The organism is Sphingobium sp. RC1 (assembly GCF_059738765.1).
On record NZ_AP027306.1, the window covers coordinates 1,660,014 to 1,716,171 of the forward strand.

The window sequence follows — 56,158 nt, forward strand, 5'->3', positions numbered from 1 at the left end:
GCGGGTGATCGCATGTCGGGCTTCGACACGATCTCCATCAGCGCGACGCCCGAGCGGTTGAGGTCGACATAGGAACGCGTCGGGTGCTGGTCGTGCATCAGCTTACCCGCATCCTGCTCGACATGGATACGCTCGATCCCGATCCGCTTGGTCGCGGCGTCTGGGTTCTTCTCGTCAAGATTGATCTCAATCTCGCCCTCGCCGACCAGCGGGTGGTAGAGCTGGCTGATCTGATAACCCTGCGGCAAGTCAGCGTAAAAGTAGTTCTTGCGATCGAAGCGCGACCATTTGTTGATCTTTGCATTGATCGCCATGCCGGTGCGCACCGCCTGACGGATGCACTCGCGGTTGGGCACGGGCAGCATGCCGGGCATGGCTGCGTCAACCAGCGACACCTGCGTGTTCGGTTCGGCACCGAATGCTGTCGCCGCGCCGGAAAAGAGCTTCGCCTGGCTAGTCACCTGCGCATGGACTTCGAGGCCGATCACGACCTCCCACTCGCCGGTTGCGCCCTGAATGCGGTATGCTGTCTCGGTCATCTTCTACACCGTCATCCCAGCGGAAGCTGGGATCTTTCTCGTATGTTGTTCAACCTCGCCTGAGATGCCAGCCTGCGCTGGCATGACGGGACTGTTACCACCACTTCTCCGGCCGGGCCGTGAAGCCCGCGCGCTCTTCGATCGCCAAGCCTGCGTTCAGCACGGTCTGCTCATCGAGCGCCTTGCCGATGATCTGGAGCCCCAGCGGCAAGCCCTGCGAATCCAGCCCGCCCGGCACCGCCATCGCGGGCAATCCGGCCAGCGAGGCAGGCACGGTGAAGACGTCGTTCAGATACATGGCGAGCGGATCGGCCTGCTTCTCCCCCAGCGCGAAGGAGGCGCTCGGCGCTGTCGGCGTCAGCAGCAGGTCGCACTTCTCGAAAGCCTGTTCGAAGTCGCGCGCGATCAGCGCCCGCACCTTCTGCGCTTGCGTATAATATGCGTCGTAGAAGCCCGCCGAGAGCACATAGGTGCCGATCATGATGCGGCGCTTGACCTCCGGCCCGAACCCCAAGGCGCGGGTGGCGGCATACATGTCCTGGAGGCCCGCTCCATCGGGAAGGTCGCGTTGGCCGTAGCGCACGCCGTCATAGCGGGCGAGGTTCGAGGAAGCCTCGGCAGGAGCGATAATATAATAGGTTGGCAGCGCATATTTGGTGTGGGGGAGCGATACCTCCACGACCTCGGCGCCTGCGTCCTTCAGCCATTCTATGCCGCGATCCCACATGGCGGAGATTTCCGCATTCAGGCCACCGGGGCGATATTCCTTGGGAATGCCGACCTTCTTGCCCTTGAGGCTGCTCGTCAGGTTGGCTTCCCACTGCGGCACTTCCAGATCAAGCGAGGTCGAATCCTTGGGATCGAAGCCAGCCATCGTTTCCAGCAGGATCGCATTGTCGCGCACCGTCCGCGCCATCGGCCCGGCCTGGTCGAGCGAGCTTGCGAAGGCCACGATGCCCCAGCGCGAACAACGGCCATAGGTCGGCTTGATACCGCTGATGCCGGTAAAGGCCGCAGGCTGACGGATGGAACCGCCCGTGTCGGTGCCGGTCGCCGCCGGGCACAGCCGCGCGGAGATCGCCGCAGAGGAACCGCCTGACGATCCACCCGGCGCCAGCGCGGCATTATCGCCGCCACCGCGCCGCCAAGGCGAAATCACGTTGCCGAAATAGCTGGTCTCGTTGGATGAACCCATGGCAAACTGGTCGAGGTTGAGCTTGCCCAGCATCCCCGCCCCCGCGTCCCACAGTTTTTTGGAGACGGTTGATTCATAGGTCGGCGTGAAGCCTTCCAGCATGTGGCTGGCGGCGGTCGTCTGCACGCCTTCGGTGCAGAACAGGTCCTTCATGCCGATCGGCACGCCCGACAGCGGCTTGAGCGCTTCGCCCGCAGCCTTTGCCTTGTCGGCGGCATCGGCGGATGCCAGCGCCTTTTCCGGCGTTTCCACGATGAAGGCGTTCAGTGCCTTGGCCGCAGCGACATTAGCGTTGAACGCTTCGGCCACTTCGCGCGCGGAGAAGTCGCCCGCGCGGAAACCGTCGCGGATTTCGGCTACTGTAAGATCGGTAAGATCAGTCAAACTCTTTCCCCGGTCGGACTGAGCCGTTCGAAGCCCAGTCCTTTCTTGAAGAGAAGTAGAGCCCTTCGACAAGCGCAGGGCGAACGGAATAACAGATGTTATTCAATGACTTTAGGGACCGCGAAAAAGCCATGTTCGGCCTGCGGGGCATTCGCCAGCACCTTGTCCCGAACATTGCCGTCGGTCACGGCGTCCTCGCGCAGGCGCAGCTTGTTGGGGATGACGGCGGTCATCGGCTCTACGCCGGTCACATCCACCTCGCCCAACTGCTCCACCCAGCCGAGGATGTTGTTGAGTTCAGGCACCATCGCCTCGGCTTCGGCTTCGGTCACCGAAATGCGCGAAAGGCTGGCGATCTTCTTTACGGTCTGAAGGTCTATCGACATGGGCCGCCGCTACCACCCGCTCACGTCCGCTTCAAGTCCGCACTTGCGCATGAGGGGTGCCTGCGCCAGACAGGCGCCGTTCGACGCAGGCCATGGGGGTCCTGGCGATCGGCGGAGAGCAAAGCATTGGCCCGCAAGTTCCTCTATGTCGTCGCCAGCCTTATCGTGCTGGTCCTTGCGGCATTGCTGGTTTACCGCATCTGGGGGATGCAGCTGATCCGCGCGGTCATGGTGCCCCGAGAAGCCTTCACCCCGATCGCCCCGCTTCCGGCCAACGCCTATGATGATCCCAGGATGTGGATCGCCCGGCCAGACATCGCGCAAGGCAATCCGGCTCTGTGGAAACCCGCCGGACAGAAGGATGAAGCGGTCACCCAGAAGGCGGCTGTCTTCTTCATCCATCCGACTTCCTACATCACCGCTTTTGGCGGCGCGCATTGGAACATGCGGCTGGACGACAAGGACGCGCTGACGACTGCGCGGCGTTTCGTGCAGGGGCAGGCGAGCGCTTTCAACGCGGTGGGCGATGTCTGGGTGCCTCGCTATCGGCAGGCCAATTATGGCGCATTCCTCACCGACAAGCCTGCTGGCGAACAGGCTCTGGCGGCGGCCTATCGCGATGTGGGCCAGGCCTTTGCGGCGTTTCTGAAGGCGAACCCGACCGGCCCGCTTATCCTAGCGGGGCACAGCCAGGGGTCGCGCCACCTGCTCCAGTTGCTGCGCGATCAGGTTGCGGGGACGCCTGTCGCTTCCCGCGTCGTCGCCGTTTATGCCGTTGGCTGGCCGGTCTCCGTGGAGGCGGATCTGCCTGCCCTCGGCCTGCCCGCCTGCGCCCGGCGCGATCAGGCGCGGTGCATTGTCAGCTGGCAAAGCTATGCCGAGCCTGCTGATCCGGCTCCGATGGTGGAAAGCTTTGAGCGCAAGTCAGGATTTACGGGTCGCCCTCGCAAGGGCACGCACATGCTCTGTACCAATCCGATCTCCGGCACCTTCAACGGGGCCGCTCCGGCAAGCGCCAATCTGGGTACGATCGACAGCCGGGATGAAGACAAAGCGCCGCGCCTGCTGAAGGGCGTAGTTCCAGCCCGGTGTGATAGCAGCGGCATATTGATGATCGGGGAGCCGGTGGACATGGGGCCGTTCACGTTGCCGGGCAATAATTATCACGTCTATGACTATAGCCTGTTCTGGGGTGACGTTCGGGAAGATGCGCACCAGCGGCTGGCGAGTTTCGTGAAGAGATGAGCACGCTGCTTACCACCGACCGCGCGGCCTTCCGTGAGGCGCTGCCCTATGGTGGCCGCCTGCTCGGCATGGATGTTGGTACGAAAACAATCGGGCTGGCTTTGTGCGACGCCGGCTGGTCCATCGCGAGCCCGGCGCACACCGTATCGCGCGGGAAGTTCAGCAAGGACAAGATCGCGCTCGCCGCTTTCATGGAGCAGCAGCAGGTGAAGGGTGTCGTCATCGGCCTACCGCTCAATCTCGATGGCAGCGAGAGTCCACGCAGTCAGGCAAGCCGTGCCTTCGCTCGCAATATCGCGGATCTTGGCCTGCCGATCCTGTTGTGGGACGAACGCTGGTCCACGCAGGCGGTGACGCGCACCTTGCTGGAGGCAGATGCCAGCCGCGCACGCCGGGGCGAACTGGTCGACAAGCTGGCCGCGAGCTACATTCTGCAAGGGGCGATTGACGGGTTGATGGCCGGGTTTTGATCGCCGTTCGAAGGAGCAGCTATCCCTCGAAAGCCGAGATGATGGGACAAGGCCCCTCATCGGATGCGTGACATGCACTGGCGAGCCGCCTTAGCGAATCGCGTGCCGCCTGGAGTTCGGCGATCTTCATGTCCAGCGCAGCCAGTTGCCCCGCCGCCAGTTCCCTGGCACGCGCCCTGTCCTGTCCGGCGTCCAGCCGTAAAAGCTCGCCTATCTGGTCCAGTGTGAACCCCGCCGCCTGCGCCGAGCGGACGAACTTCAAACGTCGAACATCCTGATCATCATAATGACGGACGCCCCGCGTCAGCCCGCTGCTGCCTCGATCCGGCGTCTCCAGTAATCCGCGCCGCTGATAGAAGCGAACGGACGCCCACGCCACCCGCGCGCGCCAGACCAGAAATCGTCATCGCCATGCTTGACTCCGGACCATGGTACGGAACCCATATGGGGCGCAGAGCGATATTGTCCAAGAGAAAGCGATGACATGACGAGCGCAACAGCAGCAACCGCCCGGCCACGAAAGGCTGTCCTCTATCGGATGGTGATGCCCGACCATGTCTGCCCCTATGGTCTAAAGGCGCGCTGGTTATTGCGGCACAGGGGTTACGCCGTGGAGGACCACTGGCTCACGAGCCGCGAGGAAACCGACGCGTTCAAACAGGCGCACGACGTCAAGACGACGCCGCAAATCTTCATCGATGGCCAACGGATCGGCGGCCATGACGATCTGCGCCGCTTCTTCGGCCTGACAGTCGCTGATCCGTCAGCCACCAGCTATATCCCGGTCCTCGCTGTCTTTGGGGTGGGCGCGCTGTTGGCATTTGCGATCAGTTGGCTGACCGCGATGCCGCTGATAAGTGTCATGACCGTCGAAAGTTTCATCGCTGTCACCATGATGCTGCTCGCCATGCTGAAGCTGCAGGATGTGGACCGGTTCGCCACCATGTTCCTGAACTACGACCTGCTTGCCCGCCGGTATGTGCCTTATGGAAAGGCGTATCCATTCCTGGAACTTGGCGCGGGTGTGCTGATGTTGACCGGCCTTCTGCCTTGGCTTTCCATCCCTGTGGCGCTGTTCATCGGCGGCATTGGTGGGATTTCCGTGTTCAAGGCTGTCTATATCGACAAGCGGGAACTGAAATGCGCGTGCGTCGGCGGCGGCAGTAACGTGCCGTTGGGGTTCGTCTCCCTGACGGAAAACATCATGATGGTTGCGATGGCGTTGTGGATGCTTGTTCGTATCTGACCGCAGATGCCATTACGATCGCTGTCGGAAAGCGACTACGCCTGGACCCATTCTGACGAAGAGATGCCCTGCGCATACAGAAGTACCGAGAGGTCGCCATGTACGATCTCCGCAGCGGCTGCCTCCCGCGTCTTGGGCTTGGCATGATAGGCAACGCCAAGCCCCGCGCCCTGAATCATAGGTATGTCGTTGGCGCCGTCACCCACTGCCAGCGTCAATGCCCGATCAATGCCTGCTTCGATCGCGGCTTCCAGTTCCGCACGCTTGCGGGAGGCGTCGACGATCGGCAATGTTACCGTGCCCACCAGCGCTCCGTCAGCAATCTCCAGAACATTCGCCACCGCACGATCAAACCCGATTTCCTCCGCCACAGGTCCGGTGAAGCGGGTGAAGCCGCCGGACACGAGGAGGGTTTCGGCTCCCCTCGCCTTCATTGTACGGACAAGTGCTCCCGCGCCCGGCATGATCTTCACGCGCTCTGTCCGGCACCGGTCAATGGCTTCATCGGCGAGGCCCTTGAGCAAAGCGACGCGCTCATGCAGCGCGCCTGCAAAGTCGAGCTCACCACGCATAGCGCGTTCGGTGATGTCGGCGATCTGCGGCTTGATGCCCGCATAATCGGCGAGTTCGTCGATGCACTCGACCGTGATCATCGTGGAGTCCATGTCGGCTATCAGCAGCTTCTTCTCGCGACCCTCGGCAAGCTGAACGATGACATCGATCCTGTCGCCGATCCCGGTTAGCGCCGCGCGTGCCAACAAGGGATCACCCCCGAAGAAAATATCGGCAGCCTTGCCCTCATCCAGCCACTTGCTATCCACCGGCGCGCAGCCCGCCGTCGCCAGCCGAGCCACGGCATCTTCAATATCCCGCTGACTCAAGGCCGCACTTGCCACTAAGGTTGCGACGAACATGGACACTCCTGAAACATCTATGGGCGAATCCCGCCCCCGCGTCGCGCTTATTGCCGGGCCTACCGCCAGCGGCAAGAGTGCGCTGGCACTCCGGCTGGCTCAAGCGGCCAACGGAACGGTCATCAATGCAGACGCCAGCCAGGTATATGCCGATCTCCAGATCCTTTCCGCGCGCCCGAGCCGTGAGGAGATGGGTGACATCCCGCACCGCCTTTTCGGCCATATCGACGGGGCGGAAGCCTGTACGGCTGCGCGCTGGGCGGCAGAAGCGCGCGAGGAGATCGGCCAGGCGCATGAGGAAGGACGCTTGCCCATTCTGGTCGGTGGCACGGGGCTTTACCTGCGCACACTGCTTGATGGAATCGCTCCGGTGCCTGACATCGATCCCGCGATCCGTTCCGCTGTCCGTGCCATGCCCGTCGCGGACGCCCATGCCGCTTTGTTGAGCGAGGACCCGGCAGCTGCCGCGCGGCTGGCGCCTGCCGATAGCACAAGGGTAGCCCGTGCATTGGAAGTGGTGCGTTCGACAAGCCAGCCGCTCGCCTATTGGCAACGGCAAAAGGTGGGAGGCATCAGCGAACATATCCGCCTTTCACCGCTTATCCTGCTGCCCCCGCGCGATTGGTTGATCGCACGTTGCGACCAACGCTTCGAGCAGATGGTCGAGGCTGGCGCCGTGACCGAAGTAGAGGTCCTGCTAGCGCGCAATCTCTCGCCGGATCTTCCCGTCATGCGCGCGATCGGCGTGCCTGAAATTGCGGGCTGGCTTGCCGGTGATATTGACCGGGAGACGATGATGGATCGCGGCCGGATTGCGACCCGGCAATATGCCAAACGCCAATATACATGGTTTTCGCGCCAGCCACCGGCCAGCTGGCCCAAGGAAACGCACCACTTTCATGACAATTTAGCGTCTGAAATCGTAATTAAATTACGTCAATAGCTATTGACTGGCCATTTTATGTCTAATAGAGGCACCCACCTTGCCTTCGCTCCTTATCTGGAGCAGAGGGCGCAACCTGCATCCAGTGGAAGGATTTCATCGTGGCCGAAAAGAGCGGCGCGGACATTTTGGTTGAGTGCCTGATCGACCTCGGGGTTGAAGTCGTGTTCGGTTATCCGGGCGGCGCGGTGCTGCCCATTTATGACGCACTTTTCGATCATCCGAAGATCCGCCACGTCCTTGTCCGCCACGAACAGGGCGCGACCCATATGGCGGAAGGCTATGCCCGATCGACCGGCAAGCCCGGCGTCGTTCTCGTCACGTCCGGCCCCGGCGCGACCAATGCGGTCACCGGCATTACCGATGCGCTGATGGATTCCATCCCGATGGTCGTCATCACCGGGCAGGTCGGCACGCCACTGATCGGCACTGACGCCTTCCAGGAAGCTGACACGGTCGGCATCACGCGCCATTGTTCAAAGCATAATTATCTGGTGAAGAAGCCCGCCAAGTTGGCGAGCGTCATCCACGAAGCCTTTCATATCGCCACCACCGGCCGCCCCGGTCCGGTCGTCGTCGATATTCCCAAGGACGTGCAGGTCGCCACCGCGCCCTATGCCCGTCCGCTTGGCTTTGAGCATGCCAGTTATAAGCCGCAAACGAAGGCGGATGCGTCTGCAATCGCTCAGGCCGTCGAAATGCTGGCCAAGGCAGAGCGACCGGTCTTCTACACTGGCGGCGGAGTCATCAATTCGGGTCCCAAGGCGTCGATCCTGCTGCGTGAGCTGGCGGAGTTGACTGGTGCGCCTGTCACCTCGACCTTGATGGGTCTGGGCGCCTTCCCTGCATCTTCGCCGCAATGGCTAGGCATGCTGGGCATGCATGGCACGTATGAAGCCAATTGGGCGATGAACAAGGCGGACCTGATCGTCTGCATCGGTGCGCGATTTGACGATCGCGTCACCGGCCGTCTCGATGCCTTTGCGCCGAACAGCAAGAAAATCCACATCGACATCGACCGCAGCTCGATCAACAAGACGGTGGAGATCGATCTTCCGGTCATTGCTGACGTGGGCAACGCACTGACTGACATGATCGCGGTGTGGAAAACGCAGGGGCACAAGGCTGCGGACCTCAGCGAATGGTGGGCCAGGATCGAAGGTTGGCGCGCTCGTAACTGCCTTGCCTATCCGGAGAGCCGCGAAGAGATCATGCCGCAGGAGGCAATCGCGGAGCTCTATCGGGCTTCCAAGTCGGCCGATGACGTCATCATCACGACCGAAGTGGGGCAGCACCAGATGTGGGCTGCGCAGCATTTCGGCTTTGAAGAGCCGAACAAGTGGCTGACTTCAGGCGGTCTCGGCACCATGGGCTATGGCTTCCCTGCCGCGATCGGCGCGCAGGTCGGCAATCCCGACAGCCTGGTCGTCTGCGTCGCGGGTGACGCGTCTATCCAGATGAACATTCAGGAGATGGGAACCGCCAGCCAATACCGGCTGCCGGTGAAGGTGCTGATCCTCAATAACGAATATATGGGCATGGTCCGCCAGTGGCAGGAACTGACCTATGAAAGCCGTTATTCCAACAGCTATTCGGACAGCCTGCCCGATTTCGTGAAGCTGGCCGAAGCTTATGGCTGGACCGGCATCCGCATCGAAGGGCCGCAGGAACTGGCGGCGGGCATTCGTCAGATGATCGACACGCCCGGCCCTGTCATCGTGGACTGCCGCGTGGCGAAGCTTTCCAACTGCTTCCCGATGATCCCGTCGGGCGCGGCGCATACCGACATGCTGCTCGATCCCAACCAGATCGCTGGCATCATGTCGGACGAGGCAAAGGCTTTGGTGTGAGGGTTATGGCGTGACTGGGCATCTGAAGCTCCGCATCCATGTGAGCGAACCCTTTGACTTCGAACGGATGAGCGGCACGGCCGAGCTGAAAGGCTGGACAGTGGATCATAGCGATCCGGAGAATGAAGATTGGGAAGTTCACCTGGATGAGGGCTTCGATTTTCACGAACGCCGGATAGGCCGCCTGCTGATCAGCCCGCGTTATGTGGGCGAACATCTGAGCCGCATGTTCGATGCGATCGCTGGGTTTCCCGTTCGCATTGCTCATCGCGACGATGGCAGCTGGCACTACGCCTTTACGGGCATGATCTCCGAGCGCCATGAGCGCGAAAAAGAACCGGACAACGGAACGAACATCTGATGCACATTCAGGAAGAATATAGCGAGCGGCACGTCCTGTCGCTGACGGTCACCAACGAGGCGGGTATCCTTGCTCGCATCGCGGGGCTTTTCACTGCGCGCGGATATAATATCGACAGCTTGACGGTGGCGGACATCACGCATGATCATGCGATCAGCCGCATCACCATCGTCACCAACGGCCCGCCCAAGGTGATCGACCAGATCATCGCCCAGCTCGATCGGTTGGTGCCCGTTCACAAGGTGACGGATCTGACCGCCAACGGCCCCTTCGTCGAGCGCGAACTGGCGCTGGTCAAGGTTTCGGGCACTGGTGAGGATCGGATCGAGGCGCTACGCCTTGCCGACGTGTTCCGCGCCAAGGTGGTGGATACGACGATCGAAAGCTTCATCTTCGAGATCACCGGCACGACAGACAAGATCGACAATTTCGTCGGCCTGATGCGCCAGATAGGGCTGGTCGAAGTAGGCCGCACCGGGGTCGTCGGCCTGATCCGCGGCAAGGAGCCGAACTGAACTGAATATCCTCTCTCCGTCAGGGGAGAGGAAGCGAGACTTGGCGGCTTTGCCGCCTAGTCGCAGCTGGAGAGGGGCAGCACCCTCACTGTGGCGAAAAGCCCCTCTCCAACTTCATCTAGGTCCGGCTTCCGCCGAACCGAGATTTCGTATCCTCTCCCCTGAAGGGGCGAGGAAAAGGCACGGTCTGAAGGAAGAACGGACATGAAGGTTTATTACGATCGCGACGCCGACATCGGCCTCATCAAGGGCAAGAAGGTCGCCATTCTGGGCTACGGCTCGCAGGGCCACGCCCACGCCCAGAACCTGCGCGACAGCGGCGTTGCCGAAGTCGCCATTGCGCTCCGCCCCGGCTCGGCCAGCGCCAAGAAGGCGGAAGGCGCAGGTTTCAAGGTGCTGCCGAATGCCGAAGCCGCCGCATGGGCCGACGTCCTCATGATCCTCGCCCCCGACGAGCATCAGGCCGCCATCTATGCTGACGACATTCACGCGAACCTGAAGCCCGGCGCGGCGCTGGCCTTTGCCCATGGCCTCAACGTGCATTTCGGCCTGATCGAACCGCGCAAGGACGTGGACGTGATCATGATCGCGCCGAAGGGTCCCGGCCACACCGTCCGCAGCGAATATCAGCGCGGCGGCGGCGTGCCCTGCCTGATCGCCATCGCGCAGGACGCGACCGGTAACGCCCATGACATCGCTCTGTCCTATGCTTCGGGCGTCGGCGGCGGCCGCTCGGGCATCATCGAAACCAACTTCCGCGAGGAATGCGAAACCGACCTGTTCGGTGAGCAGGCCGTGCTGTGCGGTGGAGCGACCGCGCTCGTCCAGGCGGGCTTCGAAACGCTGGTGGAAGCTGGCTACGCGCCCGAAATGGCCTATTTCGAGTGCCTCCACGAACTGAAGCTGATCGTCGACCTGATGTATGAAGGCGGCATCGCCAACATGCGCTATTCGATCTCGAACACCGCCGAATATGGCGACATCAAGACCGGCCCGCGCATCATCACCGAAGAAACGAAGAAGGAAATGAAGCGCGTTCTGGCCGACATCCAGTCGGGCCGCTTCGTGAAGGACTTCGTACTCGACAACCGCGCCGGCCAGCCCGAGCTCAAGGCCAGCCGCCTCGCCGCCCAGCGTCACCCGATCGAGGAAACCGGCGCCAAGCTGCGCGCCATGATGCCCTGGATCGGCGCGAACAAGCTGGTGGACAAGGAAAAGAACTAAGCCAAAATTAGCCCCTCCCTTTTAAGGGAGGGGTTGGGGTGGTGCGATTGCGATAAGCAATCGCTTCCCATTTCCGCCTGTTCCCGTCACCCCAGAATTTCAATCCGGTAACTCTCCGTTTCCGGTTACACCTCTGGAACAATCAAGGGACGCCGCTATGGTAGCGCGTCCCTTGACTGCTTCTGGAGAACCCATCCATGCGCAAATTCCTGATTTCCGCCGCTGCCCTTGCCGCCCTGACCGGCGGCGCCGTCATCGCCCAGCAGATGCCCGCCGCGCCCGGAGCAAAGGACCCGTCCCGCGTGACCGGCGGCACCTATCAGGTTGATCCGGGTCACACCCAGGTCGCATTCGCCTATGACCATATGGGCTTCTCCAACAATTTCGGCATCATTTCCGGCCCGGTCGGCACACTGACTCTGGACCCCAAAAATGTGGCCGCTGCGAAGGTATCGATCGAAGTCCCCATCGCCAATGTTCGCACCGGCATTCCTGCGCTTGACGAACATCTGATGAAGTCGGACTTTTTCGACAGCGCCAGATTTCCAAAGGCGACATTCGTCTCCACAAGCGTGAAGCCCGATGGTGCCACCAGCGCAGAGATCACCGGAAATCTTACGATCAAGGGTGTCACCAAGCCGGTGACGCTCGATGCTGATTTCTACGGCGCGGGCAAGGCTCCGGCCATGGCAGGCGGCAAGGAAAATGTCGGGTTCGTGGCGACGACGACGGTCAAGCGGAGCGACTTCAATATGGGTTACGGCGTCCCAATGGTCGGCGATAATGTGGAACTGAAGATCGTCGCCGCTTTTCAGAAATAACCTGACAGGCCCGGGTGATGAGCCGTCATCACCCGGGCCGTTCCCGGAATAGATCGTATCCGACCTGGGACCGGCGTAGCCGCCCGGCGTGGCCATGGGCCTTAGCCGGTCGGCATTGTGCCCGGACGCAAATATGGAAACATGTGCGCGATATAATCCGCCTTGCCCAACTCCACCCCCTGGTTGCGCAAGATTGCGTAGGCGGTCATGACGTGGAAGTAGAATTGGGGCAACGTCCAGTCGCGAGCATATTGCTCAGCCGTGAGATCGAAAATGATACCCATCGGCAATGCGTGTTCGATCGGGCTTTGCGGGTCGGCATCAAGCGCATCCGGAGCAAGATCGTCCAGCAGAGCAAGCGTCTCATCGATTCTGGCCTTTGCGCTGGCGATCGAGCCGGGATTTTCCTCCGCGTTCCGGCCCTCATCCAGAAGAGACTGGATCGATATGGGGAACTCCTCTCCCTTTAGCCGAAACACGCCTTCCCAAGCCTGCGCACAAGCGAACCGGATCTGGGTGGACAGCGGAAACATGTCGGGAGCCAGCCGCGCAGACAGAAGCGCGTTGGCCGCATCGCCACCCATTTGTCCTTCAGCCTTGTCGAGCCAGCCAGAGAGGGTTTTCAGCATCTGGCTGTAGGTCGGTAAAAGGAGGTTGGTCAGGGACATAAGGGCCTCGCGATGGGATGGATCATTGTGATGATGAGGTAAATGAACCTTCTTCCAAATGCCTTCCACAACAAAAGCTGGACGCGGAGCCACGAAAACGGTTAAGGCAGATACATCATGCAGCGCGCGCTTCTTCCCCTGCTACGACTTACACGCCCTTAGGCGTGGCATTTCTGCTGCTCTTCGCTTGAATGACGCAGCAATCCGCCTAAGGGCATACCCAAGCAGATAGTCGTTCCACCGGGCAGGCCGCGCCTTCGTTTCAAATAGGGGCCGCCCGTTTGCAAAGAAGTAGCTTCCCATGATGCTGACCGACCCTTCGCAGAAATACCGTCCCTTCCCGCAAGTGGACCTGCCCAACCGCCAGTGGCCGAGCGCCGTCATCACATCGCCGCCGCGCTGGCTCTCGACCGACATGCGCGACGGCAATCAGTCGCTGATCGACCCGATGAACGCGGAAAAGAAGCGCCGCTTCTTCGACCTGCTGGTCCGGGTCGGCGTCAAGGAGATTGAGGTCGGCTTCCCCAGCGCGGGCGCGACCGAGTTCGACTTCATCTCCGGCCTGGTCCGCGACGGCGCGATCCCCGACGATGTATTCCCGCAGGTACTGACCCAAGCCCGCGATGACCTGATCGCCATCACCTTCGAAAGCCTGCGTGGCGCGAAGCAGGCGATCGTCCATGTCTATAACGCCGTGTCGCCCGCATGGCGCAACATCGTGTTCCAGATGGACCGCCCGCAGATCAAGGAAATCGCGATCAACGCGGCCAAGCTGCTGCGCGACAATGCGGCGGCTCAGCCGGATACCGACTGGCATTTCGAATATTCGCCGGAAACCTTCTCCACCGCCGAGCTGGATTTCAACCTGGAATGCTGTGAAGCCGTGATGGAAATTCTCCAGCCCACGGCGGAACGCCCTCTGATCCTGAACCTGCCCGCCACGGTAGAGGCTGCGACGCCCAACATCTATGCCGACCAGATCGAATGGATGTGCCGCAACATTTCCAAGCGCGACAGCGTCGTCATCTCTCTGCACACGCATAATGACCGCGGCACTGGCGTCGCCGCGGCGGAGCTGGGCCTGATGGCGGGCGCGGATCGTGTCGAAGGCTGTCTGTTCGGCAATGGCGAGCGTACCGGCAATTGCGATCTGGTGACCGTCGCGCTCAACATGTACACGCAGGGTGTCAATCCGGGGCTGGATTTTTCCGACATCGACGAGGTCATCCAGACCGTTGAATATTGCAACCAATTGCCGGTGCATCCGCGTCATCCCTATGCGGGCGAACTGGTGTTCACTGCCTTTTCCGGATCGCATCAAGACGCAATCAAGAAGGGTTTCGCCGTTCAGGAAACCCGCAATGACCAGATTTGGGACGTGCCCTATCTGCCGATCGATCCCAAGGATCTGGGCCGCGACTATGAGGCAGTTATCCGTGTGAACAGCCAATCCGGCAAGGGTGGCGTTGCATGGGTGTTGCAGCAGGACAAGGGCCTCAAGCTGCCCAAGCGCATGCAGGCCGACTTCTCCCGCGTCGTCCAGGCGCTGGCCGACCAGACGAGCCGCGAACTGAACGCCGCCGATATCTGGACCGCGTTCGAGGATCATTACCGCCTCTCCGGCGATCAGCCCTACACGCTGATCGATTACAACGAGACTGGCCATGCGGGGGACCGCATCTTCACCGGCAAGATCGCGCATAAGGGCGGCGAACGGTCCATCTCCGGGCGCGGCAACGGCCTCATCTCCTCGGTTCTGGCCGCGCTGCGCGACGATCTGGGCGTCGATCTCGAAGTTGCGGACTATAGCGAACATGCGATCGGGGCTGGGACCGACGTCGCCGCTGCCGCCTATGTCGAATGCCGCACGCCCGACGGCCGCACGGTCTTCGGCATCGGCACCGATACGGACATCGCGACCGCCTCAGTGCAGGCCGTGTTGTCCGCCGCGAACAGTGTTGCAGCGGGCTGATCGATAGAATGCAGGCAGCGGCTCACTGCCGCGAGCGCTGCCTGCAGCAGGTTTAAGAGATATTCTCTGCCGCGCTCAAATCGACCTCTGCATGACAAACGGCTTCCACGTTGATGCCATCCGGGTCCAGAATGAAGGCGGCATAATAGCTTGGCCCGTAATGCGGCCTAAGGCCCGGCGCGCCATGGTCGCGCCCACCAGCGTGCAGGCCCGCCGCGTGGAAGGCGTGAACCTGCGCCCGGTTTTCGACGCGAAAGGCGACGTGAGTGCCCTCACCCACCCTTTCATTGTCGCCGATCCAGAAGAAGGCGTCGTCGTCCCGGCCATAGCCGTGCGTCTCACCACCGTGCTCATTGTCCGCCGCCGGGATGGTCACCAAACGCCGCAGCCCAATCGCGCCAAGCAGTTCGTCGTAAAAGTCGCGCGACCGTCCCGCGTCACTTACGGCGATGCCGATATGGTCGATCATTTTGCGCTCTCCTTTTGCCGCCAATTGACCTAAACGCCAGCCACCAACGCATGGACAGACAAATGGGCGAAACGACAGAACATCAGGTGCATATTATCGGTGGCGGGCTGGCGGGGTCGGAAGCCGCCTGGCAACTGGCGCAGGCTGGTGTGAAGGTGCGTCTGTCGGAAATGCGGGGTGGTGGCGACATGACCCCGGCGCATCAGACTGACGGCCTTGCCGAACTGGTCTGCTCAAATAGTTTCCGGTCGGACGATGCGGACAAAAATGCCGTTGGCCTGCTGCATCAGGAAATGCGGCGGCTGGACTCGCTCATCATGGCGCAGGCCGAACCCGCCAAGGTCCCCGCCGGATCGGCCCTGGCCGTGGACCGAAACCTGTTTTCCGATGGCGTCACCCGCGCCCTGTCCGATCATCCCAATGTTGAGATCGTGCGGGAGCGCATCGATCAGTTGCCGCGCGAAGGGATGACCATCGTCGCCACCGGCCCGCTGACCGCACCAGCGCTCGCGGAGAGTATCGGCGCTGCGGCGGGCATGGATCACTTAGCCTTTTTCGACGCGATCGCGCCCGTTGTGCACTTCGACAGCATCGATATGGACAAATGCTGGATGGCCAATCGCTGGGACAAAATCGGCCCCGGCGGTGGCGAGGGCAAGGATTATATCAACTGCCCGATGACGAAGGACCAATATCAGGCATTTGTGCAGGGGCTGCTCGACGGCGAAAAAACTGAGTTCAAGGAGTGGGAAACGAACACGCCTTATTTCGAAGGCTGCATGCCAATTGAGGTGATGGCGTCCCGAGGCCCCGAAACGTTGCGGCACGGCCCGATGAAGCCAATGGGACTCGATGATCCGCGCACCGGCCGCTGGCCCTATGCCGTCGTCCAACTAAGGCAGGACAATGCGTCGGGCACGCTGTGGAACATGGTTGGGTTCCAGACAAAGCTCAAGCATGGTGCGCAGGTCGACCTGTTCCGTACTATTCCCGGACTAGAGAAGGCCGAGTTTGCGAGGCTGGGTGGGCTACACCGCAATACCTTCATCCAGAGCCCCAAACTGCTGGACGGGACCCTGCGCCTGAAAAACGCGCCGCACATCCGCTTCGCAGGCCAGATGACCGGGTGCGAAGGATATGTCGAAAGTGCAGCCATTGGCCTGCTGGCCGGGCGTTTTGCCGCCGCCGAACTGCTTGACCAGCACATGCCCCCGCCGCCTGGCGATACGGCCCTTGGCGCATTGCTGGGTCACATCACGGGCAATATCGCGACGGCGGACTATCAGCCGATGAACGTGAATTTCGGGCTTTTTCCGACCCTGGACGATGTGAAGAAGAAACAGCGCAAGGAGGCTTATACTGCTCGCGCCCGCGCTTCCTTGTCGCAGTGGTTTAGTCAGTTTGAAATGAGCTGATCGCCCTCTAGCTCAGCAACGGCATTTCGGTTTCGCCGTTCGCTTGGGCGCGGTCGTTGCAAATTCAGCAGGGGTCAGCTTGCCGTCCGCATTAGCATCCGCATCGGCAAACCGATCCGATGTGGCGACCGCCCATTCCTCAAAGGAAAGGAGGTTGTCCTTGTCCTTGTCGAGCGCCTTGAACGCCTTGACCCGGCTGCCCAGCATCTCGACCCGCGTGATAAAGCCGTCACGGTTCCGGTCATAGCGGCCGAAGCGCTTTTGCTCGCGGCTTTGCGGACTAGCCTCCCCGGGTGAGGGAGGTGCTTTGCCAACGGCGTCGGGATTTCCCTCTGGCAATGCTTCTATTGCAGGCGGCGGCGGTGGACCAACAATGGCCTCAGGCACCGCGCTGCTGGCCGCGCGCCCTTGCCACCAGAAAAGCCCCGCCGCCACAAGAAGCAGCGCAGCCCCCGCGCCAGCCATGATACGTCCCACGAAATTCCCCCTCAACGCGCACTGAGCGCGACGCGCAATAGCCGAAGATATAGGCCGGGAGTCAACCGGTTAGGAGCAGCCTTAGCCCGTCTGATGTCCTCTTGCGCCAGGCCATAGGCAATCCGCATTGGCCGCCATGATTCGGGCCAGACCGGATCGCATGAAAAAAGCTTGTGCCGGGCAAGATCAATCGCCTTGCCGGCGAGATCACGGCTGCTGACATGACCTGAAAAATCCCAAAGCGCCCATGCGGCCCCTGCCTGGATCAGCCAATCCGGGACTTCTGCTTCACCCGCGAGCGATTGGAACAACCCTCCCCCTCTTCCGATCGCATAAGCATCCAGGTCATCGTCGGCGATGAGCGCTTCCCAGCCATCAAGCCATGCTGTCAGGCCCGTCGGTGGAGCTTCGCCAGCCGCGCGCAACGCATCGACCAGCGGATCACCCCTGCCCTTCACGCCCACTGCATCGGTCAACGCTTCCTGCCACCATGCGAGCCGTAGCTGACCGATCATCGGTTCTGTCGTGGTGGCCACGACACGACCAAGACGTGTGTCCAACGTCCACAGCAAGCGGTGGCGCGAAATGTCGCGCCCCGCATAGGAGCTAAGTAACGTCGCTAATATCGAGGGCCGATCTTCCGCCTGGTCATTCATGAAGCATATACCGGCCGCTAGAGTTTATCGGCATTTTAATCAGTTCTCGGATATTGAAACTTCATCATTTCAAGCAGCACGTAACCCGGTTGGGTGGGCCGATGAGCACGGGTGGGAGATAATATGAGGGACAGGATCAAGCGAGCGCTGTTCATTTTAATGCGGCTTTATCACAACCAGGCAGGTAACGCGCTGCCGATTGTGGCTGCTGCAACGATACCGTTTGCAGCGATCACCGGCGTGCTGCTGATCTCAGCCGGGAGCATCTAGGCAATCATGTGCGACTGACTATCGGCCTAATCAATATTCGTAAGGGATCGATTTTCTGGAGAAAGGAGAGGAGCGGCTCGACGCCGCTCCTCTCGCCCTTCATCGATAACATACCTTCTTAACCGCAGCGACCACCCGAGCCGCGTCGATGAGCGCGGCCTTTTCAAGGTTCGCCGCGTAGGGCAGCGGCACGTCTTCGTTCGTCACGCGTAGTACCGGGGCGTCCAGGTCGTCGAAGCCCTGTTCCATCACGACCGCCGCAATTTCGGAGGCGATGGAGCAGACAGGCCAGCCTTCCTCGACCACGACGATGCGGTTGGTCTTTTTCAGGCTTTCCAGCACCGTTGCCGTATCGAGCGGACGTAGGGTGCGCAGGTCGATGACTTCGGCATCGACACCTTCTGCCGCCAGTTGTTCGGCAGCTTCCAGCGCGACGCCCACGCCGATCGAGTAGCTGACCAACGTCACGTCCTTGCCAGCGCGCATGATGCGGGCCTTGCCGATCGGCAGAACATAATCGTCGACCTTGGGCACATCGAAGCTGCGGCCGTAGACAAGCTCATTTTCAAGGAAGACTACCGGATCTTCTGACCGGATCGCTGCTTTCAACAAGCCCTTGGCGTCGGCAGCGTCATAGGGAGCGATGACGATCAGCCCAGGGACAGCCGCATACCAGGGACCATAATTCTGGCTATGCTGGGCGCCTACACGGCTCGCGGCGCCATTGGGGCCACGGAACACGATCGGACAGCGCATCTGGCCGCCCGACATATAATTGGTCTTGGCCGCCGAGTTGATGATGTGGTCGATCGCCTGCATGGCGAAGTTGAACGTCATGAACTCGACCACGGGACGCAGACCGCCCATCGCTGCGCCAGCACCAATGCCTGCAAAACCATATTCGGTGATCGGGGTATCGATAACCCGTCGGTCGCCAAATTCTTCGAGAAGGCCCTGCGTGACCTTATAGGCGCCCTGATATTCGGCGACTTCTTCGCCCATCACGAAAACGCGCTCATCGGCGCGCATTTCTTCGGCCATGGCGTCGCGGAGTGCTTCGCGGACGGTCGTCTTCACATATTCGGTGCCTTCGGGAAGAGCGGGGTCAGCAACACTGGCCTTCGCTTCCGACGCGAGTTTGGCTGTACCGCTCTCCGCCTTCTTGGGTGCTTCGGGAGCAGCTGCGGACTTTGCCGGGGGCGCACTCGCATCAGCCTTGGGAGCAGCGATTTCACCGCCCTCGCCCGCCATCGTGGCGATGACAGTGCCCACCTTCACCCCTTCGGTGCCTTCAGGAATGACGATCGCGCCGATCTTTCCTTCATCGACCGCTTCAAATTCCATGGTCGCCTTGTCCGTTTCGATTTCGGCAAGAATGTCGCCAGAACGGACTTCGTCGCCTTCCTTCACAAGCCACTTGGCCAGCGTGCCTTCCTCCATCGTGGGAGAGAGCGCCGGCATCTTGATTTCGATACCCATTAATATTGCTCCACCAGCACGTCGGTATAGAGTTCGGACATGTCCGGTTCGGGCGAGGTTTCGGCGAAGTCCGCCGCATCGCTCACGACCTTGCGAATGTCCTGATCGATCTTCTTGAGTTCGTCTTCACTCACACCGGCGTCGGTCAGATATTTCTTTGCGCCCTCGATCGGGTCAGATTTGTCCCGCATCGCCTGCACTTCCTCGCGCGAGCGATATTTGGCGGGGTCGGACATGGAGTGGCCGCGATAGCGATAGGTCTTCATTTCCAGCAGGATCGGGCCGTTACCCCCCTGCACCCATTTGAGAGCTTCTTCCGTGGCACCGCGCACAGCGAGCACATCCATACCGTTGACCTGGATGCCGGGAATGCGGAAGCTTTCGCCGCGACGATAAAGCTGATCTTCCGCCGAGGAGCGATTGACGCTCGTGCCCATGGCGTACTGGTTATTCTCAATCACGAAGATGATCGGCAGCTTCCACAGCTCGGCCATGTTGAAGCTCTCGTAGACCTGCCCCTGGTTGGCAGCCCCGTCGCCGAAATAGGCGACGCAAACACCGCCGTCACCATTATATTTATGCGCGAAACCCAGGCCCGCACCCAGCGACACCTGAGCGCCCACAATGCCATGTCCGCCGAAAAATTTATGCTCGACGCTGAACATGTGCATCGAACCGCCCTTGCCACGCGAAATGCCAGCTTCACGGCCCGTCAGTTCAGCCATGATGACATTGGGATCAATCCCGTAGGCGAGCATGTGGCCGTGGTCGCGATAGCCGGTGATAACGCTGTCTTTGCCAGGCTTGAGCGCGGATTGGATGCCGACGGCTACAGCTTCCTGGCCTATGTAAAGGTGACAAAAGCCGCCGATCAGGCCGAGGCCGTAAAGCTGGCCCGCCTTTTCCTCGAAGCGGCGGATGAGGACCATCTGCCGATAGAATTCCAGCAACTCTTCCTTCGTGGCCTTGTAATCCGAAGGAGTTTCGGGGCGAGGCCGGTTGTGATCCGCGCTGGCAGGGCTTTGTGCCTTTGCCTTTGCACGCGAAGGACGCGGCGTCGTTGGTTTCGCCAAGGCTCTTATCCTTTTGCCTGGTGATGGATGGAAGGAAGCCCGATATAGCGGCAGACCAGCCCGGATTGCAACGCCACAGCCCGCCTAATAACGCCATGCGACGTTGTGGCTCAGTTGAGCGGCACGATTACTTCGTCGTGGTGGATCACACCGAGTTGCCGACGGATCAATTCGTCGCTCAAGTCGGGATCGACGCGGCGCGGGTTGAGCAGGTCTACGCGGTTGCGAAGCTCATTCCGTTGCGCTTCAACCGACTTAAGTTCGGCCTGCGAACGGTGTAGCTGGCGAGTATAATCCCCCCACGCAAGAACCCCGTTCGAACCAAGCACGACATATCCGGCAAAGAACAGCAACAGCAGAACCGCACTAGCAGGCCCGAACGCCGAAAATAACAACATGCGGAGCTTCGCGATGTGCGCCATGGAACAGTTGAATCACAGGCCGGAGCCGGCCGCAAGCAAAAACTGGTTAACTTGCGGCCGGTTGTTGAAATGAATTTAGCGGAAGATGGAACGGCCGGCGTAGACTGCGACGTCACCCAGTTCCTCTTCGATGCGGATCAACTGATTATATTTGGCAAGCCGATCCGACCGCGCCAGCGATCCTGTCTTGATCTGACCGCAATTGGTAGCCACCGCGAGGTCAGCGATAGTTGCGTCCTCGGTTTCGCCGGAGCGGTGCGACATGACAGCAGTGTAGCGCGCGCGGTGAGCCATATCGACTGCCGCCAGCGTCTCGGTCAACGAACCGATCTGGTTCACCTTCACCAGCAGCGAGTTGGCAAGACCCTTGCCAATCCCCATCTCCAGACGCTTGGAATTGGTAACGAACAAATCGTCGCCAACCAGCTGCACCTTGCCGCCGATCTTGTCGGTCAGCGCCTTCCAGCCTTCGAAATCATCCTCGCTCATGCCGTCTTCGATCGACTTAATCGGATAGTCGGCACAGAGCGCAGCCAGATAATCGGCCATTTCGACCGGGTTCAGCGACAAACCCTCGCCGGAGATTTCATATTTGCCGTTCTTGAAGAACTCCGTTGCGGCGCAGTCCAGCGCCAACACCACGTCATCGCCGGGCTTGTACCCTGCCTTTTCCACGGACAGCATGATGAAGTCGAGCGCGTCACGCGTGGAGGCGATGTTGGGTGCAAAGCCGCCTTCGTCACCGACCGACGTGGCGAGCCCCTTGTCATGAAGCCCCTTCTTGAGCGTGTGGAAGATTTCCGCACCAATGCGAACCGCATCGGCGATGCTTTCAGCGCCGACGGGCATAATCATAAATTCCTGGAAGTCGATCGGATTATCGGCATGTTCGCCGCCGTTGATGATGTTCATCATCGGCACCGGGAGGACATGAGCCGAGACGCCGCCGACATAACGATAGAGCGGTAGGCCCCGAGCATCGGCAGCGGCCTTCGCTGTGGCCAAGCTGACACCCAGAATGGCGTTCGCGCCCAGACGCCCTTTATTTTCCGTACCGTCGAGCGCGATCATCGTCGCATCGACCTCTGCCTGGTCTTCCGCATCAAGGCCGATCAGTTGTTCGGCAATCTCATCATTGACGGCCGCCACCGCTGCCAGCACGCCCTTGCCGAGATATTTGCTCTTGTCGCCGTCCCGCTTTTCGACCGCCTCATAGGCGCCAGTCGAAGCGCCGGAGGGAACCGCCGCGCGACCAAAGCTGCCATCTTCCAGCATGACATCGACTTCGACAGTGGGATTGCCCCGGCTATCGAGGATCTGACGAGCGTGGATATCGAGAATGGCGGTCATGGTCGCTCCCTGAATGCTGCAATGCGCCTTGAAATCGCGCCCCGCTTAGACAGCGCCTTCAGGATTAGCAATGCAGGGCTTGCATGGACTCGAAAAATGCCGATGCTCAAATTAGTAACGGCAACGGAACTGTGGCCCGCCGCGAGCATTGAGGACGGATATCCATTCGCCCGCATCGCGACCCCACAAAATCTGAGGAGACATAGGACGATGGCCGACACCCCGGAAACCCCGCCCGTCAAGCGCGCCAAGAAGGCTACACCGGCGAAGCCCACCAAGGGAAAGCCCATTGAGACCCGCGAAGCGACACCCACCGCGCCCGCTCCGGTCAAGACGGCGGCGACGCGGCCCGCACCGACCGCTAAGCCAGGCAACGGTGCCGCGTCACATGGCTGGGCAGCACAGATCGCACCGTTGAAGGCACAGGCGGAAAAGGCCGCCCGGACGGCAGCTGATAAGTTTAACACCGTCGATTGGAAGACGCATATCGATCCGCTGAAGGATCAGGCAACGAAGACCGCCATGTCCGCAGCGGTCGTTGCCAAGGACAAGACCGGCACCGCGATGCAGAGCCTTGCCAAGCTGATTACGGACACGGCCGGAACTGTCGATGCGAAGCTGGGTCCGCAATATGGAGACTATGCACGGCAGGCGGCCGAAGCGGTAGCCGGAGCCGCCGACACGTTGGACAGCAAGGACGTCGATCAACTGATGACCGAAGCGCGCGATTTCGTGCGCAAAAGCCCTGCTGTGGCAATCGGCGCGGCAGCGGTTGTCGGTTTCGTCCTGATGCGGTTGGCCAAGGGTTCAGACGACAAGGCTTGAACCCGACGTACCATCAATCACGCAAAAGCCCCGACGCTGGGGCGGAGGGGTTTTTGACCGACGAACCTAGTCTGATCGCAGAGCCCCCCGAGGCCGGGCATGAGCAGGAGGACGGCGTCCGCGCGACGTTCGCCAAGCTATATACGGACGGTCGGGCCTATGCCGATGCCGAGATTGAGCGGCAGAAGCTGCGCGTCGGCATAGCCGGTGCGGGCGTTCGAGATGCTGCGATTTTCGCAACTGTTGGCTTCATGCTCAGCTTCGCGGGTCTGATCGCATTTCTGGTGGGGCTCGTAATGGCGCTTAGCCCCCATCTGGGAGCAGGCTGGTCGGCGCTGGCGGTGTTTGGCGCGGCGTTGCTGGTTGCCGCCATATTGCTGTTACTCGCAAAGGCCAGGATCTCGCGTATGCGGAGGGCGATCAAGGCATGAGTCAAACCGAAAAATATCAGCAAGCCGCGATTGATGCCGAGCAGAGGAAGGCGCGTTTCCTCTCAAGTCTGTCTGCGGCGAAGGCTCGCATAGCGCCGGGACGGCTGAAGCAGGACCTCAAGGAGAAGGCGGCAAGAGGGATCACCAATGGTCGCACCTATGTATCGACCAAGGTTCAAGAGCAGCCGGTTGCTGTTGGAGCGACAGCGGCGGCTCTGCTGATCTATCTTTTCCGCAATCCAATTTCGGCACTTTTCAAACGGACATACGTTCGGATTACTAACCGTAACCCGGACAGAGCGGAGACTGACCATGGCTGATATTCATGCCCAGATCACTCGCGTGCGCGACGCAGCGAATGACATTGCCGGAACTGCCACAGGCAAATTCCGGGATTCTACCGAAAAGGCCCGGGAAAATGCCGCTGAGCTGATCCAGACCGGCCGTGAACGGGCCGGTGACGCCTATAGCGACGTGCGCGATCGCACTCAGCGGGTTGCGGCTCGGGCCAATGAGATCGTTCAGGAGCATCCTGTCGCCGCCGTCGCTGGCGCAGTGGCTGCTGGAGCCGTCGTTGCCTGGCTGTTTCCCAAGAGCCGCAGGGCGATGAAGGCTCTTCCCGCTATTGCCATGACTGCGGGGAGCCGTGTCGTGGAAGCGGCCATGGCAGCAAGCGCGGCCGCCGCCCAGGGCGCGGAGAATATCAAGGCCGGAGCAACTGACGCCCTGCACAATGCGCAGGATAGCGCGACCAAGACCGCTGCTTCCGCTCGCGATGCCGCCGCTTCTGCCGATATCACGGGAACCGCCTCACGCATGGCTGATGACCTTGTGTCGCTCGTCACCACCAAAATCGACGCTGTCAGCGAGGCGCTCAAGGCCCGGTTGCCGAAACGCTGACCGCCGGAACGTTCGAAAGCTGTAGCTTTCGTGACGAAGCCTTGGACAGGAGTGGAGCCGTTGCTAAGGTGACCACTCCTTCCAAGGGAGACAGATTACATTATGAGCAAACTCCACCTCGTTATGGGCGGACGTGTCAAGGATCCTCAGACGCTCGAATTTGAAGATTTGAACTCAATTGATGTGGTCGGCGTCTTTCCTGACTATGCATCCGCTGAGAATGCATGGCGAGGGGCTGCACAGCGAACCGTTGATGACGCCGAAATGCGTTATGTGATCGTGCACCTGCATCGCCTGCTGGAACCGGATTTGCCACCAGCCTGAACCATCACACGATTGGCCGGGGTCCTTTGCGAAATCGCCAGAGCAGCAAGGGACGGGTCAGCAGCAAGCCTACAAGGAAGCCCCCGATGTGAGCGGCTATGGCGATTTGACCAAGATCGCCAAAGCCGCCACGCGACGACGCGACCCCGATCATGAGTTGAAGGATGATCCAGCCAGCGGCCAGCCAGATTACGCGCAGAAAATTGGCGGAAAATGGGCCGATCCGTCGTACCGCCCGCTGGCCATAGAGTAGAGCATAGGTCGCAAGAACGGCCGATATGGCGCCGCTCGCGCCAACCATGGGGCTAGGCGAAGCGGGTCCTGCCGCCCATTGCAATAAAGCCGCGCCATAGGCACCGGCGATATAAAGGATCAGGACCGCACGCATTTGCAGCACCTGCTCTACCTGCCGCCCGCAAAAGACCAGCATCAGCAGGTTAAAACCAATGTGCAGCCAGCCCGCATGGATCAGCGTGCAACTGAGTGGCGTCAGCCACACAGGTACAGCAACTACGCCTGCAAAAAGCTGAGGATCGTCAATCCTGGCCGGAATAAAGCCACCCAGGATAGCCGCGGTGTCCACCTGGCCAGTCAGAGACAATATTAGGAAGGCGGCGAAAGTGATCACCGCGATCCCATTTGTCATACGGCCCGATGGCAGTTTCACCGGCTTAGATGAATTCGATCTTGTCGATCAGGTAGAATTTGTCGCCTGCCGGAACCGACACCTCAATTTCCTCCCCGACCTGACGGCTGATAAGGGCGCGTCCCAGCGGGCTGTTGTAGCTGATCATGCCAAGCTTCGCGTCGGCTTCCGCCTGCCCCACGATCTGGTAACGAACCGGCTTTTCATCCTCATCCAGCAAGGTAACGGTCGCACCGAACACGACCTTGTCACCCGACAGTGATTTTGGGTCGATGATCTGGGCGCGCGACAACTTGTCCTCGAGATCGGCGATGGTGGCCTCAACCTGCCCCTGCCGTTCCTTAGCCGCGTGATATTCCGCGTTTTCGGATAAGTCGCCGTGGGCACGAGCTTCCTCGATGGCGTCCACGATCAAAGGCCGTTCGGCCTTCAATTCGCGGAGCTGCGTATTGAGCTTGTCATAGCCCATTTGCAGCATCGGCATCTTTTCGACGGTCGCCATTATTGCAAATCCTTCGTCAAAACTTCCCTTTGGCGGCTCCAACTCGGAGCCACCCGCAGCGTGCTTCCTTGTGCAGGGGATCAGGCTTGCGACAGGGGATAATAGGACTGGAGCGATCGCACTTCAAGGGCATGGCCCCGCAAAGCCTCGATCGCATCGGCAGCGGCCACCGATGCGGCCGCCGTGGTGAAGCTGGCGACCTTGGCGCGCAGCGCGCTGGTGCGGATCGCCTTGCTGTCCTTCAGGGACTGCCAGCCTTCGGTCGTGTTGAAGATCAGGTCGATGTCGCCATCGGTGATCTTGTCGACGATGTGGGGACGGCCTTCGGCGACCTTGTTCACCGGCTGAACGGCGATGCCCTGCTCTTCCAGATAGCGGGCCGTGCCGCCGGTTGCGACGATGGTGAAGCCCAATCCTGCCAGCTTCTGTACCGCAGGCAGGACCACCGGCTTGTCGCTGTCTTTGACCGATACGAAGGCGGTGCCGTTTTTTGGCAGGACAGTGCCCGCGCCAAGCTGAGCCTTGGCGAAGGCGGTGGCGAAATTGCTGTCGATGCCCATGACTTCGCCGGTGCTTTTCATTTCCGGGGAAAGGACCGGATCGACGCCGGGGAAGCGGGCGAAGGGGAAGACGGCTTCCTTAACTGCAATATGAGTTATAGAATTGCGGTCGATTTTTGGGAGGTCGCGAAGCATCTCTCCGGCCATGACCCGGCTGGCGATCTTGGCGATGGGGGTGCCGATTGCCTTGGCGACGAAGGGGACGGTGCGGCTGGCGCGGGGGTTTACCTCAATCAGGTAAACAATGCTGTCCTTTACCGCGAACTGGATGTTCATGAGGCCGCGGACGGACAAAGCGCGTGCGAGAATGTCGGTTTGACGCTCAATTTCCGCGATAATGTCGTCGGAAAGGCTGTAAGGCGGCAAGGAACAGGCGGAATCGCCCGAATGGACGCCCGCTTCTTCGATGTGCTGGAGCACGCCTGCGACCACTACATCGTCGCCGTCGCAGAGCGCGTCTACATCGACCTCAATGGCGTCGCGCAGATATTGGTCGATCAGCACGGGAGAGTCGCCCGACACCTGAACGGCGGTGGCGATATATTCTTCAAGTTGGGCCTGGCCGTCCACGATTTCCATGGCACGGCCGCCAAGGACGTAGGACGGACGCATCAGGACCGGATAGCCGATGCGGTTGGCGACGGCGATCGCCTCCTCACGGCTGCGGGCGATGCCGTTGGCGGGCTGCTTGAGCTTGAGCTTGTCGATGAGCGCGGCGAAACGCTCGCGGTCTTCGGCAAGGTCGATCGCGTCGGGCGAGGTGCCGAGGATGGGGATACCCGCGTCCTCAAGCGGCTGGGCGAGCTTCAGCGGCGTCTGGCCGCCGAACTGGACAATGACCCCGGCCAGCGTGCCGTTCGACATTTCAACGCTCAGGATTTCCAGAACGTCCTCGGCAGTCAGCGGCTCGAAATAGAGGCGGTCGGACGTGTCATAGTCGGTCGATACGGTTTCCGGGTTGCAGTTGACCATGATCGTCTCATAGCCCGCATCCGAAAGCGCGAAGCAGGCGTGGACGCAGCAATAGTCGAACTCGATCCCCTGCCCGATCCGGTTGGGTCCGCCGCCAAGGATCACGACCTTCTTACGGTCGCTGGGCTGCGCCTCATTCTCTGCCTCGCCGAAGAGTGGCGCTTCGTAGGTGGAATACATATAGGGCGTCTTCGCCTCGAACTCGGCGGCGCAGGTGTCGATGCGCTTGAAGACCGGACGCACGCCGAGCTTGTGGCGCAGGGTGCGCACTTCCGCTTCGGTGACGCCGCCGGTCATGGCCTTGACCGCTTCGTGGATCAGGCCCGAACCGCGTGCGATGCCGCGTTCCATGCCGCGCAGATTGGCGGACTTGAGCGCCAGATGGGCGAGGCGCTGGTCGGAAAAGCCCATGCTCTTCAGGCGGCGCATGCCGTCCGCATCCTGCGGCAGGCCGTTCGCCAGCACTTGCGCTTCCGCGTCGATGATTTCCTTGATCCGCTCCAGGAACCAAGGATCGAACTTGGCGATGTTGTGGATTTCGGCGACGGTCAGCCCTTCGCGCAGGGCTTGCGCGGCGACGAGCAGACGGTCAGGCGTCGGTGAAGCAAGCGCGGCGACGATGTCGTCCTTGGGCGCGCCCACCAGATGCGCTACCTCATCGAAGCCGCAGAGGCCGGTTTCCAGGCCACGCAGCGCCTTCTGCATCGATTCATGGATGTTGCGGCCGATCGCCATCACCTCGCCCACCGACTTCATGGCGGTGCCGAGCAGTGGCTCGCTGCCCTTGAACTTTTCAAAGGCGAAGCGCGGGATCTTGGTCACGACATAGTCGATGGTCGGTTCGAACGAGGCCGGGGTCGCGCCGGTGATGTCATTCTCGATCTCATCGAGCGTGTAGCCGACGGCGAGCTTTGCCGCGACCTTGGCGATCGGGAAGCCGGTCGCCTTCGACGCCAACGCCGAGGAGCGCGAGACGCGCGGGTTCATTTCGATCACGATCAGGCGGCCGTCCTTCGGATTGACCGCGAACTGCACGTTAGAACCGCCTGTTTCCACGCCGATTTCACGCAGCACCGCGATGCTCGCGTTGCGCATGATCTGATATTCCTTGTCGGTCAGCGTCAGCGCGGGGGCGACGGTGATGGAATCGCCGGTATGGACGCCCATCGGATCGACATTTTCGATCGAGCAGATGATGATGGCGTTGTCGTTGCGATCGCGCACGACCTCCATCTCATATTCTTTCCAGCCGAGGAGCGATTCCTCGATCAGGACTTCGGTGGTGGGGGACGCGTCGAGACCGCCGCGCACGATATTGACGAACTCTTCGCGATTATAGGCGATGCCGCCGCCAGTGCCGCCCATGGTGAAGCTGGGGCGGATGATCGAAGGAAGGCCGGTGAACTCCAGAGCCTCCAACGCCTCTTCCATCGTGTGGGCGATGCGCGAGCGGGCCGATTCCAGCCCGATCTTGTCCATGGCGTCGCGGAACTTGATCCGATCCTCCGCCTTGTCGATGGCCTCGGCGTCGGCGCCGATCATCTGGACGCCATATTTCTCCAGCGTGCCGTCGTTGAATAGGGCGAGCGCGGTGTTGAGCGCTGTCTGGCCGCCCATGGTCGGCAGCACCGCGTCGGGGCGTTCCTTCTCGATGATCTTCGCCACGATTTCGGGCGTGATCGGTTCGACATAAGTCGCGTCGGCAAATTCCGGGTCGGTCATGATGGTGGCCGGGTTGGAATTCACCAGGATGATGCGATAGCCCTCTTCCTTGAGCGCCTTCACCGCCTGCGTGCCCGAATAGTCGAACTCGCAAGCCTGGCCGATGATGATCGGGCCAGCGCCGATGATGAGGATGGAGGAGATGTCGGTGCGTTTAGGCATTAGTTTATAATCACCGTGATAGGATAATCGATTTCAATACCTTCGGCTTTCGCCCGAGGTATCAGGCAACCGTGAATACGCGACTGCCGCGCAACAACTTTTCCATGTCCGGGCGGCTCAGCGCCGAAATAAACCCCTGTCTCATGGTATTCTCGCAAACGAATGGCGGCTGACCAGTGACTGCTTGTGAAGCGTAGATTTTTGCTTCCGCACTGCTCAGCAATCTCAACAATACGTTCTGAAGAGGGCTGACAAGCCGCGAGACATCCCACGGCAGCCAACGAAACGGGCTTGCAGGTTTTCCATCCCATCAATGCACGCCCCCTGCCCGCGCCTCGCATCCCCAGCCGTCATATTCGACGCCGCAGAGGATTTCGATCTGGAGGCATTTCTTCGTCAGCGCCCGGATCGACTGTTCGTCGACCGGCTGCTCGCACTCGAGGAAGAGGAACAGATCGCCATCCTCATCCTCTTCGCGGTCCAGCTCGACGAAGCCGAACTGGCTGGCGATGGTGAGGACGCGTTCGAAATCCTTTTCGCTGCCTTTGAAGCTGACGTCCACCGGGCGCGACAAACGCGCCACGTCGCCATTGGCAGCGAGATTGGCGAGGACTTCCTTGTCCGCCTCCCACTCTGCCGCGAGGCGGGCTTCGTCCACCGGGGGCAGGTTTTGGCTCACTTAAGCCCCTCAACGAAGCGCTGGAACAGGTAGAAGCTGTCCTGCGGGCCGGGCGAGGCTTCGGGGTGGTACTGGACCGAGAAGGCCTTTTTGTCGGTCAGTTCGATGCCGCAATTGCTGCCGTCGAAGAGCGACACATGGGTCGGCTTCACATTGGCGGGCAGCGTGTCGCTGTCCACCGCGAAGCCGTGGTTCATCGAGGTGATCTCGACCAGACCGTCGGACAGGCGCTTTACCGGGTGGTTGGCGCCGCGATGGCCCTGATGCATCTTGACCGTCTTGGCACCGGCAGCGAGCGCCAGCATCTGGTGGCCGAGGCAGATGCCGAAGACGGGCTTGTCGGCTTCCAGCACCTTTTTGATGACGGGGACGGCATATTCGCCGGTCGCGGCGGGATCGCCGGGGCCGTTGGAGAGGAAGACGCCGTCGGGGTTCTGCTCCATCACCTGCTCGTAGGTGGCGGTGGCGGGGAGAACGGTGACGCGGGCGCCGGCCTTTACGAGGTTGCGGAAGATGTTGTTCTTTGCGCCATAGTCGATGGCGACGACGTGGGGGCGGTTGTCTGGCGCGGTGCCATCTGGATGGCCCCCACCCCCGGCCCCTCCCCTGAAGGGGAGGGGAGAATTGGCTTCATCCTTGGCGTAGCCGTGGCCTAGTTTCCACACGCCGTCTTTCCAGAGGCGGCTTTCCTTGGCCGTGACTTCGATGGCGAGGTCCATGCCTTCAAGGCCGGGCCAATTGGCGGCTTTTTCCGCGAGGGCGGCGAGGTCGAAATTGCCTTCCGGATTATGGGCGATGACGACGTTGGGCGCGCCCTTCAGACGGATCATGCGGGTGAGTGCGCGGGTGTCTACACCGGACAGGCCGATGCGGCCATTTTCCTTCATCCACTGGTCGAAGGGTTCGACGTTGCGGAAGTTGCTAGGCTCCGTCACGTCCTGCCGCACGACGCAGCCTAATGCGAAGGGGTTGTCCGCTTCGACGTCGTCCAGGTTGGTGCCGACATTGCCGATATGCGGGAAGGTGAAGGTGACGATCTGCCCGGCATAGCTGGGGTCGGTCATCACTTCCTGATAGCCGGTCATGGCGGTATTGAAGCAGAGTTCGCCTACCGCTTCGCCCACTGCACCAAAGCCACGGCCAAACACTGCGCTGCCATCGGCGAAAACCAATACCCCTGTCGCTCCTTTGGGCACGGTGAGGGTCTTGGCATCAGCCATGGTCGTAGCGTCCTTTATGCTTTTAGCGGGAACCCGTCTGCAGCGGGTTAAACGGCCGGTCACCTATGCCTGTGAGGCCCCGCGGTCAACCACTGTAAAAAATCTCTTTTGGCGTTATATCTGGTCTTTTCCGGCAGAACAGGATTCGTATCGCCATGATTCGCGAGCAGGTTAAGAGCGCCCAGGTCGAAGCCATGAAGGCGGGGGACAAGGAACGCCTGGCCGCTGTGCGTTTGATCATGGCGAAGCTGAAGGATCGGGACATCGAATTGCGTACCGCTTCGAGCGTGCCCGATGACGATATGGTCGTTGTCGAGGTGCTGCAGAAGATGGTGAAGCAGCGGCGCGAGTCGATCGAGATGTTTCGGAGCGGCGGGCGTGAAGAGCTGGCGGCGAAGGAGCAGGCCGAGTTGCGCGTAATCGAAAGCTTTCTGCCGCAGCAGTTGAGCGAGGATGAGACGCGCGCTGCGATCGAGGGGATCAAGGCGGAAGTGGGCGCGGCCAGCGTCAAGGATATGGGGAAGGTCATGGCCGTGCTGAAGGAACGGCATGGGTCGGTGATTGATATGAGCAAGGCGAGTGGGCTGGTTAAGGCGGCTTTGGGTTGACATGATATAGCCCCTCCCTTCGAAGGGAGGGGTTGGGGTGGGTGATGGCGCTACGCATCAATGCAAGGCTAGGCCGATATGCGCGCGACATGCGGCGAGAACCTACCGACTATGAGCGGCGGCTGTGGGGGGGTCTCAGGGCGTCCCAGTTGGCTGGATTCAAATTTCGGCGGCAAGCTGTCATCGAGCCATATATTTGCGATTTTCTTTGTCCCTCGATCGGTTTGATCGTTGAGGTAGATGATGATCTGCATGATGCAGGGAAAGATCGAGATCGGGATTTCGACCTCGCTCATCAAGGATATGTCGTGCTGCGTTTTTCCAACTGGGAGGTTCGGGATAATCTTGAAGGCGTATTGAGCGTCATTCTTGATCGAGCGCGCGCGTTGCCGGAGAGACAGAAGATCACCCACCCCAACCCCTCCCTTGGAAGGGAGGGGCTTTTAGAAGCATGAGTCTCTCCCCCGCCTTCCTTGACGAACTGCGCATGCGGACTTCGCTGTCGACGCTGATCGGGCGGACGGTGAAGGTGCAGAAGGCTGGACGCGAGTATAAAGCGTGCTGCCCTTTTCATAATGAGAAGACGCCGAGCTTCACCATCAATGATGAGAAGGGCTTCTACCACTGCTTTGGCTGTGGGGCGCATGGAGACGCGATCCGGTGGATGACGGACCAGCGCGGCCTGCCCTTCATGGAGGCGGTGAAGGAGCTGGCGGCGGCGGCGGGCATGGATGTGCCTGCGCCCGATCCGCGCGCGGCGAAGCGGGCGGAGCAGGCCAAGGGTCTGCATGACGTCATGGCGGCGGCGCAGGCTTTGTTCGAGGCGCAGCTTGGCGGGATCGAAGGGGCCGAGGCTCGGGAGTATCTTGTCCGGCGCGGGATCAGCGAGGCGACACGGCGGGCTTTTGGCTTTGGCTATTCGGCGGATTCGAAGGGTAAGCTCAAAGGTGCGCTGTCGGAATTTGGCGAGCCTATGTTGATTGAGGCGGGGTTGCTGATCGATCCCGAGGCGAGCGAAAGCGATGGTGGCAAGGCGAGGAAGCGGGAGAGCTATGACCGCTTCCGAGGGCGGCTGATGCTGCCGATCCGGGATATTCGCGGGCGGGTGATCGCTTTTGGCGGGCGGATTCTTGGGGCTGGCGAGCCTAAATATCTGAACTCGCCGGACACGCCGCTCTTCGACAAGGGGCGGACGCTTTACAATATCGATCGCGCTTCTCCGGCTAGCCGCCAGAGCGGGCGGGTGATCGTGGTCGAAGGCTATATGGACGTGATCGCGCTGGCGCAGGCGGGCTTTGGCGAGGCGGTTGCGCCGCTGGGCACGGCGCTGACGGAGCATCAGATCGAGCGGCTATGGAAGATGGTCGATGTGCCGCTACTCTGCTTCGATGGCGATGCGGCGGGGCAGAAGGCGGCGATCCGGGCGGCTGTGCGGGCGCTGCCGTTGCTGAGGCCGGGGATGAGTTTGGCCTTTGCCACGCTGCCTGCGGGGCAGGATCCGGACGATCTGATCCGGGCGGAGGGGCCGGGAGCGATGGAACGGGTGCTGGATGCGGCGGAACCGCTGGTGGAGCGGTTGTGGGCCTATGAGCAGAAGGCGGCGCCATTGGATACGCCGGAGCAGCGGGCGGCGTTGAAGCAGCGGCTGCGCACGATCACCGACGCGATCGCGCATCCGGATGTGCGGGCGCATTATGTGCAGATTTTCCGGGAGCGTTATGATGCGCTGTTCTTTGCGCGACCCTCGCAGGCGAACGCGCCTCGCCATCAGCGTGGGACAGGGACTCGACAAGGGTGGCAGCGCGATCGGCGCGGAAACTGGAAGCCGCCCCTGCCCCCGATTGGAAGCGAAGCGCGGGCGATCGGCGTCAGCGGCATGGAGCAGCGGCTGCTGCGCGCGGTTCTGGCGAGTTTGTTGCGGCATCCCGAGCAGATAATGATGCACCGGGAGATGCTTTCGGCACTGCATATCGGCGATTCGGCGCTGGGCGAACTGATGCGGGCGATGATTGCCGCATCGTTCCGACAAGAAACAGTTGAAACAGAGGGCCTCCTTACCATATTGGGCCAAGGTGAAGTGTATAATATGGCGAAGGGGATGCTCCGGGCCGACACGTTCACATTCACCCCCAGCAGGATGAAGACCGATCCCGGTCGCGTTCAGCGCGATCTGGAGGAGGCTATCCGGGTGATGGCACAAGGACCGGAGTTGGAGACGGCGCTGGCGGAGGCGACGAGGCGGGCGAGGGAAGACCTCAACGAGGAAACCTTTGCCGAGCAGCAGCGGATCCAGCGGTTAAAAATGGATCATGACCAGCGCCTGGCGGAACTGGCGCAGTCCGAAGATATTGTTTGATAGATCGTCCCCCGGCGGGATGATGGAGCTAAGGCGAATAAATGGCGAGCAAGGCGACAGGCAAGGGTGCGGGCGAGGATGTGGATAGCGGCGATGCACCGCTGCTCGATCTGAATGAGGCTTCGGTCAAGAAGCTGATCGCGCGCGCCAAGAAGCGCGGCTACATCACCTATGACGAGTTGAACGACGCCCTGCCGCAGGACCAGATGTCCTCCGAGCAGATCGAGGACATCATGGCCGCGCTCAACGAAATGGGCGTAAACATCGTCGAGAATGAGGAAGCCAGCGAGGACGGCGACGAGCAGCGCGAGCGCGAAGATGCCGAGGACGCCGAAGATGATTCGGGCGATGAAGAAGGCGCGCCCAAGCTCGTCACCGAAAAGAAGAAGGAAACGGTCGACCGCACCGACGACCCGGTGCGCATGTATCTGCGCGAAATGGGCGCGGTGGAACTGCTCAGCCGCGAGGGCGAAATCGCCATCGCCAAGCGTATCGAGGCTGGCCGCGACACGATGATCCTGGGGCTTTGCGAAAGCCCGACGACCTTCAACGCGATCATCGAATGGTCGACCGCCCTCAATAATGGCGAAATGCAGCTGCGCGAGATTCTTGACCTCGACGCGATGCTTTCCAAGGACCCGGCGCCCGAGAATCTGGAGGAAGGCGCCGAAGACGATGACGGCGAGATCAGCGAGAAAACCGCTGGCCCCAGCTTCAAGGAAGAGGAGGAGCCCGAGGAAGAGGCAGCCGATTCCGACGAGGATGAGGACGGCCTGACCGAACGCCGTGCCCGGCGCGTGGAAGAGGAAGAAGAGGAAGACAACACCCTTTCCCTCGCCCAGATGGAAGAGACGCTCAAGCCGATGGCGCTTGAGAAATTCGCCACCATCACGGAGATTTTCCGCGCCTTCTCGCGTGCGCAGGAATCACGCATGGCCGCGATGGCCAATGGCGAGACGCTGAGCCAGAAGGCCGAGGACGATTATCAGGAGCTGCGCGAGCGGCTGACCGCCGAAGTCGAAAGCGTCCAGTTCCACCAGCAGAAGATCGAATATCTGGTCGATCAGCTCTATGCCTATAATCGTCGCTTGACCGCGCTGGGTGGGCAGATGCTGCGCTTGGCGGAACGGCATAAGGTCAGCCGCAAGGACTTCCTCGACCGCTATGTGAACCATGAACTGGACGACGCCTGGCTAGACAAGGTGCAGGGCCTCGACAAGAAATGGGCCGCTTTTGCGGCAGCCGAAGCACGCGCCGTCGAGCGCATCCGTACCGAGGTGAGCGAAATCGCGCAGGCGACCGGCATGTCGCTGAACGAGTTCCGCCGTATCGTCAACATGGTGCAGAAGGGCGAACGCGAGGCACGTATCGCGAAGAAGGAAATGGTCGAGGCAAACCTGCGCCTCGTCATCTCCATCGCTAAAAAATATACGAACCGTGGCCTGCAATTCCTTGATCTTATTCAGGAAGGCAATATCGGCCTGATGAAGGCGGTGGATAAGTTCGAATATCGCCGCGGTTACAAGTTCAGCACCTATGCGACCTGGTGGATCCGTCAGGCGATCACCCGATCGATCGCGGATCAGGCGCGGACCATCCGTATTCCGGTCCACATGATCGAGACGATCAACAAGCTGGTGCGCACGTCCCGCCAGTTCCTGCATGAGCAGGGCCGCGAGCCGACTCCGGAGGAAATGGCCGAGCGCCTTTCCATGCCGCTGGAGAAGGTGCGCAAGGTGATGAAGATCGCCAAGGAGCCGATCAGCCTCGAAACGCCGATCGGCGACGAGGAGGATTCGCACCTGGGCGATTTCATCGAGGACAAAAATGCGGTCATCCCGGTGGATGCGGCAATTCAGGCAAACCTGAAAGAAACGGTCACCCGCGTTCTGGCCTCGCTCACGCCGCGTGAGGAACGCGTGCTGCGCATGCGTTTCGGCATCGGCATGAACACCGATCACACGCTGGAGGAAGTAGGCCAGCAGTTCAGCGTGACCCGCGAACGTATCCGCCAGATTGAGGCGAAGGCGCTCCGCAAGCTGAAACATCCGAGCCGCAGCCGGAAAATGCGGAGCTTCCTCGACCAATAGGGTCTGGGATACGGTGAATTGATCCGAAAGGGCGGCTTCAGGGCCGCCCTTTTTTTCGTCTCATAAACCGCTCTTTTACCTCAACTTCCTATGGTCGTGGCAACAGACACACTGGCGCGGCGGCCGCAGGGGTTATCATGAACGAAGCAGCTACACGCTTGGCGACAGGCGATATATCTCAGGTGATCGAGGCGCTGGTGGCGGCTGATGGAACGGCCGCTCATGCTCATGCGAGCAGCGCAAGGACGATCATGAGCCGTAACGCTGCCCTGACATTGCCGGACCTCGCCGATGCCGCGCATTATCTATGCCTGCTGCACGGACGTCACCCAGGCGTCATCGATCACGCGGCGAACCGATCGGCAGACAGTGCGGCTCGGGGCTGGCTCGTCCAGGCGGGGCAGGCGTTTGCGCGAGAGCGGGCCTATCTGACGCAAGTTGCGGTGGCGCTAGGCCCGATACCCAGCACGGCGGGGCAGAGCGACTGTGAGACGATCGTCAGCCAACAACGTCATGCGCTGGATATACTGGCTCAGTCGGACAGGCGCGGATGTGCCATGGGCGCAGCCATGGCGCTGGTACTGGACTGGCAGGCGGTACGCGGCGTGCTCGACATGGCGGCGATTCGCGTGGGGCTTGAACCCTCTCCATCCGATCTTCCCGACCGGGCGCAGACCTTTGCCGTAGCGCGAGCGATCGGTAGCGACGGCGCGGCCGATCGGGCCATACAATTTGGCGCGCGGCAGTTGCTCAGCCAGCAGCGTGGCCTCTGGGACCTGCTGAAGGCGCGTGCCGAGGTTCGGCGGCAGAAGGTATAGGAATAACCGATTGCGGCGCCGTATCGCTTTCCCTACTCGGGTGGCAGTAGAGGAAAGCGAAGATTCATGCGGTTTGAAGGTACGGAAGATTATGTCGCAACCGACGACCTGAAGGTCGCGGTGAACGCAGCGGTGCTGCTGCGCCGCCCCCTGCTGGTGAAGGGTGAGCCGGGGACGGGCAAGACGGTGCTGGCGCAGGAAATCGCCAAGGCATTGGACGCGCCGCTGATCGAATGGAACGTCAAATCGACGACCAAGGCGCATCAAGGCCTGTATGAATATGACGCCGTGGCACGGCTGCGCGATGGCCAGCTGGGCGATCCGCGTGTTCATGACATCAGCAACTATATCCGCAAGGGCAAGCTTTGGGAGGCCTTCACCTCCCCTACCCTACCCGTGCTGCTGATCGACGAGATCGACAAGGCCGATATCGAGTTTCCCAACGACCTGTTGCAGGAACTCGATCGCATGGCGTTCCACGTCTACGAAACGGGCGAGACGGTCGCGGCGCAGGAACGGCCGGTGGTGGTCATCACATCCAACAATGAGAAGGAGCTGCCCGACGCTTTCCTGCGGCGCTGCTTCTTCCACTATATCAAGTTCCCCGACCGGGAGACGATGCAGGCCATTGTCGATGTCCATTTCCCCGGCATTCAGAAGATATTGGTCAGCCGCGCGCTCGACCTCTTCTACGAGATACGCGATGTGCCGGGCCTGAAGAAGAAGCCGTCGACCAGCGAGTTGCTCGACTGGTTGAAGCTGCTACTCAATGAAGACATGCCGCTGGAGGTGTTGCAGGATCGCGATCCGACCAAGGCCATTCCGCCGCTTCATGGCGCGCTGCTGAAGAATGAGCAGGATATCATGATGTTCGAACGTCTGGCATTCATGGCGCGGCGGCAGGGGCGGTAAATGCCGGGATTGCCCTGCCCGGCGCAATGACGGAGGCGTGCATGACGCATGAAGCGGGATGTCTGTGCGGAGCGGTGCGCATCAAGATCGATGCGGAGCCGATGGCGGCGCGCATGTGCTGGTGCAGGCTGTGCCAATATCTCGGCGGAGGATCGGGCACGGTCAATGTCTGCTTTCCGACGGAGAAGGTGCAAAGCGAGGGCGAGGTACGTTGGCATGAAAGCATCGCGGATAGCGGAAACAGGATGCGTCGTGGCTTTTGTCCGCAGTGCGGCACGCCCCTGTTCAGCATTGCCGAGTCGCGGCCGCACCTGACTTTCATCAGGGCTGGCGCGCTGGATGATCCGGACCTGCTGGCACCGCAGGCGGTAATCTGGACGGAGGCGGCTCCGCACTGGGCGCATCTGGACCCGGAACTGCCGCATTATCCAGCGCAGATTCCGCCAGTCGCGTAAAAGGCCGCTTGCCTTAGCCTTGCAGTTTCGCTCAACCTTCCCCAATAAATTTCAGAGCCGCGACAAGACGGCGTGGAATGGGAAGGATGCCTATGCGGAAACTCTCCTTGTCGCTGTTGCCACTCCTCCTACTCCTGCCGGTGCCCGCATTGGCGCAGGGTGCCGATGTGCAGGAAGCGTGGGTAGCGAGCGATGGGAGCCTTCGCGCCCGCGCTTCGGGGATCAGCCTGCCCCAGACGATCGCGGGGCTTTCCCTGTCCAAGAGTGGAGAGGTCACGAATGGCGGCAAGGGCATCGACAATTATGCCCAATATTTGTCGGAGGACGGGGCGGTGCAGGCGACCTTGTACGTCTATCTGCCCAGCTATGCGGACGCGTCGATTGCCGCTTACATGACCGACCGCGCGGTGACGGATCGTTTTGGACCGAAGACACGCCGCACTGCTTATGAAGGCGTTTCGCTGCAAGGCAAAGGCGGCCGCGCGATCCGTGCGGTTTATGATGATGCGGCCGACGGGGCGCTGACCACGGCAGCAGCTTTTGCGCAGGCCGGACGCTGGCTCGTGAAGCTGCGCGTCACAGGTCCCAGCGAACGGCGCAAGGAGGTATTGGCAGGGCTGGACGGCATGCTCGGCAGCTTGCATTTCGATGATGCGGCTGCGGTACGGCCAGTCTCTCCGGTGCGGTTCGCCGACTGCCCGACGGGTGATGACCGGGATGCGCAACTTACCACTTCCCTTCCTGTCGCAGCGGCTGATGTCAGGGCCGTCCGCGAGGTGGCCGGGTCCTTCTGCATCCGGGGACAGGTGCAGACTAGCGAAGGCAGCTATGATGTTCTGGCGCAGCAGGACGCGTCTGGCGGATCGGTCATCGTGCCGATCGACGATGCGGGCACGGTGCTCGCCTTCGATCCAGCGGTTGATGGCAAGGGCTATCGACTATCGCTACATTCGGTCGGCGAGACGAAGCTCTATGGCGTTTATGACCGCGTGCCGAGTTCGCGGCAGATAGCGAAGATTCTCGATGGCAAGGACCCTCAGACGGCGCAGGCGCGGACGACTGCTGCCTATGCCGCCAATGGGGACGTCATAGTGCGTCAGGGCGCGGCGAACTGACGGGATCAGATGAGGTAGCCGACCTCATACAGGCCCCAGCGGCGGCCTTCGAAGATCAGCGGAACGAACACGCTGCGAAGCGCGCGATAGCGACCCTCGCCAAGGTCCTGACGGTAGGTGAAGAGGAAAAAGTCTGCGTCGCCATCGAGCGCGCGGCGGGTCTGGCTGTCCATGAAAATCTGCCGGTTACGGGCATATTCCATGTTCCATTCCGGCATGCCCGGCCGCTGAGGCTGGCTTCGCGACGTGATATGCGTGGGCAGATAGCCGTTCATATCGATCAGGCAGCAGCCGACGATGGCATTATCCTGTCCGGTCTGGCGATCCAGAATCGGGCGGATGAAACGGTCGGCAAAGACCATGAAGCCATTTTCATATTGTGGCGGGTGGGAGCCTTGGATCGAGCGGTAATTGCTGTCGAATAGCGCCGATGGCGTCAGTTCACCCGCAGCCAGAGCGTCATTGATCAGGCGCGACACTTCTGCCGCACCATCTTCCGCATAGGCGATGTAGCGGCTGTTGCGGGTCTGATGCCCACCATGGGCGGCGGTGTTGAGCATGTCGTTCGCCATGCCCTCAAGCTGCTCAAGCTGGGCCTTGGCCATTTCGACACGCTGGGTGCTTTCGGCAGCAGAGTCGCTGAAGTTGGTAAGGCCCGCACGTAGCGCACCGACGTCGGCGTCGGCTTCGTCGGTGCAGGTGACGATGGCGTGGGAACGCTCGCCAAATTGCGTCACGAGCGAGGCGATTTCCGCCATGGTTACGCTCAATGTGTCGATATGGGCGCTGACGTCCCGGCCGCGTCCGATATTCGCCTCAACGCCGCTGATCAGATGGCGCGCATCGCGGTCGAGCTGCCCGAGCTTGTCCCCGACCGATGCGGCGGACTCGCCGGCTTGTCCGGCCAAGCGGCGGATTTCGTCGGCCACGACGGCAAAGCCCTGCGTCGCCTCTCCACCGCGTGCCGCCTCGATCGCGGCGTTGACGCCCAGCAGCCGCGTTTGGCGTGCGATCGCGCCGAGTTGATCGGATATGCCGCCGACGGCTTCGATAACTCCGAGAAACTGACGAAGCCTTCCCTCCAGCCCCGTGACATGGTCGACCAGCCCCGCAACCTGGGCGAGAGACTGGGTAATCGCTTCATGCCCCTCGGCAATGATGCGGGCAGCACGTCGGGACGTGAGGCTGAGCTCCTGAGCCGCCACCACGCTTTCATTCTGGCTGACGGCCAGAGCCTCCATATTGGTTTGCAATTGTGAGAGGCGGAGCGAGTCGGATTGGATGCGCCGGGTAAGTTCCCCGAGGAAACCCGCCGTCTCGCTGCATTGCAGCGCAACGTCGCCGGAACGTTCACCCAGATCCGTCAATAAATGCTCATTTTCCAAGGAGTGCCACCCCAAACCGCCCGCTTGTGAATAGTGCCTTATTAACGATGCGATGCAACACTTAACATTTGATCAACCATGCGCAGCCCCTTGCATCCATGGCAGGGCTGTCAGACAAGGCCGTCACCATGATGTTGAACTTTCTCGACGCGCTCAGGGCTGCGGGCATTCCCGCTGGCATCAAGGAGCATCTGCTTCTGCTGGAGGCGCTGGACCGTGACGTGATCGGTCAACGGCCCGAGGAATTCTATTATCTCGCGCGGGCAACCTATGTGAAGGACGAGGGGCTGATCGATCGGTTCGATCAGGTCTTTGCAAAGGTTTTCAAGGGCGTGCTGGACGCGAGCGGGGTCGAGGCGGAGATTCCCGAGGAGTGGCTGCGCCTGGTCGCGGAGAAATATCTGAGCGCTGAAGAGATGGAGAAGATCAAGTCTCTAGGCAGCTGGGACGAGATCATGGAGACGTTGAAGAAGCGTCTGGAGGAGCAGAAGGGGCGCCATCAGGGCGGCAACAAGTGGATCGGCACGGGCGGAACTTCGCCCTTCGGCAATGGCGGCTATAACCCCGAAGGCGTGCGGATCGGCGGCGAGAGCAGGCACAAGCGCGCCATCAAGGTGTGGGAAAAGCGCGAGTTCCAGAACCTCGACAGCAGCAAGGAACTGGGCACGCGCAACATCAAGGTGGCGTTGCGGCGACTGCGACGCTTTGCGCGCGAGGGGGCAGCGGATGAGCTGGACCTGGAAGGGACTATCCGGGGCACGGCACGGCAAGGTTGGCTCGACATCCGGATGCGGCCCGAGCGGCATAATGCGGTCAAGCTGCTGCTATTCCTGGACGTTGGCGGGTCAATGGACCCCTTCATCCGGCTTTGCGAGGAGCTGTTTTCCGCCGCGACGACCGAGTTCAAGAACATGGAGTTCTTCTACTTCCACAACTGCCTCTATGAAGGCGTGTGGAAGGACAATCGGCGCCGTTTTTCAGAGCGTATTCCGACATGGGATATCCTGCATAAATATGGGCATGACTATAAGGTCATCTTCGTCGGCGATGCGGCGATGAGCCCTTACGAGATCAGCTATCCGGGCGGATCGGTCGAGCATATGAACGAGGAACCCGGCGCGGTGTGGATGAGCCGATTGCTGCATACCTATCCGGCTGCCGTGTGGTTGAACCCCACGCCGCGCGACCATTGGGAATATAGCCAATCGACGCGGATGATCCGGGAGATCATGAGCCAGCGCATGTATCCGCTGACGCTTGAGGGCATCGATGACGGGATGCGGGAACTGACCCGAAAGCGGTAAGCTGCGTCAGGCAGGATCGAATAGGACGCCGCCCGTCATTGGGGCCGGAACGCCGGTGGTTCCGGGAAAGCTGATCGGCAAGGATTTGAGGTGGCGCACCGCCATATAGGCGAAACCCTGCGCCTCAAGAGCGTCGCCATCCCAGCCGAGATCATCGACCGGATGCACATCAGCGTTGGTGAAGGAAGCCAGCATCGTCATCAGTGTTGCATTATGACGGCCGCCTCCGCCGACGTAGATGGCGGAAGGGCGGGACGGGAGATGATCAAGCGCGCGGGCAACCGCCCTGGCGGTGAACGCGGTCAACGTCGCTGCGCCATCCTCAAGCGACAAGCCATGCATCGTATCGAGGGTGAAGGCTTCACGGTCGATACTCTTGGGGGGCAGCGTATCGAACCAGGAGTCTGCCATCAAACTGTCGAGCCGCGCTTCATCGATTTTGCCGCGAGCAGCAGTGGCGCCATTTTCATCGAACGGCCGATCGCCATGCGTCTGCATCCAATTGTCGATCAAACCGCTCGCCATGCCGGTATCGAAGGCGAGGAGTTCGCCATCATTTCCGATGGCGGTGATGTTGGCCACGCCGCCCAGGTTCAATATGGCTGTCGGCTTACGCAAGTCGTTCGCCAAGGCCCGATGATAGATAGGCATTAGCGGCGCCCCCTGCCCCCCTGCGGCGACATCGGCACTGCGCAGATCGCCGACCACGGGAATTCCGAATGCCCCCGCCAATGCGAGGCCATCGCCGATCTGCCATGTCCAGCGCCATTCCGGCCGATGCGCGACCGTGTGGCCGTGGAAACCGATAACGGCGATATCCTGCGCTATATGCCCGCTGCGCGCGAGGAGATCGGTGACGGCCTCGACATGAAGTTCGGTAAGTTCGGCTTCCACGGACTGAATGAGAGGCTCGAAGCCCGGCTTGTCCATTGCCATGGCGCGCTGGCACGCTTCGGCCAGGCGAATGCGAAAGCCCTCCCGATAGGGCATGGCATGGAAGGTGACGGGATTGCTGACGCCCTCTCCGTCGGTTTCAATAAGCGCGGCGTCGATGCCGTCGCGCGACGTACCCGACATGAGGCCGATCGCCAGCATGGGTTGGCTGTGTGTCACCGCTTCGATCCTTTTGCTCTCCTCCATTCTGTGTAGCGGAATGGGTCGAGACACAAGTTCAGGATGACGGGGAGTGACGTTGTTGTGTCGTGATGCTAGAGGGCGCCGCATTATGACCAGCTACTCGTCCGATCTGCTCCGCCTCCTGGAGGCACGTGGCTACATCCATCAGTTGACCGATGCGGAGGGGCTCGATGGCCTTGCCGCTAAGCAGATCGTGCCGGGCTATATCGGCTTTGATCCGACGGCTCCGTCTTTGCATGTCGGGCACCTCGTTTCCATCATGATGCTGCGGCAGTTGCAGAAGGCGGGGCACAAGCCGATCGTCCTGATGGGCGGCGGCACCGGGAAGATCGGCGATCCGAGCTTCAAGGACGAAGCGCGCAAGCTGCTGACGACCGAGACGATCGCGGAGAATGTCGCGAGCATCAAGCGCGTGTTCGAACGGTTCCTGACCTTTGGCGACGGGCCGACCGACGCGATCATGCTCGACAATGCCGAATGGCTCGACCGGCTGGAATATATCCCGTTCCTGCGCGAGATCGGCCAGCATTTCTCGATCAATCGCATGTTGAGCTTTGATTCGGTGAAGCTGCGGCTGGATCGTGAGCAGTCGCTGTCCTTCCTTGAATTCAACTATATGATCCTTCAGGCCTATGACTTTCTGGAGCTGTCGCGGCGGTCGGGCTGCCGGTTGCAGATGGGCGGATCGGACCAGTGGGGGAATATCGTCAACGGCGTCGAACTCGCGCGTCGGGTGGATGGGATGCAGGTATTCGGGCTGACCACGCCGCTGCTCACAAATGCCGATGGCACGAAGATGGGCAAGACGGTGGGTGGTGCCGTGTGGCTGAACGAAGATCAGCTTTCCACCTATGATTATTGGCAGTTCTGGCGGAACACGGCGGACGCGGACGTCGCCAACCGGCTGCGGCTGTTCACCGACCTGCCGATGGACGAGGTCGCACGGCTCGCGGCTCTTCAGGGCGCTGAGATCAATGAGGCGAAGAAGGTTCTGGCCAATGAGGCGACGGCGCTGTGCCGGGGAACCGATGCTGCGCTTGCTGCCGCAGAAACGTCGCGCAAGACCTTTGAAGAGGGCGCTTCGGACGCCAATCTGCCGACGATCAGTGTGGGGGCCGAGGGGCTGACTATTGTTCAGGGCACCTCAGCGCTTGGCTTTGCCAGTTCCAACAAGGAAGTCCGGCGCAAGCTGGCCGAAGGCGCCATTCGCGTCAATGGTGAGGTCGTGAGCGACCCCATGCTGGCACTGAAACCCGGAGACAAGGTGAGCTTCGGCGCTAAGAAACATGGCCTGGTAACTGCTTGAAACTTTAGAAAGTTAAAGGCGGATTAAGTAAAGCTGGTAAGGAAGGCGCCACCTTCCTCATCTTAAGCTCCGGTCATGTCTTCGGTGCTCGCAAGCCTCGCCCAGGTCGCCCGTTCACGGGACCCTTCCATCAATCAGCGCCGCACGCCCCGCGTGCTGGTAGATATGGTCAGCCATATCTCTGCCCGAGGCCGAACCCATGGCGTCCGGGTCATCAACATCTCTGAACTCGGCCTAATGTGCCGCACCGATGCGGAGATCACGATTGGGGAACGGGTCGCGATCTGGCTACCCGTCGTCAAGGACCTTCAGGCCGACGTTCGATGGTCAGAGGATGGCCGGGTCGGGGTGGAGTTTTGCCAGCCCATTGATCCGCAAATCTATGAGGCCATGCTGTCGCTCATCCCGCCAAGGCAGACCGCCTGGTAAGGAGCTGTTCGAAGCCCTGATCGGCTTCGATCCGTTGACTTGACTGGACAAGAGCGCGCTGCGTTTAATCGGACGCAGGTCGCGCGCTCCAGTTTTTTGTTATCGCATCCTTTTAAGCGCAAAACCCGTTCCGACTTTTGCGCACGATGGTTTCGCGCATGCAGAAATTCATCGCGCGGATTAGCCGCTTCGGAGCAATCCCACCGCCGCATCCCGTTCGAAGAGGTAAAGACAAGTTCTGGCCGCCTGGCCGCGCGGTTCGTCTAGTCCTCCATCGCGATCGATCAGGAGGTGCGCGTCGTCTCGCGCGCTATCGAGTAAGGCAGACAGATGTTCCGGCGTCGCGATCTTCAACTGCGCCTCGCCCGACTGACGCGTGCCGAGGATTTCGCCCGCGCCACGGAGGCGGAGGTCTTCTTCGGCAATGCGGAATCCGTCATTGGTTTCGCGCATGAGCGCCAGCCGGGCGCGGCTGGTTTCGCTCAGGGCGCCGCCGCGCAGCAGGATGCAGACGCTATGGTTCTGGCCGCGTCCTACCCGGCCGCGCAGCTGGTGGAGCTGGGCAAGGCCGAAGCGGTCGGCGCCTTCGATGATGATGAGATTGCTGTTAGGGACATCGACGCCGACCTCAATGACCGTGGTGGCGACGAGGATTTTGGTGCGGGCGGTGGAGAAGGCCTCCATCGCGGCGTCCTTTTCCGGGCCTTTCATGCGGCCGTGGACGAGGCCGACGAGATCGCCAAAGCGTAACTTCAGCATTTCGGCGCGGGCTTCGGCGGCGGCCTGGTCGCTGGTTTCGCTTTCCTCGACCAAGGGGCAGACCCAATAGGCCTGACCGCCGGTTTCGATGTGACGGGCGAGTGCTTCGACCACTTCATCGAGGCGGTTCGCGGACATGACGACGGTCTGGATCGGCTGGCGGCCGGGAGGCATTTCGTCCAGGCGGGAGACGTCCATCTCGCCATAATAGGTGAGCGTCAGCGTCCGGGGGATCGGGGTGGCGGTCATCACCAACAGGTGCGGCGTGCGCTCGGCCTTGGCGGCCAGCATCATGCGCTGGGCAACGCCGAAGCGGTGTTGTTCATCGATCACCGCAAGGGCGAGGTTTTTGTAGCGGACGGCTTCCTGGAAGATGGCGTGGGTGCCGACGAGGATATCGATGCTGCCATCGGCGAGGCCCATCAGGGTGGATTCGCGCACCCTGCCCTTTTCGCGGCCGGTGAGGATCGCGATGGTAACGGGCAAACCCGACGCCATCTTGCGCAGCGTTTCATAATGTTGGCGGGCGAGAATTTCCGTCGGGGCAAGGAGTGCGCCTTGAGCACCTGCCTCAACCGTGTTGAGGAGGGCCATGAGCGCGACGAGCGTTTTACCCGAGCCGACGTCGCCTTGCAGGAGGCGGAGCATGGGGACGGGCTGCGCCATATCCCCTTCAATCTCTCCGAAGGCGCGGCGTTGCGCGCCGGTCGGGGCGAAGGGGAGATCGAGCATGGCGCGCAGGCGGCCGTCTCCCTCGATGGGGATGCCTCGGCGCTTGCGGGAGGATTGGCGCACCAGCATCAGGGCGAGCTGGCCTGCGAAGATTTCGTCATAGGCGAGCCGCTCGCGGGCTTTTGCATCGCTGGGGTCGGCGTGGATGCGGGTGAGCGCCTCGTGCCATGTCGGCCAGCCCTTTTGGGCGAGTAGGCTGGGTTCGATCCATTCGGGGAGATCTGGGGCGCGGCTCAGTGACTGCCCTACGAGGTCGCGCAGCCGGTTATTGGTGAGGCCTTCGGAAAGACCGTAGACTGGCTCTCGCGCCGGGATGGTGGCGGCTTCCTCCGGCGGCAGGACATAGTCAGGGTGGACGATCTGGAGATTGTCGCCATAGGCCTCCAGCTTGCCGGAGATGAATTTGGGTTCATTCAAGGGCAACAGCTTGCGGGGCCAGGCGCTGTTGCGGCCGAAATAGACGAGCGCGACCGTATTGCCGTGCCTGTCCTGCGCGATGACCCGAAACGGCGCGCGAGCGCTGCCGGACGCGCGGTAGTCAGTGGGCGTGAGTTCTATGCCGATTACCCGGCCTGAGTCGGACAGGATCAACTCGTCCAACATGCGGCGATCGACAAAGCTGACCGGCAGGTGGAATAGGACATCGACGGCGCGGGCCAGCCCCAAGCGCTCCAGCGGCTTGGCGAGCGCGGGGCCGACGCCTTTCAAGGCTTCGATTTCGGTGAAGAGTGGGTTGAGGATATCGGGTCGCATGGCTATCTGACGCCATCTAGCCCAGCCGGGACGATGCGCAAACATCTGATCGGTTTATTCGGCATGTCCGCGCAAGGAACAAATTGTGAACGAAGATCCCCGAATCCGCCGCCTGCAATTCCGTGCCTGGCATCGCGGCATCAAGGAAGCGGACCTGGCGGTGGGTGGATTTTTCGATCGATACCATGCCGAGTGGGGCGTGGAAGAAATCGACTGGTTCGAGCGCCTTATCGAGGAACAGGATGCTGACATCATGGCTTGGGCCTTAGGGACGTTACCGTTGCCCGAGCAATGGCGCGGGCCGATGTGGGACAAGTTCGTGAAGATGGATTTTGTGGAGATTGGGAAGAAATAGCCTCAACCTCCCCTCCCGTTTGCGGGAGGGCGCGGGGGTCGGCCTGTGCCGCCTCTGTGGGATTGCCCACCCCTAGCCCCTCCCGCTTGCGGGAGGGGAACTGAGTAGCGAATGACCGACCTTCTGAAGATTCTGAAAGCTTCCTCTCCCATGACCCTGTCCGGGGTTCCGGCGGGGTTTCAGCCGTGGCTGCTGGCGGACATTGCCCGGGCGGCGCCTTCGCGTGCGTTGTTCGTCGCGCCCGATGAGCAACTCATGCGGGCGGTGGCGGACACGGCGCATTATTTTGCGCCAGAGATCGAGATTGTCGAGATTCCCGCCTGGGACTGCCTTCCCTATGACCGGGCCAGTCCTTCGCTGCGCACGGCTTCGGCACGGCTGGCCGGGCTGCATGCCTTGCAGGTCAAGCCCAGGGGTCCGCAGCTTGTCCTGACGACGCTGAACGCCCTGACGCAGCGGACATTGACGCCGTTTCGTGTGCGGCAGCTGGTCGCTAAGCTGGCGCCCAAGGAGCGCATCGCGATTTCGCGGCTGGCCGAGATGTTGCAGGCCAATGGCTATGTCCGCACCGACACTGTGCATGATCGGGGCGAATTCGCCATTCGGGGGGGCATAGTCGATTTGTTCCCCGGAGGCGAGGAACAGCCCCTGCGGCTCGATTTCTTCGGGGACGAGATCGAGACGGTGCGGCGTTTTGATCCCGCCGATCAGCGGACGAGCGGGAGTGTCGAAGGCTTCACCCTGCTGCCCGCGTCCGAAGCTCTGCTGGATGAAGAGACGATCAAGCGGTTTCGCGGGCGCTATCGCGAGACCTTCGGGGCGACGGCGACCGGCGATCCGCTCTATCAGGCGGTGAGTGACGGGCGGCGCTTGGCAGGGATGGAGCATTGGCTGCCGCTGTTCGAAGAACGGCTGGTGCCGATGACCGAGCATCTGGGCGACGATACGCTGGTCGTGCTGGATCATGGTGTGGCGGGCGCCGCGGAGGCCCGGTTCGAGGCGATCCGGGACTATCACGCCAATCGGGTGCAGGCGAAGTCGTCCGATCCGGGGGCTTATCGGCCGCTGGAGCCGAAGGCGCTGTATCTGGAGCAGCAAGAATGGGACGGCATCGTGCGCGAATGGCCGATGCACGCGACCACGCCTTTCCATGAGCCGGAAAGCGCGACCGTTCTGGACTTTGCGGTTGATGGGCCGCGCGATTTTGCGCCGGAACGGGCGCAAAACGCCAATGTCTATGAGGCGGTGGGCAAGCATATCGCCTCGCTCCAGCGGGCGAAGAAGAAGGTTGTCATCGCCAGCTATTCAGTGGGGGCGCGGGAGCGGCTTTCGGGGTTGCTCGCAGATCACGGCGTCACAGGCTTAAGTGCGGCCGACGATTGGCAGGAAGCTTTGGGTCGAGCTACTCCCCTCCCCTTCAGGGGAAGGGCTGGGGGTGGGGGCTATCCGGATAGCTCCCCCGACCCAACAGCCCCCACCCCAACCCCTCCCCTGAAGGGGAGGGGCTATAATGTTTCTCTAATCGTCCTGCCGCTGGATCATGGCTTTACCGCGCCCGATGTGGCGGTGCTGACCGAGCAGGACATGCTGGGCGACCGGCTGGTGCGGCGGGCCAAGCGGAAGAAGAATGCCGACGCCTTCCTTCAGGAGTTAGCGACGCTCTCGCCGGGCGATCTGGTGGTGCATATGGACCATGGGATCGGGCGCTATGAGGGGCTGACGCAAATACCGGTGGCCAAGGCCGCGCATGACTGCGTGGCGCTGGAATATGCGGGCGGCGACAAGCTGTATGTGCCGGTGGAGAATCTGGAGGTTCTCTCCCGCTATGGCTCCGACAGCGAGGGGGTGAGCCTCGACAGGTTGGGCGGCGAAGCGTGGCAGCGGCGCAAGGCCAAGATGAAGGAGCGCATCCGCGAAATTGCGGGTGAATTGCTCAAGACGGCGGCCGAACGGGCGCTCCGGGCGGCGACGGTGGCGGAACCGGATAGTGCGGGTTATCCGGCGTTTGTCGATCGCTTCCCCTATCAGGAGACCGAGGATCAGGACCGGGCGATCATGGACGTGGTCGAGGATCTGGGCGCGGGACGGCCGATGGACCGGCTGGTCTGCGGCGATGTCGGCTTCGGCAAGACCGAGGTAGCCTTGCGCGCCGCTTTCGTGGCGGCGATGGCGGGAATGCAGGTGGTGGTGATCTGCCCCACCACCCTGCTCGCCCGGCAGCATCACATGAATTTCGAGGAGCGGTTCCGTGGCTTCCCCGTCAACATCGGCCGCCTGTCGCGGCTGGTGCCGGACAAGGAAGCCAAGGCCGTCAAGGCAGGGCTGGCCGACGGGACGATCGATATCGTTGTCGGCACCCATGCGCTGTTGGCGAAGGGGCTGGAGTTCAAGCGGCTTGGCCTCGTCATCGTGGACGAGGAACAGCGGTTTGGCGTCACGCACAAAGAGCGGCTGAAGTCGCTCAAGACCGATGTGCATGTGCTGACGCTGACGGCCACGCCGATCCCACGCACCTTACAGATGGCAATGTCGGGCTTGCGGGAATTGTCCGTGATCCAGACACCGCCGGTCGATCGTCTGGCGGTGCGGACCTACATCATGCCCTGGGATGGCGTCGTCATCCGCGAGGCCTTGCTGCGCGAACATTATCGCGGCGGGCAGAGCTTCTTCGTCGTGCCGCGCATTGCCGACCTGACCGAGGTGGAAGAGTTCCTGCGAACAGAAGTGCCGGAGGTGAAGCCCATCGTTGCCCATGGCCAGATGAGCGCTACCGAAGTTGAGGAGCGGATGTCGGCATTTTACGACAAGCGTTATGATGTGCTGCTGTCGACCACGATCGTTGAGAGTGGCCTTGATATTCCTTCGGCCAATACGTTGATCATCCATCGCGCGGATCGGTTTGGGCTGGCGCAACTGTACCAGCTTCGCGGGCGCGTGGGGCGGTCGAAGGCACGGGCCTATGCCTATTTCACCACGCCTGCGAACAAGGTGATTACCGAAACGGCGGAAAAGCGGCTGAAGGTTCTTTCCGATCTGGACACGCTGGGCGCCGGGTTCCAGCTGGCGAGCCATGACCTCGACATTCGCGGCGCGGGTAATCTGGTCGGTGACGAGCAGTCGGGGCATATCAAGGAAGTCGGCTTCGAGCTTTACCAATCGATGCTGGAAGACGCGATCCTGGAGGCCAAGGCAGGTGGCGCGGGGATCGAGAAGCGGGAGAGCTTCTCGCCGCAGATCACCGTCGATGCGCCCATCCTCATACCGGAGGATTATGTGCCCGATCTTGACCTGCGCATGGGGCTGTATCGCCGCCTGAACGAAGTGGAGGATCGGCAGGGGCTGGAGGCTTTTGCTGCGGAACTCATCGACCGCTTCGGCAAGCTGCCGACGCCGACGCAGAACCTGTTCAAGATCATCGAGATCAAGCAGAATTGCGTGACGGCCAATATCTCGAAGATCGATGTGGGACCAAAGGGCGCGCTGGTCAGCTTCTTCGAAGACCGCTTCCCGAAGCCGGAGGGCTTGGTCGCCTATATCCAGCGGCTGAATGGAGTGGCGCGATTGCGGCCGGATAGCAAGGTCGTGGTCAATCGCGCCTGGGCTGACCCAGCGGCGCGGCTGAACGGAGCGCTGCAATTGTCGAAGGGATTGGCGAAGTCGGCTAGCTGACAATGGATGGCACGGAGATTGCGCCTCTCGCCAGCACCCCTTTGTCGTGCGTCAGCAAAGTAGCAGCAACATCGGTCATCTAAATGCTCCGTCGATGACTGGACAGCAAAGTCCGGCATCGAGCAGGAGATTGACATGATTTCGACCTTCGTAGCGATGGCGGCTGTCGCCGCCACGCACAGCGTGCAGATCGACCATGGCGGAACGCCGGTGCAAGCCAATTATTCGGCTCGCGTCGAGTTCGCCACCAGGACGGTTGGTGCGAAGACACCCAACCGCATGGATATGCAACGGTGCCAGTGGACCGCGACGATCATAGTGGACCGCGCGCTCAATCATAGTCCGGCGCTGGCCCGCACGGTTTCGCATGACAAGCGCTTTTCCGGCAGCGAACATGGGGCATGTACCCCCGGCCGCAAGTCGGGTGAACGCAATATGGCGCAGCATGACGCGGCGATCCGTGAACATCTGGTCGCGGTGGCCGAGAAGGATCGCGCGCCGTTGATGGCCGAGCTGGATGCGGTTCGCAATCTTGCCTCAAACTGACGCACGCTTGGTGGCGGCGGCGGCAATGATGCTGGCCGCCACCTCTTCACCCGCCTTGGCGCAATATGCCGACCGGTTTTCGGCAACCGCCGAGGCCGCAAGCGATGAACGTCGGCGGGGATTGAGCTGGAGCGATAGCGACCCGGTTGTGCGAGGGACAATCGCCGTACAGGCGACGGAGGGATTGAGCTTCGATGCCGCAGCGACGTCCTTGTGGGACAGTAGCCGTCACGGTGGCGCCGATGCCGTGGTGGACCTTGGCACATCCTATGCCCGGCAGATGGGCGCGTGGCGGCTTTCTGCGAGAGGGGTATATCATCTGTTTTCCGGCGCGTCGGGACAGGGATATGGCGAAATTGGCGCTGGTGCAGGCTTTCTGATCGGCCCGGCAAATATCGACATCAACGCCAGCTATGCACCCCGGCAAGGTTCGATTGGCGGAGATAATCTTTACCTCTCGGCTTCGGCATCGGCGGGTATCCCGGGCACGCCGTTCACCGTTTCGGCGCATGTCGGTCGTTCGAGCGGTCGGACCCGAGATGTGGGCGATGCAGCCCGCCTGCGGCCTGATGGCACATATTGGGACCATGGGATCAGCATCGATTATCTGAAGCGACAATGGTTTGCGGGCGTGCGTTATGCGAACAGCAGCATCGATGATCAGGCGCACCACTCGGGAGCAACGTTAATCGGCCGGGCAGGAATCGTTTTTTAGGATGCCTCAGCCCTTCAACGCCATCGCGGTCAGTTCGGCAGAGGATATCCCGGCGGATCGCAGAAAGCCCTGATAATAATCACAACCTTCGCGCGCCAGCAGATCGAGTTGCTGCTGTGTCTCGACCCCCTCGGCAATGACGCTCATACCAAGGGACTTGGCCATGTGAATGACGCCCCGGACCACGATCCGGTCGCGGCCAGTCCCAGCGATGTCCTGGGCCAGGCCGCTATCGATCTTGAGATAGTCGAGGGGGAGGCTCTTTAGGTAGGCAAGGCTGGAATAGCCGGTGCCGAAATCATCGACCGCCACCGCCAGCCCCTCCGCCCGCAGAGCGGTGAGGAGCGCGGTGGCCGCAGCGATATTTTCGATGAGGCCGCTTTCGGTGATCTCAACCGTCAGGCGTGAACGGGGAAAGCCGCTTTCGTCAACGAGGTTGAGGAGCTGCGACATGAAGCCCGGCTGCGCGATGTCGGCGGCGGTCACGTTGATCGACAGACGAAGATGCGAGAGCGTCCGGGGCCAGGCCGCCGCCTGACGCAAGGCTTCCGCCTGGATGTGGGCCGAAAGTGGAAGCATATAGTCGGATCGTTCGGCGGTCGCGAAAAGCATGCCCGCGCCAAGGGGGCCATATTGAGGATGGTTCCAACGGGCGAGCGCCTCCACCCCCGTCATGTGATCGCCACCCACCGGATATTGCGGCTGGAAGACGATGCCGATTTCTCCCCGATGCAGCGCAAGGCGCAGGTCGGTTTCCAGCTGGTCAGCATCGACCTGTCGGCTGCGTTTTTCCGCCGAGAAGATGCGGATACCCTCTCCACCCCCTGCCCGCGCATCTGCCAGAGCGGTTCCCGCCCGCCGGAGCAGCCGGGTTGCATCATCGTCTGATCGCGATTGGGCGATGCCGCAGCGGGCCGTCAGGCGGATTAGGTGATCGCCCGCACTGAAAGGCCGGATGATGACGCCGATCAACTGACGCGCGAGGAAGGTTGCGCGGTCGCTCGCAGCTGCCTCGCCTGTTAGGCCGACGAGAAATTCGGTCCCGGCGATGCGGGCCACGATCGCGCCGGGCGCTGCGTCTGCCGCCATCCGCTCGATCCTCCTTGCAATCCGGCCGAGCAGGGCGTCGCCGACCACCTGACCATAGGCGGCATTCATGCGGTCGAACTGGCTGATCGAGAGCAGGAGGATCGTTGTCGCAAGACCGGAACGCTTTTCCAACCACTCAAGCGCTGCCTGTCGCGAACGAAGGCCGGTCAGGTCGTCCCTGCCGGTCGCATCGTCCCCATGCGTATCGGACAACCACTCAACATCGGCAGCCACAACGCCGTCGATCAAGCGGAGGTGATGTACGAGCCGGTCGCCCGATCGCCCTGGTGCGGCATGAGCGAAGGATTCTGGTCGGCCTGATCGCATCATGCCGCGCAGGCCCGCAATAACCGATCGCCGTTCCGCACGGGGCAGGCAGCGAGCAAACTGGGCCGGACTTATCGTCTGGCGATCGAGGTTGAGGTGCCGGGTGAGATTGTCACTGAGACGCAGGGATCGCCCTCCCCGCTCCAGTTCCCAGAATAGCGCGTCGCCACGGCGTATGCGCTGGGCGCGCTGACTGGGCAGCGTACCCCCGCCCAGGCGGTCCACGAGGCGCTGGGCCGAAGCGAGCGTCGCCCGCAATTGATCCGTTGAAAATGGAGCGGCGAGAAAATGGGTCGCCCCCGCTTCCAGCAGCGCCGTGACAGACCCCAGCGCCTGCGCGTCGATCAGGGCGATGAGCGCTCCACCGCCCGCCTCTACGGCCGGGGAAAAGGCATCGACGAGGCCGCTGACTCCGTCCGCCGCACCGCGCATGTCGACAAGGGCGATCTGCGCATCGCTATGCAGGAACCGTTGCGGCGCATCCTTCGTGCGCCGGGCCGCGATGGCACGCCAGCCAGCCAGACCAGCCGCGCGCGACAAACCATCCCTGTCACCGGGCGACAGAATGAAAAGGCTGCGCTGTCCATGCAGTGCGGATTCACCGCTCACATCAAAACTCCCGGGATACAGCGCATGGCGGGCATATAGCAGACAGGCGTTAGCGACCCGTTCACGCTCCTGCAACCGGCAGTGCTTGCACCGGACTTTGCCATGGCCTAGCTAGTCGAGCATGAACAAGCCCGATCTTGGGCGCACGGCCATGACCGATGCGTTGGGCCGCCGGATCAGCTATTTGCGGATTTCGGTCACGGATCGGTGCGACCTGCGCTGCCGCTATTGCATGGCGGAGCGCATGACCTTCCTGCCCAAGGATCAGGTGCTGACGCTGGAGGAGATCGCGCTGCTTGCCGACCTCTTCATCGCCCGGGGCGTTCGCAAGATTCGGCTGACTGGCGGCGAGCCGCTGGTCAGGCGGGACATTGTCGATCTGGTGCGGCGCATTGGACGCCATTTGGGCGAGGGGCTCGACGAACTGACGTTGACCACCAACGGCACGCGACTGGCCCAGCATGCCGAGGCGCTTTTCGACGCGGGCGTGCGGCGGATCAATGTCAGCCTCGACAGCCGCGATCCCCAGCGGTTCGCCCATGTCACGCGCAATGGGGACATCCGGCCGGTTCTTGAGGGGCTGGCGGCGGCGAAGGCGGCGGGTCTTGCGGTCAAGATCAACATGGTGGCGCTGAAGGGCGTCAATGATGATGAAATCCTGCCCATGCTCCAATGGTGCCACCAGCAGGGATTTGACCTGACATTGATCGAGACGATGCCGCTGGGCGAGACGGGTGAGGATCGCACTGATCATTATCTGCCGCTGACGGAAGTCGTGGAAAAGCTGCGGCAGCAGCATGAACTGCGGCCGATCGCGCATCGCACGGGCGGGCCTTCGCGCTATCATGCGGTTGACGGGATGCGTGTTAAATTGGGGCTTATCACGCCCCTGACCAACAATTTCTGTTCAGATTGCAACCGTATGCGCATGACCTGCGAAGGGAAGATATTCATGTGCCTGGGACATGAGGATCATGTCGACCTTAAGACCGCCTTCCGTGAAGGTGGCATCGGGGCGGTCGAACCGCTGATCGACCGTGCACTGCGGTTAAAGCCCGCCAAGCATGATTTTCGCATCGGCGGCGATGCGCCGACCGCAGCGGTTAGCCGCCACATGAGTGTAACAGGCGGATGACCGAAGAGCCGCGCCGCGCTCTGCTCGCGTCCCCCACCCAAGCCGCCAAGGCCGCCGAAGAACGGCTTCGCGCCGCTTATGAGTTCGTCCCTGTGGAACAGGCGAACATGATCATCGCGCTGGGTGGCGACGGGTTCATGCTGCAAACGCTTCATTCCATGCTGGAGAACCGCCGGATCATGCCTGTGTTCGGGATGAACCTGGGCACTGTCGGCTTCCTGATGAACGAGTGGCGCCTGGAACGGCTGGAGCAGCGGATCGAGGCGG

At 61.4% G+C, this 56,158-nt stretch carries 55 protein-coding genes and 1 pseudogene (2 of these 56 only partly in view); 34 read left to right on the forward strand and 22 right to left on the reverse strand.

Features of this window, described 5'->3' with window-relative positions; all coding sequences use genetic code 11:
* From gatB to gatC, 3 genes are all read right to left on the reverse strand, one after another.
* Nucleotides 1-539 carry the start of an Asp-tRNA(Asn)/Glu-tRNA(Gln) amidotransferase subunit GatB gene (gene gatB, locus AC6JBC_RS08165; protein WP_498023769.1) on the reverse strand. The gene continues 964 nt to the left of window position 1, outside the view, so 539 of the gene's 1,503 nt are visible here — the first part of the coding sequence; its start codon is at nt 537-539; the stop codon falls past the left edge of the window.
* A gap of 94 nt (nt 540-633) precedes the next feature.
* Nucleotides 634-2,118: an Asp-tRNA(Asn)/Glu-tRNA(Gln) amidotransferase subunit GatA gene (gene gatA, locus AC6JBC_RS08170; RefSeq protein WP_498023770.1), complete on the reverse strand. Its 1,485-nt coding sequence runs from the start codon at nt 2,116-2,118 to the stop codon at nt 634-636.
* Between the two features lie 98 nt (nt 2,119-2,216).
* On the reverse strand, nt 2,217-2,504 hold the full coding sequence (gene gatC / locus AC6JBC_RS08175) for an Asp-tRNA(Asn)/Glu-tRNA(Gln) amidotransferase subunit GatC (protein WP_196226230.1): 288 nt from the start codon (nt 2,502-2,504) through the stop codon (nt 2,217-2,219).
* A gap of 126 nt (nt 2,505-2,630) precedes the next feature.
* On the opposite strand from gatC, the gene AC6JBC_RS08180 reads away from it, so the two are divergent.
* Both AC6JBC_RS08180 and ruvX read left to right on the forward strand, forming a co-directional pair.
* Nucleotides 2,631-3,749, forward strand: coding sequence for a DUF3089 domain-containing protein (locus AC6JBC_RS08180; protein ID WP_498023771.1), 1,119 nt, complete (start codon nt 2,631-2,633; stop codon nt 3,747-3,749).
* On the forward strand, nt 3,746-4,219 hold the full coding sequence (gene ruvX / locus AC6JBC_RS08185; RefSeq protein ID WP_464788859.1) for a Holliday junction resolvase RuvX: 474 nt from the start codon (nt 3,746-3,748) through the stop codon (nt 4,217-4,219). Before AC6JBC_RS08180 ends, ruvX begins: the two co-directional genes overlap by 4 nt.
* Before the next feature lie 19 nt (nt 4,220-4,238).
* On the opposite strand, the pseudogene AC6JBC_RS08190 reads toward ruvX, so the two are convergent.
* A pseudogene (locus tag AC6JBC_RS08190) lies at nt 4,239-4,632 on the reverse strand (MerR family DNA-binding protein).
* 71 nt (nt 4,633-4,703) lie between these two features.
* Between AC6JBC_RS08190 and AC6JBC_RS08195 the strand changes: the two are divergent.
* Nucleotides 4,704-5,465 carry a MauE/DoxX family redox-associated membrane protein gene (locus tag AC6JBC_RS08195; RefSeq protein WP_498023772.1) on the forward strand — a complete coding sequence of 254 codons (762 nt, stop codon included), beginning with the start codon at nt 4,704-4,706 and terminating at the stop codon, nt 5,463-5,465.
* 35 nt (nt 5,466-5,500) lie between these two features.
* Here AC6JBC_RS08195 and serB read toward each other — a convergent pair whose 3' ends face one another.
* Nucleotides 5,501-6,379, reverse strand: coding sequence for a phosphoserine phosphatase SerB (serB, locus tag AC6JBC_RS08200; RefSeq protein WP_498023773.1), 879 nt, complete (start codon nt 6,377-6,379; stop codon nt 5,501-5,503).
* Here serB and miaA point away from each other — a divergent pair.
* The 6 genes from miaA (at nt 6,378) to AC6JBC_RS08230 (ending at nt 12,093) form a co-directional block, all read left to right on the forward strand.
* A complete protein-coding gene (gene miaA, locus AC6JBC_RS08205) occupies nt 6,378-7,322 on the forward strand; it encodes a tRNA (adenosine(37)-N6)-dimethylallyltransferase MiaA (RefSeq protein WP_498023774.1) in 945 nt (314 codons plus the stop codon). The genes serB and miaA overlap by 2 nt on opposite strands.
* A 101-nt stretch (nt 7,323-7,423) precedes the next feature.
* The gene (locus AC6JBC_RS08210) at nt 7,424-9,172 is read left to right on the forward strand and encodes an acetolactate synthase 3 large subunit (RefSeq protein ID WP_498023775.1); all 1,749 of its coding nucleotides are present in this window, start codon (nt 7,424-7,426) and stop codon (nt 9,170-9,172) included.
* Between the two features lie 10 nt (nt 9,173-9,182).
* Nucleotides 9,183-9,533, forward strand: coding sequence for an LSm family protein (locus tag AC6JBC_RS08215; protein ID WP_464779638.1), 351 nt, complete (start codon nt 9,183-9,185; stop codon nt 9,531-9,533).
* Entirely contained in the window at nt 9,533-10,048 is a 516-nt protein-coding gene (gene ilvN / locus AC6JBC_RS08220; RefSeq protein WP_464779639.1) for an acetolactate synthase small subunit, read from the forward strand. Before AC6JBC_RS08215 ends, ilvN begins: the two co-directional genes overlap by 1 nt.
* A gap of 204 nt (nt 10,049-10,252) precedes the next feature.
* On the forward strand, nt 10,253-11,272 hold the full coding sequence (gene ilvC / locus AC6JBC_RS08225; RefSeq protein ID WP_066523990.1) for a ketol-acid reductoisomerase: 1,020 nt from the start codon (nt 10,253-10,255) through the stop codon (nt 11,270-11,272).
* A 197-nt stretch (nt 11,273-11,469) separates the two neighbouring features.
* Nucleotides 11,470-12,093 carry a YceI family protein gene (locus AC6JBC_RS08230; RefSeq protein ID WP_498023776.1) on the forward strand — a complete coding sequence of 208 codons (624 nt, stop codon included), beginning with the start codon at nt 11,470-11,472 and terminating at the stop codon, nt 12,091-12,093.
* 101 nt (nt 12,094-12,194) lie between these two features.
* Here AC6JBC_RS08230 and AC6JBC_RS08235 read toward each other — a convergent pair whose 3' ends face one another.
* On the reverse strand, nt 12,195-12,761 hold the full coding sequence (locus AC6JBC_RS08235; RefSeq protein WP_498023777.1) for a DUF1993 domain-containing protein: 567 nt from the start codon (nt 12,759-12,761) through the stop codon (nt 12,195-12,197).
* A gap of 301 nt (nt 12,762-13,062) precedes the next feature.
* Between AC6JBC_RS08235 and leuA the strand changes: the two genes are divergently transcribed.
* Entirely contained in the window at nt 13,063-14,733 is a 1,671-nt protein-coding gene (gene leuA / locus AC6JBC_RS08240) for a 2-isopropylmalate synthase (protein ID WP_498023778.1), read from the forward strand.
* Nucleotides 14,734-14,785: 52 nt separating this feature from the next.
* Here leuA and AC6JBC_RS08245 read toward each other — a convergent pair whose 3' ends face one another.
* Nucleotides 14,786-15,202 (reverse strand): VOC family protein, encoded by a 417-nt coding sequence (locus AC6JBC_RS08245; RefSeq protein ID WP_498023779.1) that lies wholly within the window; start codon nt 15,200-15,202, stop codon nt 14,786-14,788.
* A gap of 62 nt (nt 15,203-15,264) precedes the next feature.
* Between AC6JBC_RS08245 and trmFO the strand changes: the two genes are divergently transcribed.
* On the forward strand, nt 15,265-16,617 hold the full coding sequence (gene trmFO, locus AC6JBC_RS08250) for a methylenetetrahydrofolate--tRNA-(uracil(54)-C(5))-methyltransferase (FADH(2)-oxidizing) TrmFO (protein ID WP_498023780.1): 1,353 nt from the start codon (nt 15,265-15,267) through the stop codon (nt 16,615-16,617).
* A 12-nt stretch (nt 16,618-16,629) separates the two neighbouring features.
* On the opposite strand, the gene AC6JBC_RS08255 is transcribed toward trmFO, so the two are convergent.
* Together AC6JBC_RS08255 and AC6JBC_RS08260 are read right to left on the reverse strand one after the other, a co-directional pair.
* Complete coding sequence (locus AC6JBC_RS08255) at nt 16,630-17,094, reverse strand: EF-hand domain-containing protein (protein ID WP_498023781.1); 465 nt, start codon at nt 17,092-17,094, stop codon at nt 16,630-16,632.
* A gap of 11 nt (nt 17,095-17,105) precedes the next feature.
* A complete protein-coding gene (locus AC6JBC_RS08260) occupies nt 17,106-17,750 on the reverse strand; it encodes a hypothetical protein (RefSeq protein WP_498023782.1) in 645 nt (214 codons plus the stop codon).
* 123 nt (nt 17,751-17,873) lie between these two features.
* On the opposite strand from AC6JBC_RS08260, the gene AC6JBC_RS08265 reads away from it, so the two are divergent.
* Nucleotides 17,874-18,020, forward strand: a complete 147-nt coding sequence (locus AC6JBC_RS08265) for a hypothetical protein (protein WP_460987977.1) — start codon at nt 17,874-17,876, stop codon at nt 18,018-18,020.
* 99 nt (nt 18,021-18,119) lie between these two features.
* Here the strand turns inward: AC6JBC_RS08265 and AC6JBC_RS08270 are convergent, their stop codons facing one another.
* From AC6JBC_RS08270 to eno, 4 genes are all read right to left on the reverse strand, one after another.
* Nucleotides 18,120-19,499 (reverse strand): pyruvate dehydrogenase complex E1 component subunit beta, encoded by a 1,380-nt coding sequence (locus AC6JBC_RS08270; RefSeq protein WP_498023783.1) that lies wholly within the window; start codon nt 19,497-19,499, stop codon nt 18,120-18,122.
* Nucleotides 19,499-20,572: a pyruvate dehydrogenase (acetyl-transferring) E1 component subunit alpha gene (pdhA, locus tag AC6JBC_RS08275; protein WP_460987975.1), complete on the reverse strand. Its 1,074-nt coding sequence runs from the start codon at nt 20,570-20,572 to the stop codon at nt 19,499-19,501. Before pdhA ends, AC6JBC_RS08270 begins: the two co-directional genes overlap by 1 nt.
* A gap of 110 nt (nt 20,573-20,682) precedes the next feature.
* Nucleotides 20,683-20,994 (reverse strand): FtsB family cell division protein, encoded by a 312-nt coding sequence (locus AC6JBC_RS08280; RefSeq protein ID WP_498023784.1) that lies wholly within the window; start codon nt 20,992-20,994, stop codon nt 20,683-20,685.
* 75 nt (nt 20,995-21,069) lie between these two features.
* Complete coding sequence (gene eno, locus AC6JBC_RS08285; RefSeq protein WP_498023785.1) at nt 21,070-22,344, reverse strand: phosphopyruvate hydratase; 1,275 nt, start codon at nt 22,342-22,344, stop codon at nt 21,070-21,072.
* Nucleotides 22,345-22,554: 210 nt separating this feature from the next.
* Between eno and AC6JBC_RS08290 the strand changes: the two genes are divergently transcribed.
* The 5 genes from AC6JBC_RS08290 (at nt 22,555) to AC6JBC_RS08310 (ending at nt 24,824) form a co-directional block, all read left to right on the forward strand.
* A complete protein-coding gene (locus AC6JBC_RS08290) occupies nt 22,555-23,169 on the forward strand; it encodes a hypothetical protein (RefSeq protein ID WP_498023786.1) in 615 nt (204 codons plus the stop codon).
* Nucleotides 23,170-23,222: 53 nt separating this feature from the next.
* Nucleotides 23,223-23,600 (forward strand): phage holin family protein, encoded by a 378-nt coding sequence (locus tag AC6JBC_RS08295; RefSeq protein WP_464788877.1) that lies wholly within the window; start codon nt 23,223-23,225, stop codon nt 23,598-23,600.
* Nucleotides 23,597-23,920 carry a hypothetical protein gene (locus AC6JBC_RS08300; RefSeq protein WP_498023787.1) on the forward strand — a complete coding sequence of 108 codons (324 nt, stop codon included), beginning with the start codon at nt 23,597-23,599 and terminating at the stop codon, nt 23,918-23,920. Before AC6JBC_RS08295 ends, AC6JBC_RS08300 begins: the two co-directional genes overlap by 4 nt.
* Nucleotides 23,913-24,500: a hypothetical protein gene (locus AC6JBC_RS08305; RefSeq protein WP_464788879.1), complete on the forward strand. Its 588-nt coding sequence runs from the start codon at nt 23,913-23,915 to the stop codon at nt 24,498-24,500. Before AC6JBC_RS08300 ends, AC6JBC_RS08305 begins: the two co-directional genes overlap by 8 nt.
* A 102-nt stretch (nt 24,501-24,602) precedes the next feature.
* Complete coding sequence (locus tag AC6JBC_RS08310) at nt 24,603-24,824, forward strand: DUF4170 domain-containing protein (RefSeq protein WP_449472159.1); 222 nt, start codon at nt 24,603-24,605, stop codon at nt 24,822-24,824.
* Between the two features lie 4 nt (nt 24,825-24,828).
* On the opposite strand, the gene AC6JBC_RS08315 is transcribed toward AC6JBC_RS08310, so the two are convergent.
* The 5 genes from AC6JBC_RS08315 to carA all read right to left on the reverse strand — a co-directional run bounded on the left by AC6JBC_RS08315 (nt 24,829) and on the right by carA (nt 31,287).
* On the reverse strand, nt 24,829-25,470 hold the full coding sequence (locus tag AC6JBC_RS08315) for a rhomboid family intramembrane serine protease (RefSeq protein ID WP_498023788.1): 642 nt from the start codon (nt 25,468-25,470) through the stop codon (nt 24,829-24,831).
* A 25-nt stretch (nt 25,471-25,495) separates the two neighbouring features.
* Entirely contained in the window at nt 25,496-25,972 is a 477-nt protein-coding gene (gene greA, locus AC6JBC_RS08320; protein ID WP_449472156.1) for a transcription elongation factor GreA, read from the reverse strand.
* 80 nt (nt 25,973-26,052) lie between these two features.
* Nucleotides 26,053-29,388: a carbamoyl-phosphate synthase large subunit gene (carB, locus tag AC6JBC_RS08325; RefSeq protein ID WP_498023789.1), complete on the reverse strand. Its 3,336-nt coding sequence runs from the start codon at nt 29,386-29,388 to the stop codon at nt 26,053-26,055.
* 310 nt (nt 29,389-29,698) lie between these two features.
* A complete protein-coding gene (locus AC6JBC_RS08330; RefSeq protein ID WP_498023790.1) occupies nt 29,699-30,067 on the reverse strand; it encodes a ribonuclease E inhibitor RraB in 369 nt (122 codons plus the stop codon).
* Entirely contained in the window at nt 30,064-31,287 is a 1,224-nt protein-coding gene (gene carA, locus AC6JBC_RS08335) for a glutamine-hydrolyzing carbamoyl-phosphate synthase small subunit (protein ID WP_247231018.1), read from the reverse strand. Before carA ends, AC6JBC_RS08330 begins: the two co-directional genes overlap by 4 nt.
* A 155-nt stretch (nt 31,288-31,442) precedes the next feature.
* On the opposite strand from carA, the gene AC6JBC_RS08340 reads away from it, so the two are divergent.
* The 8 genes from AC6JBC_RS08340 (at nt 31,443) to AC6JBC_RS08375 (ending at nt 39,641) form a co-directional block, all read left to right on the forward strand.
* Nucleotides 31,443-31,895, forward strand: a complete 453-nt coding sequence (locus tag AC6JBC_RS08340; RefSeq protein ID WP_498023791.1) for a GatB/YqeY domain-containing protein — start codon at nt 31,443-31,445, stop codon at nt 31,893-31,895.
* A gap of 44 nt (nt 31,896-31,939) precedes the next feature.
* On the forward strand, nt 31,940-32,350 hold the full coding sequence (locus AC6JBC_RS08345; RefSeq protein ID WP_498023792.1) for an endonuclease domain-containing protein: 411 nt from the start codon (nt 31,940-31,942) through the stop codon (nt 32,348-32,350).
* Nucleotides 32,347-34,251 (forward strand): DNA primase, encoded by a 1,905-nt coding sequence (gene dnaG, locus AC6JBC_RS08350; protein WP_498023793.1) that lies wholly within the window; start codon nt 32,347-32,349, stop codon nt 34,249-34,251. Before AC6JBC_RS08345 ends, dnaG begins: the two co-directional genes overlap by 4 nt.
* Nucleotides 34,252-34,292: 41 nt before the next feature.
* Nucleotides 34,293-36,341: an RNA polymerase sigma factor RpoD gene (rpoD, locus tag AC6JBC_RS08355; RefSeq protein WP_498023794.1), complete on the forward strand. Its 2,049-nt coding sequence runs from the start codon at nt 34,293-34,295 to the stop codon at nt 36,339-36,341.
* Nucleotides 36,342-36,478: 137 nt separating this feature from the next.
* A complete protein-coding gene (locus AC6JBC_RS08360; RefSeq protein ID WP_498023795.1) occupies nt 36,479-37,159 on the forward strand; it encodes a DUF6975 family protein in 681 nt (226 codons plus the stop codon).
* 66 nt (nt 37,160-37,225) lie between these two features.
* A complete protein-coding gene (locus AC6JBC_RS08365; RefSeq protein ID WP_449472141.1) occupies nt 37,226-38,071 on the forward strand; it encodes an AAA family ATPase in 846 nt (281 codons plus the stop codon).
* A gap of 41 nt (nt 38,072-38,112) precedes the next feature.
* Nucleotides 38,113-38,526 (forward strand): GFA family protein, encoded by a 414-nt coding sequence (locus tag AC6JBC_RS08370; RefSeq protein WP_498023796.1) that lies wholly within the window; start codon nt 38,113-38,115, stop codon nt 38,524-38,526.
* A gap of 92 nt (nt 38,527-38,618) precedes the next feature.
* The gene (locus AC6JBC_RS08375; protein ID WP_498023797.1) at nt 38,619-39,641 is read left to right on the forward strand and encodes a hypothetical protein; all 1,023 of its coding nucleotides are present in this window, start codon (nt 38,619-38,621) and stop codon (nt 39,639-39,641) included.
* A 5-nt stretch (nt 39,642-39,646) separates the two neighbouring features.
* On the opposite strand, the gene AC6JBC_RS08380 is transcribed toward AC6JBC_RS08375, so the two are convergent.
* Nucleotides 39,647-41,026: a methyl-accepting chemotaxis protein gene (locus AC6JBC_RS08380; RefSeq protein WP_498023798.1), complete on the reverse strand. Its 1,380-nt coding sequence runs from the start codon at nt 41,024-41,026 to the stop codon at nt 39,647-39,649.
* Between the two features lie 128 nt (nt 41,027-41,154).
* Here AC6JBC_RS08380 and AC6JBC_RS08385 point away from each other — a divergent pair, with 128 nt between their 5' ends.
* Nucleotides 41,155-42,330, forward strand: coding sequence for a vWA domain-containing protein (locus tag AC6JBC_RS08385; protein ID WP_498026032.1), 1,176 nt, complete (start codon nt 41,155-41,157; stop codon nt 42,328-42,330).
* A gap of 6 nt (nt 42,331-42,336) precedes the next feature.
* Here AC6JBC_RS08385 and AC6JBC_RS08390 read toward each other — a convergent pair whose 3' ends face one another.
* Nucleotides 42,337-43,425, reverse strand: coding sequence for an anhydro-N-acetylmuramic acid kinase (locus AC6JBC_RS08390; RefSeq protein ID WP_498026033.1), 1,089 nt, complete (start codon nt 43,423-43,425; stop codon nt 42,337-42,339).
* A gap of 130 nt (nt 43,426-43,555) precedes the next feature.
* On the opposite strand from AC6JBC_RS08390, the gene tyrS reads away from it, so the two are divergent.
* Together tyrS and AC6JBC_RS08400 are read left to right on the forward strand one after the other, a co-directional pair.
* On the forward strand, nt 43,556-44,773 hold the full coding sequence (gene tyrS / locus AC6JBC_RS08395; protein WP_464788893.1) for a tyrosine--tRNA ligase: 1,218 nt from the start codon (nt 43,556-43,558) through the stop codon (nt 44,771-44,773).
* Between the two features lie 75 nt (nt 44,774-44,848).
* Nucleotides 44,849-45,202, forward strand: coding sequence for a PilZ domain-containing protein (locus AC6JBC_RS08400; protein ID WP_498023799.1), 354 nt, complete (start codon nt 44,849-44,851; stop codon nt 45,200-45,202).
* Between the two features lie 180 nt (nt 45,203-45,382).
* Here the strand turns inward: AC6JBC_RS08400 and recG are convergent, their stop codons facing one another.
* On the reverse strand, nt 45,383-47,446 hold the full coding sequence (gene recG / locus AC6JBC_RS08405; RefSeq protein ID WP_498023800.1) for an ATP-dependent DNA helicase RecG: 2,064 nt from the start codon (nt 47,444-47,446) through the stop codon (nt 45,383-45,385).
* 85 nt (nt 47,447-47,531) lie between these two features.
* Here recG and AC6JBC_RS08410 point away from each other — a divergent pair, with 85 nt between their 5' ends.
* From AC6JBC_RS08410 to AC6JBC_RS08425, 4 genes are all read left to right on the forward strand, one after another.
* On the forward strand, nt 47,532-47,801 hold the full coding sequence (locus tag AC6JBC_RS08410; protein WP_498023801.1) for an FAD assembly factor SdhE: 270 nt from the start codon (nt 47,532-47,534) through the stop codon (nt 47,799-47,801).
* Nucleotides 47,802-47,912: 111 nt separating this feature from the next.
* On the forward strand, nt 47,913-51,470 hold the full coding sequence (gene mfd / locus AC6JBC_RS08415) for a transcription-repair coupling factor (protein ID WP_498023802.1): 3,558 nt from the start codon (nt 47,913-47,915) through the stop codon (nt 51,468-51,470).
* 135 nt (nt 51,471-51,605) lie between these two features.
* The gene (locus tag AC6JBC_RS08420) at nt 51,606-52,016 is read left to right on the forward strand and encodes a hypothetical protein (protein ID WP_498023803.1); all 411 of its coding nucleotides are present in this window, start codon (nt 51,606-51,608) and stop codon (nt 52,014-52,016) included.
* Nucleotides 51,988-52,731 carry a TorF family putative porin gene (locus AC6JBC_RS08425; protein ID WP_498023804.1) on the forward strand — a complete coding sequence of 248 codons (744 nt, stop codon included), beginning with the start codon at nt 51,988-51,990 and terminating at the stop codon, nt 52,729-52,731. Before AC6JBC_RS08420 ends, AC6JBC_RS08425 begins: the two co-directional genes overlap by 29 nt.
* 6 nt (nt 52,732-52,737) lie before the next feature.
* On the opposite strand, the gene AC6JBC_RS08430 is transcribed toward AC6JBC_RS08425, so the two are convergent.
* A complete protein-coding gene (locus tag AC6JBC_RS08430) occupies nt 52,738-54,756 on the reverse strand; it encodes a putative bifunctional diguanylate cyclase/phosphodiesterase (protein ID WP_498023805.1) in 2,019 nt (672 codons plus the stop codon).
* Nucleotides 54,757-54,877: 121 nt separating this feature from the next.
* On the opposite strand from AC6JBC_RS08430, the gene moaA reads away from it, so the two are divergent.
* The gene (gene moaA, locus AC6JBC_RS08435; RefSeq protein ID WP_498023806.1) at nt 54,878-55,891 is read left to right on the forward strand and encodes a GTP 3',8-cyclase MoaA; all 1,014 of its coding nucleotides are present in this window, start codon (nt 54,878-54,880) and stop codon (nt 55,889-55,891) included.
* Nucleotides 55,888-56,158 carry the 5' portion of an NAD kinase gene (locus AC6JBC_RS08440; protein ID WP_498023807.1) on the forward strand. It continues 506 nt past the right edge of the window, so 271 of the gene's 777 nt are visible here — the first part of the coding sequence; its start codon is at nt 55,888-55,890; the stop codon falls past the right edge of the window. The genes moaA and AC6JBC_RS08440 overlap by 4 nt, the downstream gene beginning before the upstream one ends.

Excerpts from the sequence above, each read along its gene's own strand:
- AC6JBC_RS08315 (WP_498023788.1), bottom strand. The coding sequence starts at position 25,470 with ATGACAAATGGGATCGCGGTGATCACTTTCGCCGCCTTCCTAATATTG.
- AC6JBC_RS08290 (WP_498023786.1), top strand. The coding sequence starts at position 22,555 with ATGGCCGACACCCCGGAAACCCCGCCCGTCAAGCGCGCCAAGAAGGCT.
- AC6JBC_RS08390 (WP_498026033.1), bottom strand. The coding sequence starts at position 43,425 with ATGCTGGCGATCGGCCTCATGTCGGGTACGTCGCGCGACGGCATCGAC.
- AC6JBC_RS08365 (WP_449472141.1), top strand. The coding sequence starts at position 37,226 with ATGCGGTTTGAAGGTACGGAAGATTATGTCGCAACCGACGACCTGAAG.
- AC6JBC_RS08305 (WP_464788879.1), top strand. The coding sequence starts at position 23,913 with ATGGCTGATATTCATGCCCAGATCACTCGCGTGCGCGACGCAGCGAAT.
- carB (WP_498023789.1), bottom strand. The coding sequence starts at position 29,388 with ATGCCTAAACGCACCGACATCTCCTCCATCCTCATCATCGGCGCTGGC.
- mfd (WP_498023802.1), top strand. The coding sequence starts at position 47,913 with ATGACCGACCTTCTGAAGATTCTGAAAGCTTCCTCTCCCATGACCCTG.
- ilvN (WP_464779639.1), top strand. The coding sequence starts at position 9,533 with ATGCACATTCAGGAAGAATATAGCGAGCGGCACGTCCTGTCGCTGACG.
- AC6JBC_RS08340 (WP_498023791.1), top strand. The coding sequence starts at position 31,443 with ATGATTCGCGAGCAGGTTAAGAGCGCCCAGGTCGAAGCCATGAAGGCG.
- ilvC (WP_066523990.1), top strand. The coding sequence starts at position 10,253 with ATGAAGGTTTATTACGATCGCGACGCCGACATCGGCCTCATCAAGGGC.
- AC6JBC_RS08300 (WP_498023787.1), top strand. The coding sequence starts at position 23,597 with ATGAGTCAAACCGAAAAATATCAGCAAGCCGCGATTGATGCCGAGCAG.
- AC6JBC_RS08195 (WP_498023772.1), top strand. The coding sequence starts at position 4,704 with ATGACGAGCGCAACAGCAGCAACCGCCCGGCCACGAAAGGCTGTCCTC.
- greA (WP_449472156.1), bottom strand. The coding sequence starts at position 25,972 with ATGGCGACCGTCGAAAAGATGCCGATGCTGCAAATGGGCTATGACAAG.
- AC6JBC_RS08360 (WP_498023795.1), top strand. The coding sequence starts at position 36,479 with ATGAACGAAGCAGCTACACGCTTGGCGACAGGCGATATATCTCAGGTG.
- AC6JBC_RS08385 (WP_498026032.1), top strand. The coding sequence starts at position 41,155 with ATGATGTTGAACTTTCTCGACGCGCTCAGGGCTGCGGGCATTCCCGCT.
- AC6JBC_RS08345 (WP_498023792.1), top strand. The coding sequence starts at position 31,940 with ATGGCGCTACGCATCAATGCAAGGCTAGGCCGATATGCGCGCGACATG.
- trmFO (WP_498023780.1), top strand. The coding sequence starts at position 15,265 with ATGGGCGAAACGACAGAACATCAGGTGCATATTATCGGTGGCGGGCTG.
- moaA (WP_498023806.1), top strand. The coding sequence starts at position 54,878 with ATGAACAAGCCCGATCTTGGGCGCACGGCCATGACCGATGCGTTGGGC.
- AC6JBC_RS08375 (WP_498023797.1), top strand. The coding sequence starts at position 38,619 with ATGCGGAAACTCTCCTTGTCGCTGTTGCCACTCCTCCTACTCCTGCCG.
- AC6JBC_RS08230 (WP_498023776.1), top strand. The coding sequence starts at position 11,470 with ATGCGCAAATTCCTGATTTCCGCCGCTGCCCTTGCCGCCCTGACCGGC.
- miaA (WP_498023774.1), top strand. The coding sequence starts at position 6,378 with ATGGACACTCCTGAAACATCTATGGGCGAATCCCGCCCCCGCGTCGCG.
- recG (WP_498023800.1), bottom strand. The coding sequence starts at position 47,446 with ATGCGACCCGATATCCTCAACCCACTCTTCACCGAAATCGAAGCCTTG.
- gatC (WP_196226230.1), bottom strand. The coding sequence starts at position 2,504 with ATGTCGATAGACCTTCAGACCGTAAAGAAGATCGCCAGCCTTTCGCGC.
- rpoD (WP_498023794.1), top strand. The coding sequence starts at position 34,293 with ATGGCGAGCAAGGCGACAGGCAAGGGTGCGGGCGAGGATGTGGATAGC.
- tyrS (WP_464788893.1), top strand. The coding sequence starts at position 43,556 with ATGACCAGCTACTCGTCCGATCTGCTCCGCCTCCTGGAGGCACGTGGC.
- AC6JBC_RS08245 (WP_498023779.1), bottom strand. The coding sequence starts at position 15,202 with ATGATCGACCATATCGGCATCGCCGTAAGTGACGCGGGACGGTCGCGC.
- leuA (WP_498023778.1), top strand. The coding sequence starts at position 13,063 with ATGATGCTGACCGACCCTTCGCAGAAATACCGTCCCTTCCCGCAAGTG.
- AC6JBC_RS08370 (WP_498023796.1), top strand. The coding sequence starts at position 38,113 with ATGACGCATGAAGCGGGATGTCTGTGCGGAGCGGTGCGCATCAAGATC.
- AC6JBC_RS08280 (WP_498023784.1), bottom strand. The coding sequence starts at position 20,994 with ATGGCGCACATCGCGAAGCTCCGCATGTTGTTATTTTCGGCGTTCGGG.
- eno (WP_498023785.1), bottom strand. The coding sequence starts at position 22,344 with ATGACCGCCATTCTCGATATCCACGCTCGTCAGATCCTCGATAGCCGG.
- AC6JBC_RS08270 (WP_498023783.1), bottom strand. The coding sequence starts at position 19,499 with ATGGGTATCGAAATCAAGATGCCGGCGCTCTCTCCCACGATGGAGGAA.
- carA (WP_247231018.1), bottom strand. The coding sequence starts at position 31,287 with ATGGCTGATGCCAAGACCCTCACCGTGCCCAAAGGAGCGACAGGGGTA.
- AC6JBC_RS08310 (WP_449472159.1), top strand. The coding sequence starts at position 24,603 with ATGAGCAAACTCCACCTCGTTATGGGCGGACGTGTCAAGGATCCTCAG.
- serB (WP_498023773.1), bottom strand. The coding sequence starts at position 6,379 with ATGTTCGTCGCAACCTTAGTGGCAAGTGCGGCCTTGAGTCAGCGGGAT.
- AC6JBC_RS08425 (WP_498023804.1), top strand. The coding sequence starts at position 51,988 with ATGCGGTTCGCAATCTTGCCTCAAACTGACGCACGCTTGGTGGCGGCG.
- AC6JBC_RS08235 (WP_498023777.1), bottom strand. The coding sequence starts at position 12,761 with ATGTCCCTGACCAACCTCCTTTTACCGACCTACAGCCAGATGCTGAAA.
- AC6JBC_RS08400 (WP_498023799.1), top strand. The coding sequence starts at position 44,849 with ATGTCTTCGGTGCTCGCAAGCCTCGCCCAGGTCGCCCGTTCACGGGAC.
- AC6JBC_RS08420 (WP_498023803.1), top strand. The coding sequence starts at position 51,606 with ATGATTTCGACCTTCGTAGCGATGGCGGCTGTCGCCGCCACGCACAGC.
- AC6JBC_RS08265 (WP_460987977.1), top strand. The coding sequence starts at position 17,874 with ATGAGGGACAGGATCAAGCGAGCGCTGTTCATTTTAATGCGGCTTTAT.
- ruvX (WP_464788859.1), top strand. The coding sequence starts at position 3,746 with ATGAGCACGCTGCTTACCACCGACCGCGCGGCCTTCCGTGAGGCGCTG.
- AC6JBC_RS08260 (WP_498023782.1), bottom strand. The coding sequence starts at position 17,750 with ATGAATGACCAGGCGGAAGATCGGCCCTCGATATTAGCGACGTTACTT.
- dnaG (WP_498023793.1), top strand. The coding sequence starts at position 32,347 with ATGAGTCTCTCCCCCGCCTTCCTTGACGAACTGCGCATGCGGACTTCG.